Annotated in this window: 50 protein-coding genes; 30 read left to right on the forward strand and 20 right to left on the reverse strand. The window is 64.3% G+C overall.

What is annotated here, in order from left to right:
- Window positions 1–7: 7 nt before the first annotated feature.
- On the reverse strand, window positions 8–601 hold the full coding sequence (locus ACQ4OD_RS18260) for a nitroreductase family protein (protein WP_111531788.1): 594 nt from the start codon (window positions 599–601) through the stop codon (window positions 8–10).
- A 145-nt stretch (window positions 602–746) separates the two neighbouring features.
- Between ACQ4OD_RS18260 and ACQ4OD_RS18265 the strand changes: the two genes are divergently transcribed.
- A complete protein-coding gene (locus ACQ4OD_RS18265; RefSeq protein WP_110697939.1) occupies window positions 747–1196 on the forward strand; it encodes a YcgN family cysteine cluster protein in 450 nt (149 codons plus the stop codon).
- A gap of 26 nt (window positions 1197–1222) precedes the next feature.
- Window positions 1223–2431 carry a hypothetical protein gene (locus tag ACQ4OD_RS18270; RefSeq protein ID WP_430944712.1) on the forward strand — a complete coding sequence of 403 codons (1209 nt, stop codon included), beginning with the start codon at window positions 1223–1225 and terminating at the stop codon, window positions 2429–2431.
- A gap of 92 nt (window positions 2432–2523) precedes the next feature.
- Here ACQ4OD_RS18270 and ACQ4OD_RS18275 read toward each other — a convergent pair whose 3' ends face one another.
- The 3 genes from ACQ4OD_RS18275 to ACQ4OD_RS18285 form a co-directional block, all read right to left on the reverse strand.
- Window positions 2524–2841, reverse strand: a complete 318-nt coding sequence (locus tag ACQ4OD_RS18275; protein ID WP_139673021.1) for a YgaP-like transmembrane domain — start codon at window positions 2839–2841, stop codon at window positions 2524–2526.
- Between the two features lie 98 nt (window positions 2842–2939).
- Complete coding sequence (locus ACQ4OD_RS18280) at window positions 2940–3410, reverse strand: RNA methyltransferase (protein ID WP_046856681.1); 471 nt, start codon at window positions 3408–3410, stop codon at window positions 2940–2942.
- Between the two features lie 73 nt (window positions 3411–3483).
- The gene (locus ACQ4OD_RS18285; RefSeq protein ID WP_023632486.1) at window positions 3484–3849 is read right to left on the reverse strand and encodes a YajD family HNH nuclease; all 366 of its coding nucleotides are present in this window, start codon (window positions 3847–3849) and stop codon (window positions 3484–3486) included.
- 132 nt (window positions 3850–3981) lie between these two features.
- Here ACQ4OD_RS18285 and ACQ4OD_RS18290 point away from each other — a divergent pair, with 132 nt between their 5' ends.
- A complete protein-coding gene (locus ACQ4OD_RS18290; protein ID WP_139673018.1) occupies window positions 3982–4257 on the forward strand; it encodes a hypothetical protein in 276 nt (91 codons plus the stop codon).
- Here the strand turns inward: ACQ4OD_RS18290 and ACQ4OD_RS18295 are convergent.
- Together ACQ4OD_RS18295 and ACQ4OD_RS18300 are read right to left on the reverse strand one after the other, a co-directional pair.
- Window positions 4254–4727, reverse strand: a complete 474-nt coding sequence (locus tag ACQ4OD_RS18295) for a cyclic nucleotide-binding domain-containing protein (RefSeq protein ID WP_102681723.1) — start codon at window positions 4725–4727, stop codon at window positions 4254–4256. The genes ACQ4OD_RS18290 and ACQ4OD_RS18295 overlap by 4 nt on opposite strands.
- A gap of 85 nt (window positions 4728–4812) precedes the next feature.
- Window positions 4813–6855: a S9 family peptidase gene (locus ACQ4OD_RS18300; protein ID WP_430944713.1), complete on the reverse strand. Its 2043-nt coding sequence runs from the start codon at window positions 6853–6855 to the stop codon at window positions 4813–4815.
- 185 nt (window positions 6856–7040) lie between these two features.
- Between ACQ4OD_RS18300 and ACQ4OD_RS18305 the strand changes: the two genes are divergently transcribed.
- From ACQ4OD_RS18305 to ACQ4OD_RS18315, 3 genes are read left to right on the forward strand one after another with little or no spacing between them, the layout of a single operon-like run.
- Window positions 7041–7550 carry a hypothetical protein gene (locus tag ACQ4OD_RS18305; RefSeq protein ID WP_038705608.1) on the forward strand — a complete coding sequence of 170 codons (510 nt, stop codon included), beginning with the start codon at window positions 7041–7043 and terminating at the stop codon, window positions 7548–7550.
- Between the two features lie 16 nt (window positions 7551–7566).
- The gene (locus tag ACQ4OD_RS18310) at window positions 7567–8340 is read left to right on the forward strand and encodes a class II glutamine amidotransferase (RefSeq protein ID WP_198755420.1); all 774 of its coding nucleotides are present in this window, start codon (window positions 7567–7569) and stop codon (window positions 8338–8340) included.
- Window positions 8341–8349: 9 nt separating this feature from the next.
- Window positions 8350–8871 carry a DUF2937 family protein gene (locus ACQ4OD_RS18315; RefSeq protein ID WP_430944714.1) on the forward strand — a complete coding sequence of 174 codons (522 nt, stop codon included), beginning with the start codon at window positions 8350–8352 and terminating at the stop codon, window positions 8869–8871.
- 37 nt (window positions 8872–8908) lie between these two features.
- On the opposite strand, the gene ACQ4OD_RS18320 is transcribed toward ACQ4OD_RS18315, so the two are convergent.
- Window positions 8909–9820, reverse strand: coding sequence for a LysR family transcriptional regulator (locus tag ACQ4OD_RS18320; RefSeq protein WP_430944715.1), 912 nt, complete (start codon window positions 9818–9820; stop codon window positions 8909–8911).
- A gap of 129 nt (window positions 9821–9949) precedes the next feature.
- Here ACQ4OD_RS18320 and ACQ4OD_RS18325 point away from each other — a divergent pair, with 129 nt between their 5' ends.
- The 5 genes from ACQ4OD_RS18325 to ACQ4OD_RS18345 all read left to right on the forward strand — a co-directional run bounded on the left by ACQ4OD_RS18325 (window position 9950) and on the right by ACQ4OD_RS18345 (window position 14674).
- On the forward strand, window positions 9950–11236 hold the full coding sequence (locus ACQ4OD_RS18325) for an MFS transporter (RefSeq protein ID WP_102684381.1): 1287 nt from the start codon (window positions 9950–9952) through the stop codon (window positions 11234–11236).
- Window positions 11237–11246: 10 nt separating this feature from the next.
- Window positions 11247–12026, forward strand: coding sequence for a 5-oxoprolinase subunit PxpA (locus ACQ4OD_RS18330; RefSeq protein WP_430944716.1), 780 nt, complete (start codon window positions 11247–11249; stop codon window positions 12024–12026).
- On the forward strand, window positions 12023–12718 hold the full coding sequence (gene pxpB, locus ACQ4OD_RS18335; protein ID WP_111531794.1) for a 5-oxoprolinase subunit PxpB: 696 nt from the start codon (window positions 12023–12025) through the stop codon (window positions 12716–12718). Before ACQ4OD_RS18330 ends, pxpB begins: the two co-directional genes overlap by 4 nt.
- Window positions 12715–13653: a biotin-dependent carboxyltransferase family protein gene (locus tag ACQ4OD_RS18340; protein WP_430944717.1), complete on the forward strand. Its 939-nt coding sequence runs from the start codon at window positions 12715–12717 to the stop codon at window positions 13651–13653. Before pxpB ends, ACQ4OD_RS18340 begins: the two co-directional genes overlap by 4 nt.
- A gap of 124 nt (window positions 13654–13777) precedes the next feature.
- Entirely contained in the window at window positions 13778–14674 is an 897-nt protein-coding gene (locus ACQ4OD_RS18345; protein WP_430944718.1) for an RHS repeat-associated core domain-containing protein, read from the forward strand.
- Window positions 14675–14735: 61 nt separating this feature from the next.
- Here ACQ4OD_RS18345 and ACQ4OD_RS18350 read toward each other — a convergent pair whose 3' ends face one another.
- The 3 genes from ACQ4OD_RS18350 to ACQ4OD_RS18360 form a co-directional block, all read right to left on the reverse strand.
- Window positions 14736–15914 (reverse strand): vWA domain-containing protein, encoded by a 1179-nt coding sequence (locus ACQ4OD_RS18350; protein ID WP_430944719.1) that lies wholly within the window; start codon window positions 15912–15914, stop codon window positions 14736–14738.
- A 13-nt stretch (window positions 15915–15927) separates the two neighbouring features.
- Window positions 15928–16773, reverse strand: coding sequence for an AAA family ATPase (locus ACQ4OD_RS18355; RefSeq protein WP_023629931.1), 846 nt, complete (start codon window positions 16771–16773; stop codon window positions 15928–15930).
- A 191-nt stretch (window positions 16774–16964) separates the two neighbouring features.
- On the reverse strand, window positions 16965–18038 hold the full coding sequence (locus ACQ4OD_RS18360) for a DUF748 domain-containing protein (protein ID WP_430944720.1): 1074 nt from the start codon (window positions 18036–18038) through the stop codon (window positions 16965–16967).
- 134 nt (window positions 18039–18172) lie between these two features.
- Between ACQ4OD_RS18360 and cysK the strand changes: the two genes are divergently transcribed.
- From cysK to ACQ4OD_RS18375, 3 genes are all read left to right on the forward strand, one after another.
- Window positions 18173–19147 carry a cysteine synthase A gene (cysK, locus tag ACQ4OD_RS18365; protein ID WP_102684388.1) on the forward strand — a complete coding sequence of 325 codons (975 nt, stop codon included), beginning with the start codon at window positions 18173–18175 and terminating at the stop codon, window positions 19145–19147.
- 156 nt (window positions 19148–19303) lie between these two features.
- Complete coding sequence (locus ACQ4OD_RS18370; RefSeq protein WP_430944721.1) at window positions 19304–20239, forward strand: aspartyl/asparaginyl beta-hydroxylase domain-containing protein; 936 nt, start codon at window positions 19304–19306, stop codon at window positions 20237–20239.
- Window positions 20240–20621: 382 nt separating this feature from the next.
- On the forward strand, window positions 20622–21503 hold the full coding sequence (locus ACQ4OD_RS18375; RefSeq protein ID WP_198755427.1) for a DMT family transporter: 882 nt from the start codon (window positions 20622–20624) through the stop codon (window positions 21501–21503).
- 40 nt (window positions 21504–21543) lie between these two features.
- Here the strand turns inward: ACQ4OD_RS18375 and ACQ4OD_RS18380 are convergent, their stop codons facing one another.
- Window positions 21544–22419, reverse strand: a complete 876-nt coding sequence (locus tag ACQ4OD_RS18380) for a DMT family transporter (RefSeq protein WP_102684390.1) — start codon at window positions 22417–22419, stop codon at window positions 21544–21546.
- A gap of 178 nt (window positions 22420–22597) precedes the next feature.
- Between ACQ4OD_RS18380 and aceK the strand changes: the two genes are divergently transcribed.
- Entirely contained in the window at window positions 22598–24313 is a 1716-nt protein-coding gene (gene aceK, locus ACQ4OD_RS18385; protein ID WP_139672991.1) for a bifunctional isocitrate dehydrogenase kinase/phosphatase, read from the forward strand.
- Between the two features lie 11 nt (window positions 24314–24324).
- Here the strand turns inward: aceK and ACQ4OD_RS18390 are convergent, their stop codons facing one another.
- Complete coding sequence (locus tag ACQ4OD_RS18390) at window positions 24325–25185, reverse strand: DUF6279 family lipoprotein (RefSeq protein WP_430944722.1); 861 nt, start codon at window positions 25183–25185, stop codon at window positions 24325–24327.
- Window positions 25186–25314: 129 nt separating this feature from the next.
- On the opposite strand from ACQ4OD_RS18390, the gene ACQ4OD_RS18395 reads away from it, so the two are divergent.
- Complete coding sequence (locus tag ACQ4OD_RS18395; RefSeq protein WP_430944723.1) at window positions 25315–26151, forward strand: CvfB family protein; 837 nt, start codon at window positions 25315–25317, stop codon at window positions 26149–26151.
- On the opposite strand, the gene ACQ4OD_RS18400 is transcribed toward ACQ4OD_RS18395, so the two are convergent.
- Window positions 26152–26532 (reverse strand): hypothetical protein, encoded by a 381-nt coding sequence (locus tag ACQ4OD_RS18400; RefSeq protein WP_102684394.1) that lies wholly within the window; start codon window positions 26530–26532, stop codon window positions 26152–26154.
- 230 nt (window positions 26533–26762) lie between these two features.
- On the opposite strand from ACQ4OD_RS18400, the gene ACQ4OD_RS18405 reads away from it, so the two are divergent.
- From ACQ4OD_RS18405 to def, 3 genes are all read left to right on the forward strand, one after another.
- Complete coding sequence (locus tag ACQ4OD_RS18405) at window positions 26763–26942, forward strand: CsbD family protein (protein WP_023629533.1); 180 nt, start codon at window positions 26763–26765, stop codon at window positions 26940–26942.
- 166 nt (window positions 26943–27108) lie between these two features.
- On the forward strand, window positions 27109–28065 hold the full coding sequence (locus tag ACQ4OD_RS18410; protein WP_102684395.1) for a YihY/virulence factor BrkB family protein: 957 nt from the start codon (window positions 27109–27111) through the stop codon (window positions 28063–28065).
- Window positions 28065–28601: a peptide deformylase gene (def, locus tag ACQ4OD_RS18415; RefSeq protein ID WP_198755429.1), complete on the forward strand. Its 537-nt coding sequence runs from the start codon at window positions 28065–28067 to the stop codon at window positions 28599–28601. Before ACQ4OD_RS18410 ends, def begins: the two co-directional genes overlap by 1 nt.
- On the opposite strand, the gene ACQ4OD_RS18420 is transcribed toward def, so the two are convergent.
- Window positions 28556–29005 (reverse strand): GNAT family N-acetyltransferase, encoded by a 450-nt coding sequence (locus tag ACQ4OD_RS18420; protein ID WP_232968149.1) that lies wholly within the window; start codon window positions 29003–29005, stop codon window positions 28556–28558. The two genes, def and ACQ4OD_RS18420, sit on opposite strands and share 46 nt — an antisense overlap.
- A 263-nt stretch (window positions 29006–29268) precedes the next feature.
- On the opposite strand from ACQ4OD_RS18420, the gene ACQ4OD_RS18425 reads away from it, so the two are divergent.
- On the forward strand, window positions 29269–29526 hold the full coding sequence (locus tag ACQ4OD_RS18425) for a DUF2790 domain-containing protein (protein ID WP_023629531.1): 258 nt from the start codon (window positions 29269–29271) through the stop codon (window positions 29524–29526).
- Between the two features lie 47 nt (window positions 29527–29573).
- Here the strand turns inward: ACQ4OD_RS18425 and ACQ4OD_RS18430 are convergent, their stop codons facing one another.
- The gene (locus ACQ4OD_RS18430) at window positions 29574–30941 is read right to left on the reverse strand and encodes a PLP-dependent aminotransferase family protein (RefSeq protein WP_430944724.1); all 1368 of its coding nucleotides are present in this window, start codon (window positions 30939–30941) and stop codon (window positions 29574–29576) included.
- Between the two features lie 76 nt (window positions 30942–31017).
- On the opposite strand from ACQ4OD_RS18430, the gene ACQ4OD_RS18435 reads away from it, so the two are divergent.
- The 5 genes from ACQ4OD_RS18435 to ACQ4OD_RS18455 all read left to right on the forward strand — a co-directional run bounded on the left by ACQ4OD_RS18435 (window position 31018) and on the right by ACQ4OD_RS18455 (window position 34957).
- A complete protein-coding gene (locus ACQ4OD_RS18435; RefSeq protein WP_430944725.1) occupies window positions 31018–31986 on the forward strand; it encodes a threonine dehydratase in 969 nt (322 codons plus the stop codon).
- Window positions 31987–32078: 92 nt separating this feature from the next.
- Window positions 32079–32720 carry a LysE family translocator gene (locus ACQ4OD_RS18440; RefSeq protein ID WP_102684399.1) on the forward strand — a complete coding sequence of 214 codons (642 nt, stop codon included), beginning with the start codon at window positions 32079–32081 and terminating at the stop codon, window positions 32718–32720.
- Window positions 32721–32855: 135 nt separating this feature from the next.
- The gene (locus tag ACQ4OD_RS18445) at window positions 32856–33281 is read left to right on the forward strand and encodes a YybH family protein (protein ID WP_023631071.1); all 426 of its coding nucleotides are present in this window, start codon (window positions 32856–32858) and stop codon (window positions 33279–33281) included.
- Window positions 33282–33327: 46 nt separating this feature from the next.
- Entirely contained in the window at window positions 33328–33672 is a 345-nt protein-coding gene (locus ACQ4OD_RS18450; protein ID WP_023631072.1) for a YciI family protein, read from the forward strand.
- Window positions 33673–33718: 46 nt separating this feature from the next.
- Window positions 33719–34957 (forward strand): RNA polymerase sigma factor, encoded by a 1239-nt coding sequence (locus ACQ4OD_RS18455; RefSeq protein WP_110697977.1) that lies wholly within the window; start codon window positions 33719–33721, stop codon window positions 34955–34957.
- Window positions 34958–34995: 38 nt separating this feature from the next.
- On the opposite strand, the gene ACQ4OD_RS18460 is transcribed toward ACQ4OD_RS18455, so the two are convergent.
- Window positions 34996–35466, reverse strand: a complete 471-nt coding sequence (locus ACQ4OD_RS18460; protein ID WP_023631542.1) for a MaoC family dehydratase — start codon at window positions 35464–35466, stop codon at window positions 34996–34998.
- 34 nt (window positions 35467–35500) lie between these two features.
- Window positions 35501–36445 (reverse strand): alpha/beta hydrolase, encoded by a 945-nt coding sequence (locus tag ACQ4OD_RS18465; protein WP_139672970.1) that lies wholly within the window; start codon window positions 36443–36445, stop codon window positions 35501–35503.
- Window positions 36446–36646: 201 nt separating this feature from the next.
- Here ACQ4OD_RS18465 and fadD2 point away from each other — a divergent pair, with 201 nt between their 5' ends.
- Window positions 36647–38335, forward strand: a complete 1689-nt coding sequence (gene fadD2, locus ACQ4OD_RS18470) for a long-chain-fatty-acid--CoA ligase FadD2 (RefSeq protein ID WP_102684402.1) — start codon at window positions 36647–36649, stop codon at window positions 38333–38335.
- 342 nt (window positions 38336–38677) lie between these two features.
- Complete coding sequence (gene fadD1 / locus ACQ4OD_RS18475; protein ID WP_102684403.1) at window positions 38678–40375, forward strand: long-chain-fatty-acid--CoA ligase FadD1; 1698 nt, start codon at window positions 38678–38680, stop codon at window positions 40373–40375.
- A gap of 69 nt (window positions 40376–40444) precedes the next feature.
- On the opposite strand, the gene ACQ4OD_RS18480 is transcribed toward fadD1, so the two are convergent.
- Window positions 40445–41752: an NAD(P)/FAD-dependent oxidoreductase gene (locus ACQ4OD_RS18480; RefSeq protein ID WP_430944726.1), complete on the reverse strand. Its 1308-nt coding sequence runs from the start codon at window positions 41750–41752 to the stop codon at window positions 40445–40447.
- A gap of 26 nt (window positions 41753–41778) precedes the next feature.
- On the reverse strand, window positions 41779–43143 hold the full coding sequence (locus tag ACQ4OD_RS18485; protein WP_430944727.1) for a glutamine synthetase family protein: 1365 nt from the start codon (window positions 43141–43143) through the stop codon (window positions 41779–41781).
- Between the two features lie 464 nt (window positions 43144–43607).
- Between ACQ4OD_RS18485 and hrpA the strand changes: the two genes are divergently transcribed.
- Complete coding sequence (gene hrpA / locus ACQ4OD_RS18490) at window positions 43608–47513, forward strand: ATP-dependent RNA helicase HrpA (protein WP_430944728.1); 3906 nt, start codon at window positions 43608–43610, stop codon at window positions 47511–47513.
- Between the two features lie 217 nt (window positions 47514–47730).
- Window positions 47731–48852, forward strand: a complete 1122-nt coding sequence (locus ACQ4OD_RS18495; RefSeq protein WP_102684409.1) for a beta-ketoacyl-ACP synthase III — start codon at window positions 47731–47733, stop codon at window positions 48850–48852.
- Between the two features lie 182 nt (window positions 48853–49034).
- Here ACQ4OD_RS18495 and ACQ4OD_RS18500 read toward each other — a convergent pair whose 3' ends face one another.
- A complete protein-coding gene (locus ACQ4OD_RS18500; RefSeq protein WP_198755436.1) occupies window positions 49035–50279 on the reverse strand; it encodes a putative porin in 1245 nt (414 codons plus the stop codon).
- Window positions 50280–50518: 239 nt separating this feature from the next.
- On the opposite strand from ACQ4OD_RS18500, the gene ACQ4OD_RS18505 reads away from it, so the two are divergent.
- A complete protein-coding gene (locus ACQ4OD_RS18505) occupies window positions 50519–51646 on the forward strand; it encodes a GNAT family N-acetyltransferase (protein ID WP_430944729.1) in 1128 nt (375 codons plus the stop codon).
- Window positions 51647–51730 lie beyond the last annotated feature (84 nt).

Below are 51730 nucleotides of genomic sequence, written 5' to 3' on the forward strand. Positions count from 1 at the left end.
GGAAGGCTTACAGGCTGAAGTCGCCTTCGGCCGCCAGCTCGCTCAACGGCCGGCGTGGGCTCGGCACTTCACGGGCCTGCAGGCCTTCGGCCAGGGTCGCCTTGTCGCCCAGCTTGCCGATCGCCACCATGGCGTGCAGCGCGTAGCCCTCGGGGATCTTCAGCTCGCGCCGGGCCAGGTCCTGATCGAAGCCGGCCATGCCGTGGGTGTGCCAGCCGCTGATGCTGGCCTGCAACGCCAGATGGCCCCAGGCCGAGCCGGTGTCGAAGGTGTGCCACAGGGCCGGTTTCTCTTCATCGGAGCCAGGGGCGGCGAAGGTAGTCTTGGAGATGATCAGCACCAGCGCCGAGGCATGCTGCGCCCAGCTGCGGTTGAACTCGTTGAGGATGTCCAGGTAGCGCGACCAGCTCGGCGTGTCGCGACGGGCATAGAGGAAACGCCATGGCTGCGAATTGTAGGCCGACGGCGCCCAGCGCGCGGCTTCCAGGAAGCTCAGCAGGGTTTCCTGACTGATCGGCTCATTGGTGAAGGCGCGGGGCGACCAGCGATTGATGAACTGCTCGTTGATGGCGTAGTCGGCGATACGTGGGGTGGCGCTCATGGCTGCTCCTGCAAGGGCTGGGACAAAGACCGCACGCTACTGCGTCCGGCGAGCACTGACAAGCGGTCTGGCGTTGCCGCCGGACTGCCTCTAGACTGGCGCCGCCGCGCGCCGCGGATTGATGTTGACTGCAGGAACACGTGTGATGATCGCCGATACCGCGCCCTTCTGGCGGCGCAAGACCCTCGACCAGCTCGATGCGCAGGAGTGGGAGTCGCTCTGCGATGGCTGCGGCCTGTGCTGCCTGCAGAAGCTCGAGGACGAAGAGGACAACAGCGTCTACTACACGAGCATCGCCTGCAAGTTGCTCGACCTGCAGACCTGCCAGTGCAGCGACTACCCCAATCGCTTCCGCTACGTGCCCGATTGCATCCAGCTGACTCCGGGCAAGGCCGACCAGTTCAAGTGGCTGCCGCCTACCTGCGGTTATCGCCTGGTCAGCGAAGGCCAGGACTTGCCGTCGTGGCACCACCTGGTCTGCGGTGATCGCGGGCAAGTGCATGAGCAACGCATTTCCCGGTCTGGGCGGATGCTCAGCGAGAACGATGTGGATGAAGACGACTGGGAAGACCACCTGATTTTTCGCGCGGGTTGAGCCGCGCGGCTACAAGGAGTTTCGTTATGCGTCGCCCGCTGTTGATGGCGCTTGGCCTGCTGCTCAGCACTCAGGCGCTGGCCAGGAAAGTCGATCTGGATTATCAGGTCCGCCTGTTGCCGCAGAGCGGCCAGGCCGAGGTGCGCCTGACCCTTGCGGACGGCAGCGTGGTGCGCAGCCTGGACTTCGACCTGGGCAAGGCTGGTGTCTACAGCGACTTCCTCGCTGATGGCCAGTGGCAGTTGCAGAACGGGCGCGGTGTCTGGCACCCGGCGTCAGGCAAGACCAGCCTCAGTTACCGCGTGCTGCTCGACCAGCAACCGAAGGGGGGTGTGCATGAAACCCGCATGACCGCGCACTGGGCGCTGTTCCGTGGCGATCAGCTGGTGCCGCCGGCGCGCCTCGACCAGCAGGACGGCACCGAGCTGGTGTCGCGTCTGACCTTCGACCTGCCGGCCGGCTGGAAGAGTGTCGAGACCGCCTGGCCGCGCATCGGTCGGCAGAAATTCCGAATCGATGACGTGTCGCGCCTGTTCGACCGCCCCACCGGTTGGGTGCTCGCCGGCAGCCTGGGCAGCCGCCGTGCGCGCCTTGGCGACACCGAAGTGACCGTCGCCGCGCCGCAAGGGCAGGGCATGCGCCGCATGGACACCTTGACCCTGTTGACCTTCGTCTGGCCGCAGTTGCAGGCGGTGTTTCCACGCAACCCGCCCAAGTTGCTGCTGGTCGGTGCCCGCGACGAGATGTGGCGTGGCGTGCTGCCAGCCAACAATTCCTTGTACTTGCACAGTGGCCGGCCGCTGATCAGCGAGAACGGCAACAGCCCGCTGTTGCGCGAACTGGTGCAATTGTTCGCCCAGATCAATGACCGCGATGACAGCGACTGGCTCGGCGAGAGCCTGGCTGACCACTACGCCAGCGAGCTGCTGCGGCGTGCTGGCGGCATGAGCGACGACCGTTACGAGGCGTTGCAGGCGCGCTTGCACAAGCTTGGCGACAAAGTGAATCACCTCAAGGGTGCCCAGGCCAGCCCGGCCCAGGTGGCCCGTGGCGTGTTGCTGTTGCAGGCGCTGGACCGCGAGATTCGCCTGCACAACCACGACAAGCGTTCGCTGGACGATGTCGCCCGGGCGCTGATGCGCCTGTCGAGCGTCAGCACCGAAGAGTTCGTGCAGATCAGCGAGAACGTCCTGGGGCGGCAGTCCGAAGTATTGCAAAGCAAGGTACTGCGCTAGGCGCAGGATTTGTCGCGGGCAAGCCCGTTGCCACGACCCCGGACATCATTTTGAACGCCGGCTCGTGGGAGCGGGCTTGCCCCGCGATGCTTTCAACCGCCGGTCACCGTCGCGGTGCGGGTTGCCGCCTCGGCGCTGGCCTTCAGCGCCTTGAGCTCGGCAGCCCCTCGTTCTATATCGCGATGCAGGCGCAGGTACTCGGCGCGATGCCGCAGCCACCACGCCTTGGTCGAACAATGGCCGCTCACGCCACGTGCCAGCGCCAGGCCGCCGACAGCAACCTGCAACATCCCCAGCAGGCCACCGTGGCGCAGCCCCTTGCTGATCATCAACGCGCCCCCAGCCAGGGAGCTGGCGCGCTCCAGGCCATGGACGTTGTGTTCGTGGTGGGGCGAATGGAAATCGAGCATCGGGCAGTCTCCTCTGGTCGTTGATAACCAGCAGACTCCATGTGCAATGGCTGCGTTCAGTGAAATTACCCAGGCGTTTGCTACAAATCCGGATCGACTTATTTGAACTTGGGCCCCGACCGCGTATTCAACCCCTTGGCCATGCGGTCATACAGCACCACATTCACCGTCGCCGCCAGGTTCATGCAGCCCTGGGTCGGAATGTAGATGGTCTCTTCGCACCAACCGCGCACGTCTTCGCTCAGCGAGCCATCCTCTGGTCCGAAGATGTAGATCGCCCGGTCCGGGTGGGTGTATTCGGGCAGGGGACGCGCACCGTCCACCAGTTCCACCGCCACCGGCGTACAGCCCAGGGGGATGATGCGCTGCAGGTCGTCGATGCCGATCAGCGGGATGTCGTAGTGCACGCGCTTGGTATCGGTGACGAAATCCCGGGCGCGCTCATAGCGCTTGCCGGTGTAGAACACCGAATTGACCCCATAGCAGCCGGCCGCGCGCATGACCGAACCGACGTTTTCGGCGGATTTGGGGTTGAACAGGCCGATGCAGCTGTACCGTTTGTTCGCCACGTGTCGGGGCCCTTCGCAAAAAAAAGAACGCGATTATACGGGCTCGCCGACACGGCGGGGCGGGAATCGACGGTCAGTCCTTCTTCATCAGCGCTGCCAGGCCGGCAAACGGGTTGTGGGTGGCCACGGCGACTTTCGGCGTGCTCAGCGAACCTTCGCTGAAGTACTGTTGATCGGTGTAGCGGGCGTGCTCGTTGTCGTGGCAGTACAGGCACAGCAGCTCCCAGTTGGAGCCGTCCTGGGGGTTGTTGTCGTGGTTATGGTCGCGGTGATGCACGGTCAGTTCCGACAGGCGTTTGCCGGAGAACTCGCGGGTGCAGCGACCACAGACGTGGGGGTACATCTTCAGGGCCTTGTCGCGATAGCCCATTTCCTTGTCGCGCTTGGCGTCGGCGAGGATACGGTCGAGGCGGGCGGTGGCGTCGGAGGTGGAACTCATGGTGTTACCTTTCTTCTAATCAGGGCAATGACGGTTATGTTCTTGAGTCTAGCGCGCCAGTCGGGCGGGCGGACAGGCAAAAATGCGCCGTTGGGCATAGCCTGTAGGAAGGTTTCTGACAGGAGGCTGCAGATGTTGCATGCGATCCTCGCTGCATTGTTGCTTGGCGCAGTGCCGTTGGCCGACGCTGCAGGTCAGCAGCGGCCGCTCACGACCGCCCCGGGGGCACCGGGGACGCCGACGCCGACACCCTACCCGCAGATCACCCCGAGCACGCCGCCCAAGGCCGGCGCCAACCGGCCCGGCGCGCCGCTGCTGCCGCCCATGCCGGTGCCGGGGCCGCCGAAGGACCAACCGTTGCCGGGGTTGAACCAGGATCCGCCAAAACCGCCGCCCAAGCGCGATTAGACCTGCTGTGCCAGGCGCTGGCCATCCTGCATCCGCAAGCGCCGTGAAAGCGCCACGGCCAGGGCGCGAATGATCCGGGCGGCAATGCGCGGCGCGTCGGCGAGCATCTTCTCCAGCGAGTCCTTGCCCAGGGTCAGCAACTGGCAGTCGCTGGCGGCCACGCAGGTGGCCGAGCGGCGCTCGCCGTCGAGCACGGCCATCTCGCCGAAGGCTCGGCCCTTGCGCAGGGTAGCGATTTCCACCTCGGCCCCGTTGCCGTCGGTCTTGCGCACCGAGACCACGCCACGGTGGAGGATACACATGAAGGTACCGGCGTCGCCTTCGCTGAACAGGGTCTGGCCTTCGCTGACGGCGGTGAGGCTGAAATAGCCGGCGGCGGTGACGAAATCGCTGGGTTGCAGGGTGTCGAACAGGCCGCAGTCCATGAGCATGTCGCGGATTTCGGCGTTCAGGTGCTGGGTGTCGGGCATGTGTTGTTCTTCTTCGAATGTCTGGAAAGCGCCGCGGTCGCACAATCAGTGGCCGTGGCGCTTGTGAGACAACGAAAATCGCGTTTTACGCCACGCCCAGCTCATTGAAGACGAACGCATACTCCAATGCCACGTCGCGCAGCCCCTGGTAGCGGCCGCTCATGCCGCCGTGGCCGGCGCCCATCTCGGTCTTGAGCAGCAGCAGGTTGGCGTCGGTCTTGCGCGTGCGCAGGCGCGCCACCCACTTGGCCGCCTCCCAGTACTGCACACGGCTGTCGTTGTAGCCGGCGATCACCAGCATGGCCGGGTACGCCTGGGCCTTGACGTTCTCGTACGGCGCGTAGGCCTTGATCCGCGCATATACCTCCGGCTCCTCGGGGTTGCCCCATTCGTCGTACTCGGTAACGGTCAGCGGCAGCTCGGGGTCGAGCATGGTGTTGAGCACATCGACGAACGGCACTTCGGCGATGGCGCAGCGGAACAGTTCGGGGCGCAGGTTGAGCACTGCGCCCATGAGCAGGCCGCCGGCACTGCCGCCACTGATGGCCAGGCATTCACGGCGGGTCACGCCTTCAGCGATCAGGTGTTCGGCGCAGGCGATGAAATCGTCGAAGCTGTTGTGCTTGTGTTCCTGCTTGCCGGCCCGGTACCAGGCTTCACCCAGCTCGCCGCCACCGCGCACATGGGCGATGGCGAAGGCCACGCCACGCTCCAGCAGGCTCAGGCGGGCATGGGAGAACCACGGATCGAGGCTCTCGCCGTAGGCACCATAGCCGTAAAGATAGAGGGGCACTGTCTTGCCTTCGTCGGCGCGGCGACGCACCAGGCTGATCGGTACCTGCGTGCCATCCTTGGCTACCGCCCACAGGCGCTGGCTGACGTAGTCGTCGGCGTCGAACGCGCCGAGCACCGGGGTCTGCTTGAGCACCTGCTGGATGCCTGTGGCCAGCTCCAGCTGACGCACCTGGGCCGGGCGGTTGAGGGCTTCGTAGCGCAGGCGGATGCGCGAGCTGGCGAATTCCAGGCTGTCCTGCACGTAGAGGCTGTAGGCGGCATCCGGCAGTTCGACGCGGTAGGCCGGCAGGCCTTGCGGGCGCACTTCGATGATCGGCAGGCCGCCTTCGCGCAGGCTCAGGGACAGCGCCGAGGCATTGAGGCTGACGCCTTCGAGCATGATGTCGTCGCGGTGTGGCACCAGCACCTGCCATTGCGCACGGGCCGGCACGCTGTCTGCCGGCGCATGGAACAGGGCGAAGTTGATACCGTCCTGGTTGCTGCGGATGAACCAGCGCCATTGACCGTCGAGCTGGCCATGGTCGGGGAAGTATTCATGGCCTTCGACCCGTGGCGCCAGGCAGGTGAAGTCGGCATGCGGCGTGGCCGCATCGAGCACCCAGGCTTCGCTGGTGGTCTTGCTGTTGAGCAGCAGCACCAGTTGGCGTTCGGAGCTGGCGCGGTAGCAGTGCAGGAAGAAACGTCCGTCGGGCTCTTCGAATACGGTGGTGGCCGCGGCCTCGCCCAGGGTGTGGCGACGCAGGCGCCAGGGGCGGTGGGTGTCGTCCAGCTCGGCGAAGAACAGCGTCTGGCTGTCGTTGGCCCAGGTCATGCTGCCGTCGCAGTCGTCGAAGGGCAGGGCGCTCAGCGCGCCGCTGGCCAGGTCCTTGACGTACAGGGTGTAGACCTCGTCGCCGCTGGTATCCAGGCTGTAGGCCAGCAGCCGGTGGTCGGGGCTGATGCTGAAGGCGCCGAGGGAGAGGAAACCGCCGTTCGCCAGCGCATTGGGGTCGAGCAGCAGTTCCTCGCGGCTTTCATCCACCGTATTGCTGTCGTCAGCCGGGCGCGGGCAGCGGTAGTGGCGCGGGTACTCGTCGCCGGCAGTGGTGCGGGTGTAGTAGAGGTACGGGCCCCAGGGCGAGGGCAGCGACAGGTCGGTCTCGAGGATGCGGCTCTTGATCTCTTCGAACAGTTGCTCGCGCAGCGGCGTCTGGCCGGCCAGGCAGGCTTCCTGGTAGGCGTTTTCCTCGGCCAGGTAGGCCAGCACCTCGGGCGTGTCGCGGTCCTGCAGCCAGGCGTAGGGGTCGTTGCCGTCGGCTTGACGGGCGATAGGGGCGGGAAGGGTCAGGGGCATGGGTGATCTCATCGATTGTGGACCCCATCGCGGGGCAAGCCCGCTCCCACGCCTGATCGAGGTCTGGACGTGGGAGCGGGCTTGCCCCGCGAAGGGCCGCTGCAGGTCCCTTACGGTGCGGGGGCAGCCTGCGCCGGTAAAAGTGTTTATCATAGGCGTCTCTTTGCCTGGCTTGCACCAACACCATGACCGAACACGACTATACGCTGGCCTGGGGCCTGTACGCCGTTGCCGCCCTGGGCTGCCTGCTGGTGGGTTTCAAGCTGACCGGCTGGATGTGGCGCTGGCTGCGCGAGCCGCTGCGGGTGATCATCGCCGTGCTGCTGTTCGCCCCGACCATCGTCGACCCGGTCAAGGAAAGCTTCGCCCCGGCCATTGCCATCACCGCGCTGGACCTCGCCTTCAAGGTCGGCAACAACGCCTGGCGCGCAGCCTCCGACCTGGCCATGTACGGGATGATCGCCTTTGCCCTGTACTTTGTCTTCGTGCTGATCCGCTGGCCGCTGGAAAAGCGTGCCCGCGAACGCCGCGCCCAGCGTGAGGCCGCCGCCCAGCGCCAGGCCAAGGAAGAGGAAGAGGTCGTGGCTGACGCTTCCCTGGCCGCCAATCGTCACGACCGCTACCGCGACGATCCGCCACCGGCCCCCGTGCGCCGCTCCGGCCCCGGGCAGGGCCGCGTCGAACCCCGTCTGTAAGCCAGGAGCCGCGAACATGTGCGAACTGCTGGGCATGAGCGCCAATGTCCCCACCGATATCGTCTTCAGCTTCACCGGCCTGATGCAGCGCGGCGGGCGCACCGGCCCGCACCGCGATGGCTGGGGCATCGGTTTCTACGAGGGGCGCGGCCTGCGCCTGTTCCAGGACCCGGCGGCGAGCAGCGAGTCCGAGGTGGCCAACCTGGTGCAGCGCTACCCGATCAAGAGCGAAGTGGTCATCGGCCATATCCGCCAGGCCAATGTCGGCAAGGTCTGCCTGTCCAACACCCACCCGTTCGTGCGCGAGCTGTGGGGCCGCAACTGGTGCTTCGCGCACAACGGCCAGCTGGGTGACTTCGCCGGCCAGCGCACGTTCTACCGACCGATCGGCGATACCGACAGCGAGGCCGCCTTCTGCGACCTGCTCAATCGTATCCGCGAGGCCTTCCCCGAACCGGTGGAAGCCGAGCAGTTGCTGCCGGTGCTGGTCGAAGCCTGCGCCGAGTACCGCGGCAAGGGCGTGTTCAACTGCCTGCTCAGCGACGGTGACTGGCTGTTCTGCTTCTGCTCGACCAAACTGGTGCACATCACCCGCCGCGCACCGTTCGGCGCGGCGCGGCTGAAGGATGTCGACCTGATCGTCGACTTCCACACGCAAACCACCCCCAACGACGTGGTCACGGTGATCGCCACCGAGGCCTTGACCGAGAACGAGACCTGGAACCGCTACGAGCCGGGTCAATGGGGGCTGTGGCGCCACGGCGAGTGCGCCGCCCACGGCCAGAGCTAAGGACGCTCCATGTTCAGAAGTTACCTGCGTTTGCTGTTGTTCACCTTCGGCCTGCTGGCCGGTCTCCAGGTGCCCGGGCTGGTCAAGGACTACAGCCAGCGTGTCGAGGCGCACCTGCTCGAATCGCGCCAGGCCCTGGACGGCTTCCGCCAGACCGCGCAGCGCTTCTTCAACGGCGACCTGCAGGCGCTGGTGCGGCATTACCGCGGCAGCGACGATCCGGTGTTCAACAGCGATGCCAACAGCATCGAAAGCCTGCTGATCCGCAGCCAGGCGCTGGAGCATGAATGGCAGGCCCTGCAGGGCTCGTGGGTGAGCCGCACCTGGCATGTGCTGGTGCAGCCGGAGCCGACATTGCGCGAGGAGACGCTCAAGGGCTACAGCTACCAGATCCTGCTGGTGCCCGAGGCGATCGGTTGGGGGATCGGCAGCGGGTTCGTGCTGGCGTTCGTGGTCGAGAGCCTGTTGCTGGTGATTGGCTGGGTGATCCTCGGTGGGCGGCGCAAAGTGGTGAAGGAAAGCTGGCGGTGATGCTGTTGCTGCCCTGATCGTCGGCAAAGGCGACCGTTCAGACCAGCACGATCCGTTGCCCGCCCACATCCCGCGCATAGCGCTCCAGCACTTGCCGGCACACATCGACGATCTCGCCCACCAACGCCACGCCGGTCTGCCAGGCTACCACCAGCTCCAGGCTCGGCGGTGGCTGCAAGCCGTCCAGCAACACCAGCTCGCCCCGGCTCAGTTCGCCATCGACCAGTGCCGGTGGCAGCGCGCCGATGCCGAAACCGTCGCGCAGCAGGCGGGTGATCGCCGCCACCGAGTTCACGCAGTTCAGGCGTGGCGCCTCGGCCCCGGCTGACTGCAACAGGCTGAGCACTTCCTGGTGCGGTCGTGAATTTTTCGAGAAGGTGACGATGCGTTCGCGGGCCAGCTCCGCCAGCGAGGCGTAGGTGCGGTGGTGCGGGGAGCCTGCGGCGACGATCCAGCCCATCGGGTAGCGCGCCAGGTCCTGGCTGCGGATCGACTGCTCGCGCAGCAGGTCGGTCTGCAGGATCACGTCGAGAAAGCCTTTTTGCAGCTGTTCGCGCAGGTTCAGCGCGGTATCGGCCACCAGCTCGATCTCCACCTGCGGGTAGCGCTCGCCCAGCTCTGCCACCAGCGCGCTCATCCAGGTATGGATGACGGTGTCCATGACCCCCAGGTGAATGCGCCCGGTCTTGGCGCGGTCGCTGTCCAGCGACTGCTTCATGGCCTTGGCGGTGTCGAGCATGCGTTCGGCATATTCCAGCACCTTGGCGCCCTCGGGGGTCAGGCTGACCCCGCGCGAATCGCGCAGCAGCAGTTTCACGCCCAGGTCGGCCTCCAGCGCGGCGATGCGGCTGGACACCGAGGCCTGGGTGGTGAACAGCTTCTCGGCGGTGAGGCGGAAGCTCTTGAGCCGGGCGACCCAGACGAAGGTTTCGAGGAAACGAAGGTTCATGATCAGTTTTTCTTGTTCCAGACCGGCGGATTTTCTCGTTGGACGTGCCGGGCGCGGCCTCTGAACATGGTGTCCAGGCCGCGACGCCCGACGTCGCCCATAGAACAATACCAACAAGCCGAGGCAACCATGAACCCGACCGGCGTGCAGCAGCAGGCCCCCGCCCGAACCTCGAGCGGCCCTTTCGCCTGGTACCGCGACATCGACTCCCAGCAACGACGCACCTTCTGGAGCTGCAAGATCGGCTACGGCCTGGACGGCATGGACACCCAGATGCTGAGCTTCGTCATCCCCACGCTGATCATGCTGTGGGGCATCAGCACCGCCGAAGCCGGATTGATCCATACCAGCACACTGATCGCTTCGGCCTTGGGCGGCTGGATTGCCGGCATCCTCTCCGACCGTATCGGCCGGGTACGCACTCTGCAGTTGACGGTGCTGTGGTTTGCTTTTTTCACCTTCCTCTGTGGCTTCGCGCAAAGCTATGAGCAGCTGCTGATCGCCCGCACGCTGATGGGCTTCGGTTTCGGCGGGGAATGGACCGCCGGCGCGGTGCTGATCGGCGAGGTGATCCGCGCCCAGGATCGCGGCAAGGCGGTAGGCATGGTGCAGTCGGGCTGGGCCATCGGCTGGGGCCTGACCGCCATCCTCTACGCGCTGCTGTTCTCCTGGCTGCCGGCCGAGCAGGCCTGGCGCGCGCTGTTCCTGCTCGGGCTGCTGCCAGCGATCTTCGTGATCTTCGTGCGGCGCCTGGTCAAGGATCCGGAGGTCTACCGCGAGGCCAAGGCCGCCGAGACGGTCGCGGCGCCCTCACACTTCTACGAGATCTTCGCACCCGGCATGCTGTGGACCACGATTCGCGCTTCGCTGCTGACTACTGGTGCCCTGGGCGGCTACTACGCCATCACCTCGTGGCTGCCGACCTTCCTCAAGAACGAGCGCGGCCTGAGCGTGCTGGGTACCGGCGGCTACCTGGCGATGGTCATCGTCGGCTCCTACATCGGCTATGTGGTCAGCGCCTACCTCTGCGACCTGCTGGGGCGCCGGAAGAACTTCATCCTGTTCGCCGTGGGCTCGTTCGTCATCGTCCTGCTCTACACGCAGCTACCGGTCAGCGACAACGTGATGCTGTGGCTGGGCTTCCCGCTGGGCTTTTTCGCCTCGGGCATCTTCAGCGGCATGGGTTCGTTCCTCACCGAGTTGTTCCCCACCCGTATCCGTGGATCGGGACAAGGCTTCTGCTACAACATCGGCAAGGTCATCGCGGCCATGTTCCCTTTGCTGATCGGCCTGCTCGGTGAGAAAGTGCCGTTGGGCCTGGGGATTGGCGCCTTCGCCGCGGTGTCCTACGGTGTGGTGATCGTGGCCGCGCTGAGCCTGCCGGAAACCCGCGGCAAAGCGCTCCAGGCGCGCTAAGGTAGGCACCATGAACATTGATACGGAGGTCCGCCAGGTGAAACGCCTGCTACTCAATTGCGACATGGGCGAGAGCTTCGGCAACTGGCGCATGGGCCAGGATGCCAAGGTCATGCCGTTCATCGACTGCGCCAATATCGCCTGCGGCTATCACGCCGGCGACCCCGGCACCATGCGCCGCACCGTGGCCCTGGCCCTGGAGCACCGGGTGGCCATCGGCGCGCACCCGGCCTACCCGGACCTGGCAGGCTTCGGCCGCCGCTCCATGGCCTGCAGCAGCGACGAGATCCGCGACCTGCTGCACTACCAGATCGGTGCCCTGGACGGCATCTGCAAGGTACTCGGCGCGCGGGTGGCCTACGTCAAGCCCCATGGCGCGCTGTACAACGACATGATGGCCAACCCGGCCATCCTGCGTACAGTGCTCGAGGCCGTGGCGGCGTTCGACAGCGGCCTGCCGCTGATGCTCATGGCCACCGCCGACGACAGTGCCGCCCAGGCCCTGGGCGACGAGATCGGCGTGCCATTGTGGTTCGAAGCCTTTGCCGACCGTGGCTACACCGCCAGCGGGCACCTGATGTCGCGACGCCTGCCGGACGCGGTGCACCATGACCCGGCGCTGGTGGTCGAGCAGGCGCTGCGCCTCGCCAAAGGCGAGGCCCTGGTGGCCGACGACGGCAGCGAAGTGCGGTTGAACGCCCGCACCCTTTGCGTGCATGGCGACAACGATGGCTCCGTGGCCGCGGTACGCCAGATCCGCCAGGCTCTCGACGCGCTGGAGCAGGCATGACCCCACGAATCGAAGTGGTGGCCGTCGACAGCCTGATGGTGCGGCTGTTCGATGCCATCGATGAAGGCAACATGCCGTGGATCCTTGCCGCCAGCCAGCGCTTGCGGGACGCTTTCGGCCAACAGTTGATCGATCTGGTACCGTCCTACACCACGCTGATGGTGCAGTTCGACCTGGCGCCGGGCGAAGGGCGCCAGCGCATCCTGCACGCACTGGAGGGCCTGCGGCCCGATGCCGGCAATAGCGGGCGGCGGCATGAGATCCCGGTGTGGTACCACGCCAGCGTCGGTCCCGAGTTGCCGGTGCTGGCTGCGCGCAGTGGACTGAGCGAAGCCGAAGTGATCGAGGTGCACTGTGGCCGTGATTACCCGGTGTTCGCGCTGGGGTTCGCTCCGGGTTTCGGCTTCATGGGGCTGGTCGACGAGCGCCTGGCCACACCGCGCCTGAGCACCCCGCGCAAGCGTGTGGCAGCGGGCAGTGTCGGCATCGCCGAACGCCAGACCGCCGCGTATCCGGCGGTGTCGCCGGGCGGCTGGAACCTGATCGGCCGCACGCCGGTGCGCCTGTTCGATCGTGAAAGGGATGGCTACAGCCTGCTGCAACCGGGCGACCGGGTGCGTTTCGTGGCGGTCGGGCACGCCGAGTTCATCAACCTGGGCGGTGATGACAGCCCGCTGGAGGCCCAGGCATGAGCGAGTTGAGGATCGAGGCCAGCACCGCGCTGTGCCAATTGCAGGACGCCGGGCGGTTCGGCGTGCGTCACCTGGGGGTGACCCAGGGCGGCGCGCTGGACTGGGTGGCGATGCGCTGGGCCAACTGGCTGCTGGGCAATGCCCTGGACAGCGCCGTGGTGGAGATTGCGCTTGGCGGCTTCAGTGTGGTTGCCGAGCAGGACTGCGTGCTGGCGCTGGCCGGGGCCGACCTGGATGCGCAAGTCGACGGGCAGGCCGTGGCGCCCTGGACCAGCTTCAACCTCGGCAAGGGCCAGCAGCTGACGCTGCGTCAGCCTCGCCAAGGGGTACGTGCTTATCTGGCCGCGCCTGGCGGGTTCGTGGGCGAGTCGGTGCTGGGGAGTTGTGCCACGGTGGTTCGGGAAGCGCTGGGCGGGGTTGACGGCCAGGGCCGGGCGTTGGTGAAAGGGGAGGTACTGCATGCTGCCGGAGCCATCGCGGGGCCAGTCGGGGCGCCGAACCGCCGCTCCTACGTTCCCGAAACGTTGCGGCCGGTATATGCGGACAAGCCTGTGCTGGATCTGGTGATGGGGGCGCAGATAGGCGATTTCAGCGGCACCAGCCTGTTCGAGGTGTTCAACCGTGACTGGACGCTGGACAGCCGTGCCGACCGCATGGGCATTCGCCTGCTCGGGCCGCAACTGGTCTACCAGGGCGCGCCGATGATCTCCGAGGGGATCCCCCTCGGCGCCGTGCAGGTGCCGCCGGACGGGCAGCCGATCGTGTTGCTTAATGACCGGCAGACCATCGGTGGATATCCGCGGCTGGGGGCGTTGACGCCGTTGGCGCTGGCGCAATTGGCGCAGTGCATGCCGGGGACTGCGGTGCGGTTTCGAGCTGTGGTGCAGGAGCAGGCATGGACCGAGCTGAACGCTTATAGCGAGCGCTGGCGGTAGTTGCTGAGTTGAAAGCGGCAAGGGTTGCTTGCTGGTAACTGGTAGTTTTGTCAGTTGTAGCTTCCCGGGCCTCTTGTCAGTATTTACCAACACCACCCAGGGGTGATCGGAACGGGAGGCGCCGATGGCTGCGCGATGCAAGATTGAGCTGTTAGCTGTCGACAGGTCCCGCTCGATAATGGCTGGTCAGCCGGCAGCTAGGCAGCCTGCATACAGCGCGTACGGCTACTGCGCAAATGTCGGGGAGGCAGCGTTTCTTGCGTTCAATGGCGAGTATTGGGACGCGGATGTCGGGTGCTACCTGCTGGGTAACGGGTACCGTTTGTACAACCCTTCCTTGTTGCGTTTTTTATCTGCGGATGAGATGAGTCCATTCGGCAAGGGGGGGATCAATGCTTATGCCTATTGTGGTGGGGATCCAATAAATAACGTCGACCCCACCGGCCGAGGGAGTTTGCCGGCGACGTGGGCTCATGCAATCAATTCAAAGGCGCAAAGAACCCTTTTCGATGCGGGGGCTTTAACTCCGTTCAGGTATCTGGGTATGGCTGAGGATGTGGATCCCTACAGACTGAAGCGAGACTTCAAGCGAGGTAATGTAGGGGCGGTCGTCGAACAGGTGGGCATTGGCAATTTTGATTCTTTGATCGATGCTTATCCTGATCAGGCGCGAAATGTTCTGATTGCCGTGACGAAAAATGCATTTGATTTGGTGGTGAGTGGCAATGTCGCTGTTGAGTCTGGAGGGAAATTCAGTTTCACGTGGCAAGGACCGCATGGTATTGCAGCTGTGGATGCAAAGGTTTTGAGTTGGCTGGCGACTGGTCAAAAATATGAGTCTGGCCAGGCTCCAAAACTTCCAGAATTGGCAGGAAATGCAGTTAACGCTAAGAACGCTGGTAAAAAAGTCCAGAATATTTTGGCGCGAAGAATGAAGTCCCTTAGGCAGCGTGAAAGTATCGCCGCCGATGACTGGTATGGCAGTAACTTCAACCAGACTTTAAATCCGACAAGCTCTTGAGTTTCAGATGAGTGAGGGGCTGCAGTGCCTTCATCGATAAGCACCGCACCCCTCTTGGCGCTTACTTGGACAGGTAACGCATCCCGTCTTCCAACCCCTGCAGCGTCAGCGGGTACATCTTGTCCTCCATCAGGTCCCGCACCAGGTGGGTCGAGGCGGTGTAGTCCCAGGCCTGCTTGGGATACGGGTTGATCCAGATGATCTTCCTGAACTTCTCCATGAAGCGCTGCATCCACACGTACCCGGCTTCTTCGTTCCAGTGCTCGACGCTGCCGCCGGGCTGGGTGATCTCGTAGGGTGCCATGGCCGCGTCGCCGACGAAGATCACTTTGTAGTCGTCGCCGTACTTGTGCAGCAGGTCGAAGGTGGAAAAGCGCTCCGAGGTGCGGCGCAGGTTGTTCTTCCACACCGACTCGTAGACGAAGTTGTGGAAGTAGTAGTACTCCAAGTGCTTGAACTCGGTCTTGCAGGCCGAGAACAGTTCCTCGCAGACCTTGACGTGGGCGTCCATCGAGCCGCCGATGTCGAACAGCAACAGCAGCTTCACCGTGTTGCGCCGTTCGGGGCGCATCTGGATGTTCAGCAGGCCGGCGTCACGGGCGGTGTGATCGATGGTGCCGTCGATGTCCAGCTCCTCGGCGGCGCCTTCGCGGGCGAACTTGCGCAGCCGGCGCAGGGCCAGCTTGATGTTGCGAGTGCCCAGCTCGACCTGGTCGTCAAGGTTCTTGTACTCGCGCTGGTCCCAGACCTTCACCGCCTTGCCCTGGCGCTTGCCGGCCTCGCCGACGCGGATGCCCTCGGGGTTGAAACCGCCGGAACCGAACGGGCTGGTACCGCCCGTGCCGATCCACTTGTTGCCGCCGGCGTGGCGTTCCTTTTGCTCCTCGAGGCGCTTCTTGAATTCCTCGATCAGCTTGTCCAGCCCGCCCAGGGACTGGATCTGCGCGCGCTCTTCGTCGGTGAGCGAGCGTTCGAATTCCTTGCGCAGCCACTCGTCGGGGATCAACGCCTCGATATGCCGGTCGAGGTTTTCCAGGCCCTTGAAGTAGGCGGCAAAGGCGCGGTCGAACTTGTCGAAGTGCCGCTCGTCCTTCACCAGGATGGCGCGGGCCAGGTAGTAGAAGGCGTCCATGTCGGCGAACACCACGCCCTTCTGCAGGGCATGGTGCAGGTCGAGCAGTTCGCGTACCGATACGGGTACCTTGGCCGCGCGCATTTCATTGAACAGGTTGAGCAACATGGCCCGGCTCCCGTCAGCGGTTGCCGCGCCGGCTCATGAAGGCCAGGCGCTCGAGCAGCGTCACGTCCTGTTCGTTCTTCACCAGGGCACCGGCCAGCGGCGGGATGGCCTTGGTCGGGTCGCGTTCGCGCAGCACCGCCTCGCCGATGTTGTCGGCCATCAGCAGCTTGAGCCAGTCGACCAGCTCGGAGGTGGAAGGCTTTTTCTTCAGGCCCGGCACCTTGCGCACGTCGAAGAACACGTCCAGTGCCTCGCTGACCAGCGACTGGCTGATGTTGGGGTAGTGCACATCGACGATCTGTTGCAGGGTGGCGCGGTCGGGGAAGGCGATGTAATGGAAGAAGCAGCGGCGCAGGAAGGCGTCAGGCAGCTCCTTTTCATTGTTGGAGGTGATGATGATGATCGGGCGCTGCTTGGCCTTGATGGTCTCGTCGATTTCGTAGACGTAGAACTCCATCTTGTCGAGTTCCTGCAACAGGTCGTTGGGGAACTCGATGTCGGCCTTGTCGATTTCGTCGATCAGCAGGATTACCCGCTCGTCGGCCTCGAAGGCCTCCCACAGCTTGCCTTTTTTCAGGTAGTTGCGCACATCGTGGACCTTGTCCACGCCAAGCTGCGAATCGCGCAGGCGGCTGACCGCGTCGTATTCATACAGGCCCTGGTGGGCCTTGGTGGTCGACTTGATGTGCCAGGTGATCAGGCGTGCGCCGAAGGAGGCGGCCAGCTGTTCGGCGAGCATGGTCTTGCCGGTACCCGGCTCGCCCTTGACCAGCAACGGGCGCTCCAGGGTGATGGCCGCGTTGACCGCCAGCTTGAGGTCATCTGTGGCGACGTAGTCGCGGGTGCCTTCGAACTTCATGAACCGATCCTCTGGGGTGGCTGGCTGGCGTCATTGCGGGCAGACCCACTCCCTGTGGGAGCTGGCTTGCCGGCGATAGGGCCGGCCCAGGCAATACATGTTTATTGATGTGTCAGCGACTATAACGCCACGCCCGACGCGTGAAAACGCAGACCGGGTATTCAGTCCCTGAATGGTCCGTCACCCAGGGATCAGTCGGATTTGGGCGCGGGCTGCTCGTAGCGTGCGTTGAACGCCTGGATGAAGCCGTTGCGCAGGATCTGCAGAAATGCCTCGAAGGCGCTGATGTCCTGCTGGTGCACGCTGCCGCTGAGTTCCACGCGAGTGGCGAACTGGTTCTTCGGCTGGTTCTTGAGCACGGTCTCGGTAGCCCCCACCAGTGCCTCCCACACCGAGCGCAGGAAGCCCTTGTCCTTGTCTTCCACGTCCTGCTGCCAATTGAACACATCGACATCGCGCAACAGCGGCTTGATGTAGCCCTTGAGCCGGCCGTTCTCGGCCTCGGCCTCGATCACCACATCGCCATGCCCGGCATTGAAGTCGAACTTGCCGTAGGCACTGGCGAAGTCGTTCAGCCGGCGCAGCTCGATGCCGGTGGCGCGCAGGCGGAGCTGGAAGTCGTCGAAGTCGCTGAAAGGGTCGAAGGTAGCGCGGCTTTCCACCTTGGCATCGCCCAGCAGCAGCGCCGTCCCGTCGAAGCGGGCATCGCGCCGGCCCTTTTCGTCGCGCACGTTGGTCAGGTTGCGGATGCTTGCGTCCAGCCGGGTGGCCTTGAGGTCCACCGGCGGTCTGGAATTGAAGTTGCGGAAGGTGAGGGTGCCTTGTTCGATGCGCACGTCGTTCAGGGTGATCGGCAGCAGCTTTTCCAGTTGCTGGCGCCAGTCGGTGCCTTGGCCGGTCTGAGAGTTCTGTTTGTTGCCGCCGTCGACGAAATTGAGTTCAGGGCGTACGAAGGCCACTTCGGCGACCACGGCACGGTCGTCCCAAAGCGAGTGCCAGCTCACCGACAGGTCGATCAGCGGCGCTTCGAGCAGCGGCACCGGCACCTTGCCGCTGACCTTGACGATCTTCAGGCCGTTGATCTGATAGGCGCCACGCCACCACGCCAGGTCGACGTCGCGGACCTGGCCGCGGTAGTCGCCCATGTCTGCCAGTTTGTCGTTGAGGTAGTCACGCACCAGGAAAGGCAAGGCCAGGTGCAGGGCCACCAGCAGTGCGACCAGGCTGGCGAAGCCGAGCAGTGGCCAGCGGTAGCGCGCTTTCATCGGGTTTCTCCACGGGAGCATGTGCGGTTGACCGCAGGCCGTTTCGTCGAGTTCGAACGGGCTTTACGCTCACCGATTGCAGGCTTACCCTCAGGGTTTTCCCTGCACTTTTTTCCTGTTCAAGGACCGCCGCCATGAGCCGTATCTACGCCGACAACGCCCATTCCATCGGCAACACGCCGCTGGTGCAGATCAACCGCATCGCCCCGCGCGGGGTGACCATCCTGGCCAAGATCGAAGGACGCAACCCGGGCTACTCGGTGAAGTGCCGGATCGGCGCGAGCATGATCTGGGACGCCGAGGACAGCGGCAAGCTCAAGCCAGGCATGACCATCGTCGAACCCACCTCGGGTAACACCGGTATCGGCCTGGCCTTCGTCGCCGCCGCCCGTGGCTACCGCCTGGTGCTGACCATGCCCGACTCGATGAGCCTGGAGCGGCGCAAGGTGTTGAAGGCGCTGGGCGCCGAGCTGGTGCTGACGGACAAGGCCAAGGGCATGAAGGGCGCCATCGAGAAGGCCAACGAAATCGTCGCTTCCGACCCGGCGCAGCACTTCCTGCCGGGCCAGTTCGACAACCCGGCCAACCCGGCCATTCACGAGAAGACCACCGGCCCGGAAATCTGGAACGACACCGATGGCGCGGTCGATGTGCTGGTGGCCGGGGTCGGCACTGGTGGCACCATCACCGGGGTGTCGCGCTACATCAAGCACACCCAGGGCAAGCCGATCCTGTCGGTGGCGGTGGAGCCGGTGAACTCGCCGCTGATCAGCCAGACCCTGGCCGGCGAGGAGCTCAAGCCCACCCCGCACAAGATCCAGGGCATCGGTGCCGGCTTCGTGCCGAAGAACCTCGACCTGTCGATCGTCGACCAGGTCGAGACGGTGACCGAGGACGAGTCCAAGGCCATGGCCATCCGCCTGATGCAGGAGGAGGGCATCCTCTGCGGCATCTCTTGCGGCGCGGCCATGGCGGCGGCGGTGCGCCTGGCCGAGAAGCCGGAGATGCAGGGCAAGACCATCGTGGTGATCCTGCCGGATTCGGGCGAGCGTTACCTGTCGAGCATGCTGTTCAGCGATCTGTTCACCGAGCAGGAAAACCAGCAGTAAGCGACACGCTGCACGCCGCAAGTCGAGGGCATGTCCGTATTGACGCGGATCAGCTTGGGCTTGCCGCGTGCAGCTTCTGGCTTGCAGCTGCTTCTGATGGGTTTATGATGTCCGGCTATCTGGGGATGGCCTGATTTCCCCTCCAAGGAGTGTTGCATGACCTTTTCCTTCGTCGCCAAGGCCGGTGTCCTGCTGGTGTTCTTCGGCAGTGTGCTGTTCGTGCACCTGCGCGGCAAGGCACGCCTGCCGGTGCTGCGCCAGTTCGTCAACCATTCGGCGCTGTTTGCCCCTTACAACAGCCTGATGTACCTGTTTTCCGGCGTACCCTCCAAGCCGTACCTGGACCGCCAGCGCTTCCCCGAGCTGGATGTGCTCAAGGACAACTGGGAGGTGATCCGCGAAGAGGCCATGCGCCTGTTCGACGAGGGTTACATCCGCGCGGCGGAAAAAGACAACGACGCCGGCTTCGGTTCGTTCTTCAAGAAGGGCTGGAAGCGCTTCTACCTGAAGTGGTACGACAAACCGCTGCCTTCGGCCGAAGCGCTGTGCCCGAAGACCGTAGAGCTGGTCAGCAGCATCCCCAACGTCAAGGGCGCGATGTTCGCCCTGTTGCCCGGCGGCAGCCACCTGAACCCGCACCGCGACCCGTTTGCCGGCTCCCTGCGCTATCACCTCGGGCTGTCCACGCCGAACTCCGACAACTGCCGCATCTACGTTGATGGCCAGCCCTACGCCTGGCGCGACGGCGAGGACGTGATGTTCGACGAGACCTTCGTGCACTGGGTCAAGAACGAGACCGAGGTCACCCGCGTGATCCTGTTCTGCGACGTCGAGCGCCCGCTCAACAGCCCGCTGATGACCCGCATCAACCGCAAGGTCAGTGCCTTCCTCGGCCGCGCCACCGCGCCGCAGAACACCGATGACGAGCGTGTCGGCGGGATCAACCAGGCCTATGCCTGGAGCAAGCGCTTCAGCAATGTCATCAGCACCCGGGTCAAGCAGTTCAAGCGTGCCAACCCCAAGGCCTACCGCGTGCTGCGTCCGTTACTGGCGGTTGTCGTCGCCTACGCCCTGTACCACTGGTTGTTCTGATCCGGTTGAGCAGGCCTGCTTTCGCACCTTGTGCAAGCAGGCTTGCCCCGCGATGATTCCCCCGCTATATTCCGAAACACTCTCTTCCCCGAAGACCTGTTCATGCCAGCCATCCCTTCCACCACCGCTTACGTTCTCGCGCCTGTCGCGGGCGTGGTCGTGCGTGGCAGCCAGCAGCCGGCCATGATCAGTCACTATCCACCACCTGTCAGTGGCGTGGTAGGCGGCGTAGCTCCGCCTCCTTGCGCAGTCGTGGTGCTGGGCTGACCGGCCGCTGGCCGCTCCCCACCGCACTCGCAACCTACTGAACACGGTCGGCTATCCCCGCAAGTCGCGATAGGCCCTCCGTACGGCTCATTTGCCCGTATACAGGTGGCAATACATGTCTGTCCTCAACAAAGCATCCGTGGCCTCGGCGGCCACGACCAGCCTGTTCGTCCTGCTGTGGAGCAGCGGGGCGATCGTCTCCAAGCTTGGCCTGGCCCAGGCCAGCCCCTTCGCCTTCCTGCTGCTGCGTTCGGCCCTGGCGCTGTTCGGTCTGCTGTTGATCGGTCCGTTGCTCGGATTACGTTGGCCACGTACCCGGGCCGGCATTGTTCGCGCCCTGGGGACCGGCTGCGTATTGCTCGGTGCCTACCAGATCTTCTACCTGCTGGCGCTGAACACCCACGTTACTCCCGGCGTCATGGCCACGGTCATGGGCGTGCAACCGATCCTGACCGTGGTGCTGATGGAGCGTCAGCGGTCCTGGAGCCGATTGTTCGGCCTGGGGCTTGGCCTGGGCGGCCTGGTGATGGTGGTCTACCAGGGTATCAACCTGGGTGGGGTATCTCTCGCCGGGATGCTGTTCGCCCTGCTGGCGCTGGCCAGCATGACCTTGGGCTCGATCCTGCAGAAACGCATTACCGACAACCCCATGGGCACCTTGCCCTTGCAATACATGGCGGGCTTTGCAATGTGCGCGGTGTTCGCGCCGTTGCAGCCGCTGCACGTCCAGTGGAACGCCAGTTTCCTCGCGGCGCTGCTGTGGATGGGGCTGGTGGTTTCGCTGCTGGCCACGCTGCTGCTGTACCGGCTGATCGCAAGGGGCAACCTGGTCAATGTCACCAGCCTGTTCTACCTGGTGCCGGCGGTCACGGCGGTGATGGATTTCATCATCTTCGGCAACCGCCTGGCGCCCCTCAGTCTGCTGGGGATGGGACTGATCGTGATCGGCTTGCTGTTCGTGTTCCGTAAACCTGCCTTGCGCACGGCCGAGGCCTGAGTCAACTAGCGTTGGGAGCGGGGCAAGCCCGCTCCTTTTTTCAGCGCCGTGCCGGGCGCAGCACCAACCATAGCGCCGCACCAATCAGCAGACCGCCATACAGGTGCGCCATCGACAGCGGCTCATCCAGCAGCCACGCCCCCCACAGCACGCCGAACACCGGGATCAGGAAGGTCACGGTACTGGCCTTGACCGGCCCGATTTCGTTCAGCAGGCGGAAGTACAGGATGTAGGCGAACGCCGTGCACAGCAGCCCCAGGCCCAGGAGCGACAGCCATACCTGCCAGCCGCCCCAGCTGGCCGGCGGCTGGGTCAGCGCGCTCCAGGCGAACAGCGGGCTGAGCAGCAAGGTGGCGCCGAGCATGCTGCCCAGCGCCGACAGACGGCTGTCCAGCGTGCCGACCCAGCGCCTTGCCAGGAAGCCCGCGAAGCCGTAGCAGGTGGTGGCGGCCAGGCAGGCCAGTGCGCCTTGCACCAGAGCCATGTCCAGCGCCACCGGGCCGGCACCGCTGAGGATACCGACACCGAACAGCCCGAGGAAGATCCCGCAGAGCTTGGGCAGGGTCATGGCTTCGCGGAAGAACAAGGCGCCGATCAGCACGCCCATCAGCGGCGTGGTGGCGTTGAAGATCGCCGAATAGCCGGCCGGCAGCACCTGCGCCGCCACGGAATAGAACGTGGCCGGAATGCCGGAGTTGATCATGCCCAGCACCAGGCAGGCGCCCAGCTTGCCCTCGAAGTCCCAGCGCACGCGGGCGGCGGCGAGGATGGCGATCAGTCCCAGGCAGGCGATCGACACGCGGAAGAAGGCGGTCGGCACCGTGCCCAGCTCGGGGGCAATGATGCGCATGAACAGGAAGCTGGCGCCCCAGACAGCGGCAAGGGTCAGCAGGCGGGCGAGGGCGATGGGGCTCACGGTGGTCTCCGGCGGTAGGGCAGGGCGCGAGTGTACGTCAGGGCGAGCGAGGGATTCTTGTGCTTTCTTGCTGTGTGAATCCGGGGCCGCCTCACGGGCTTCATCGCCGGCAAGCCGGCTCCCACAGGGCTCGTATCCGACTAAGCTCTCTCGGTGACCATTGCATAGAGGCACGCGCATGACCCCAGCCTGGCCCGCCGTCGACATCGCCCGGATGATCCTCGATGGCTTCGACGACTACCGCGAGCACTTTCGCCGTATCACCCTCGGCGCCCGCGAGCGCTTCGAACAGGCGCGCTGGCAGGATATCCAGCACGCCGCGGCGGCGCGCATCAACCTGTATGAAGAGAAGGTCGCCGAGGTCAACGGTTGGCTGCGCCAGCGCTTCGACACCGCGGTGCTGCTGGACGTCGAGCAGTGGCCGCTGGTCAAGAACGCCTATATCCGTCTGATCGACCCCCGGCTGGACGACGAGCTGTCCGAGACCTGGTACAACTCGTTGTTCTGCAGCCTGTTCAGCCATGACCTGATCAGCGACGGCTGCATGTTCATCCACACCACCCGGCCGTCGATGCGCGGCCATGAGCGGGCGGCGCAGACGCGCACCTATACGCTGCAGGACGGTCTCAAAGGCTTGTTGCGAGCGATCTTTGCCGATTATGCGTTCGACGTGCCGTATGGCGACCGGGAAGGCGACATCGCGCGCCTGGAGGATCAATTGCGCGAATGCCTGCCCGACTGGGTGTGCAAGGATCCGGCCCTGACCGTGGAGCTGTTCACCCCGGTGCTCTACCGCAACAAGGGCGCCTACCTGGTCGGTCGCTTGTACACCCCCGACGAGCAGTGGCCACTGGTGATCCCGCTGCTGCACCGCGAGGGGCATGGCATCGAGGCCGACGCGCTGATTACCGACGAGGCGGAGGTGTCGATCATCTTCTCCTTCACCCGATCGTATTTCATGGTCGATGTGCCGGTGCCGGCGGAGTTCGTCAACTTCCTCAAGCGCATCCTGCCGGGCAAGCACATCGCCGAGCTGTACACCTCGATCGGGTTCTACAAACATGGCAAGTCGGAGTTCTACCGGGCGCTGATCAACCACCTGGCCAACAGCGACGACCGCTTTGTCATGGCTCCGGGCGTGCGCGGCATGGTCATGAGCGTGTTCACCCTGCCGGGCTTCAACACCGTGTTCAAGATCATCAAGGACCGCTTTTCGCCGTCCAAGACTGTCGACCGAGCCACGGTGATCGAGAAATACCGCCTGGTGAAAAGCGTCGACCGCGTCGGGCGCATGGCCGATACCCAGGAGTTCGCCGATTTTCGCTTTCCCCAGGGCAAGTTCGATCCCGACTGCCTGGCGGAACTGCTAGAGGTGGCCCCCTCCACCGTAGCGCTTGAGGGCGACACAGTGCTGATCCGCCATTGCTGGACCGAACGGCGCATGACCCCGCTCAACCTGTACCTCGAGCAGGCCAGCGAAGCCCAGGTGCTGGAGGCGCTGGAAGACTATGGGCTGGCGATCAAGCAATTGGCGGCGGCGAACATCTTCCCCGGCGACATGCTGCTGAAGAACTTCGGCGTCACCCGTCATGGCCGGGTGGTGTTCTACGACTACGACGAGATCAGCTACCTCACCGAGGTCAACTTCCGTCACATCCCGCCGCCGCGCTATCCGGAGGACGAGATGTCCGGCGAGCCGTGGTACTCGATCGGGCCGCACGACGTGTTCCCCGAGGAGTTTCCGCCATTCCTGTTCGCCGACATCGGCCAGCGCCGCTTGTTCAGCCGCTTGCACGGCGAACTGTACGACGCCGATTACTGGAAAGGCCTGCAGGAGGCGATCCGGGCGGGGAAGGTGATCGATGTGTTCCCTTATCGGCGCAAGGGGCGTTAGGCTTTGGTTGTTCAGCCTTTGAGGCACTTGAGCTCGCTGAAGTCCGAACGCACCTTGCTCAGCCGCTGCTGCAGAAATTGCCGCTGGGCCGGGCTGCTCTGTTTCAGCAGATCCACCAGCAGGCTGCGTGCCTGGCGCTCGGTGTTCTGGAATGCCTGGCGGTACTCCGGTGTCCACAGGCTTTCCTTGCGCTGCAGCAACTGCGCCAACCTGGGCTCGAAGCTTGGGCTGGCGCGCTGGTCCATCGCCAGCAGCAGTTGCTGCTGCCAGTGGGCGCGGTTGGCGATCCACTGCCGGTTCTGGTCACCCAGGGCCTGCGACCAGCTCATCACCCGCAGCCGTTGCTCGGCGTCGAGCTCGCCCAACCAGGGCTCGAGGCGCTTGCGCATGCGTGCGGCACGGTTCTCGACCTGTTTGGCCAGTGGCGTGTCGACGTATTCCTTCTGGCGTTTGTCGATGTCCTTGCGAAAAGCCTCGCGCATTTCCGCTACCTGGCTGTCATTCATGCCCTTGAGCAGTTCCGCGGCAGAGGGGGTTATCGCTTCGGTGACCCGGCCAATGGCCTGGCGCGCCTCGACCGTGCGTTGGCGCAGGTTTTCATCGGTGACCGCGTCGTTGGCGACCATCAGTTGCACCCGGTCGAGCCAGTCGAGGTAGCCGGGCAGTTGGGTCTTGCAGTGCCAGGCCAGATGCGTTTTGAGCCGTTCGTCGAGCAACTGCTTCTGCTCGCGGTTCATGTCCAGGTAGTCGCCCAGCGACCACGGCACCAGGCGATCGAGGTTGCGGTAGGCCAGGTCGATGCGGCTGCAGGCCGCCAGTGCCAGGGCGAAGCCGATGAGCAGGAGCAGGGCTTTGGGCAGGCGAAGGGGCATGAGCGAATCCTTGCTGGGCTGGCCAGGCGGTAGACGCACGGTGGGGCCGACGGTTCCGGCGAATGTGCGCTCGGGCGGCCGGGCGGGTCAGGTGTTAGAATAGCCGCCTTGTCTTGAGGATCTTCGGAAATGGCTCTGCTTGGGCGTTACAACAGTTTGCAAATCGTGAAACACGTGGAGTTCGGCCTGTACCTGGACGGCGGCGCCGATGGCGAAATCCTCCTGCCGCGGCGCTACTTCCCCAAGGATGCCGAGCTGGAGCTGGACGATTGGCTCAACGTGTTCATCTACCTGGACAGCGAAGACCAGCTGATCGCCACCACCGAAAAGCCGAAAATGCAGGTGGGCGAATTCGCCAGCCTCAAGGTCAAGGACATCAACGGCGCGGGCATCTTCCTTGACTGGGGCCTGTCCAAGGACCTGTTGATGCCCTACTCGGAAGAGTCGCGGCAACTGAAGATCGGCGATTACTGCGTGGTCCATGCCTACCTGGACAAGCGCACCCGGCGTATTACCGCCACCGCCAAGCTGGACCGTTACCTGGACCGCACTCCGGTGGACTACAGCGTCGGCCAGCCGGTCGAACTGCTGGTGGCCGGCGAGACGCCGATGGGCTTCAAGGCGATCATCAACAACCGCCACTGGGGCCTGATCCACAAGAACGAGGTATTCAAGTTCCTGCGTTCGGGGATGCACGAGAAGGGCTTCATCAAGGAAGTACGGGGTGATGGCAAGATCGCCCTGAGCCTGCAGCCGGTGGGCCAGGCCTTGGCCGACAGTCTGCACGAGCAGATCATGCAGCGCCTTGAGGCCAATGGCGGTGTGCTGCCGGTGTGTGACAAGAGCGACCCGGTGCTGATCAGCCAGATGTTCAACGTGAGCAAGGGCAACTTCAAGAAAGCCATCGGCGCGTTGTTCAAGCAGGGCCGCATCGTCATCCATGACGATCGGATCGAGCGGGCCTGATCAGGCCTGCACGAAGGCGCTGAAGTCCAGCTGCTCGCCACCTGGGCGGGTGTCGCGCAGCAGTGAGTCGCGGTCGGCGCTCAGGGCCAGGCTGATGGTCGAACGGCGCTTGCCGGGGTTGCGTACTTCCATCTGTTCCTGATGAGCCTTGAGGAAGTTGGTGGGCACCTTCAGATGCTGCAGCCCGTCGTTCTCGGGGGTGTGCAGCAGCAGGTTGACCCAGTCGGGCTGGCCCTTGCGCAGCAGTGCGACCGGCACTTCGAACCACCACAGGTTGCGCTTGGTGTCGAGAATGGCGAACAGGGTGTTGGCACTGGTGAGTACCGGCTTGGCCAGCGCCTCGTTACGGCGAGCGATGGCGGTGGGTTTGTCGAGTTTCATGCAGGTTCCTGCGGGTTGACGCGAGTAAGGCCTGACATTGTGGGGTGGGGCTTATCGCGGGGCAAGCCCGCTTCCCCGAAATCACCGAACCTGAACCGTGCAAGCGTATCGAGCCCAGCCAATTGCCGTTTGGCTGACAGGGTGCAAAAGAATTGAAACTCTGGCCAATGGCCTTGGGTCGATCAGGTGTCGACACGATTTCCCGTGTCTTTCCCCCGAGGAGACATCCCATGAGTGGCACCAAGGACAAAGCGAAGGGTCTGGCCAACGAGGCCGTGGGCAATATCAAGCAGGGCGTCGGCAAGGTGACCGACAATGACAAGCTGCGCGCCGAGGGCAAGGCCCAGGAACTGAAAGGCGAGGCGCAACAGGCCGTGGGCAAGGTCAAGGATGCCGTGAAGAAACCTTGATCGCCGCAGCCTGGCCGCGGGGCATGCCCGCTCCCGCAAGATGGGGGCGGGCTTGCCCCGCGCTTGCTTTGGACTGTGCGCAAGGTACAAGCGAACAGCACGCCCGCCGCCTGGTCTATTAGACTTGCAGCATTGCCATTCCGATCAAGCGGCGAAAGGAGACGCTATGATTTTCCCCGACCTGCGCGGCCTGCCCCTGCATCGCGTGTTGGTGCGCACCGTCAAGGAGTTTCTCGATGACGAGATGTCCACCTATGCCTCCGCGCTGGCCTACCAGATGCTGTTCTCGCTGTTCCCCTTCCTGCTGTTCCTGATCGCCCTGATCGGTTTCCTGCATCTGCCGGACTTCTTCTCCTGGCTGCGCCTGCAGTCGGAGCTGGTGCTACCGCCCCAGGCCCTGGAGCAGGTCAACCCGGTGATCGACCAGTTGCAGCAGTCCAAGGGCGGGCTGCTGTCGGTGGGTATCGTGATTGCCTTGTGGACTGCCTCGGCGGGTGTGCGCCTGATGATGAGCGCGATGAACGCGGCCTACGACGTGCCGGAGGGGCGGCCGGTGTGGAAACGCATTCCGCTGTCGGTCATCTATACCGTCGGCATCGCCGGCATGCTCCTGGCAGCGGCGGCGCTGATGGTGCTGGGGCCGCAGGTGATGGAGTGGATCGCTTCACAGGTCGGGCTGGAGGAGGCGGTCGTCATCGTCTGGACCATCCTGCGCTGGCCGGCGATCATCATTCTGATGATGGTGGCGGTGGCGCTGATCTACTACGTGATGCCCGATGTGAAGCAGAAATTCCGTTTCATCACCCCAGGTTCGGTGCTGGCGGTGGTGGTGTGGATCGTCGCCTCGCTGGGCTTTGCCTACTACGTGAAGACCTTTGCCGACTACAACGCCATGTATGGCAGTATCGGGGCGATCATCGTGCTGTTGCTGTACTTCTACATCTCTGCCGCGGTGCTGCTGCTGGGTGCCGAGATGAACGCGGTGATCGAGCACATGTCGGCCGAGGGCAAGAACCCAGGCGAAAAGGAATTCGAGCAGGACAACCCGCAACAGACCATCACCGTGCTCGGCCATGAGCACCCGGTGACACCCGAACCCCAGACCCGCGAGCCGAATACCTGATGATCCGCGACATTCTCAAGATGGGCGATGAACGCCTGCTGCGCATCGCCCCGCCGGTTCCCGAGCACATGATCGGCAGCCCGGAGCTTGCGCAACTGATCGACGACATGTTCGAGACCATGGCTCATGTGGGCGGTGTCGGCCTGGCCGCGCCGCAGATTGGCATCGACCTGCAACTGGTGATCTTCGGCTTCGAGCGCAGCGAGCGTTACCCGGACGCCGAGCCGGTGCCACGCACCATCCTGCTCAACCCGGTGATCACGCCGCTGGCCACGGAGGTCGAGGACGGCTGGGAGGGTTGCCTGTCGGTGCCCGGCCTGCGTGGCGTGGTGCCGCGCTACAAGCACATCAGTTATTCGGGCATCGATCCGCAGGGCAACCCGATCAACCGCTTTGCCGATGGCTTCCACGCCCGGGTGGTGCAGCATGAGTGCGACCACCTGATCGGTCGTTTGTATCCTTCGCGCATCCAGGACTTCAACAAGTTCGGCTATACCGACGTGCTGTTCCCCGGGCTCGACGTGGCTGACGACTGACCCCGCCTCATCGCCAGCAGGGTCTTGCTGCGCTGGTAGCGGGCCAGGCGTGAGGCCAGGGCCTCGGGCAGGGTGGTTGTCGGTGTGAAGGCCAGGCGCTGGTAGAAAGGCGCCAGGTCCGGGTGGCAAAAAAGCCAGGTCGCCGTGTTGCTTTCGGCCAGCGCCGCGTCTATCAGTCGGGATGCGATCTGCTGGCCGCGCCACTGCGGGGCGACGAACAAGCCGGTCAGCCAGTGATCGCCACCGATGGGCGTCAGGTTCATCCCACCGATGATTTCTGCGGCACGCGCCACCCATTGCTCGCCTTCACCGGCAGCGCGCATGCGCGAGCCGTGCTGGCGATAGAAGTGGTCCAGCAGGCGGCGCTGGGTTGGGGGAAGGCGAGTGCAGGTCAGGGGGAGCATGCTTGGTTCACGCGGTGTGGCTATCTCAGGCAGGAATTCATCGGTGCTTTGTCGCAGATTGTTGCAAATGCGGCAAGAGTGAATGTCCGACTCCGGGGTTCAACTATTTCAGGCGCGGAGTAGACTTTCACTCATCCCCCCGGCAGTACGATAAAGCGGGATCGGTACTTCGTGTCATCTTCGCAGTTGATGACAACTTCTCCGGGCCATTGACGGCGTCAGAAGTCACGCGATCAGCTTGATAGCCATCAAGGTCGACACCCATGAAAGCCTTACTGATTCTTGCATTGGTCGGTATGTCCCCGTTCGCCTTCGCGGACCAGGCCAAGACCGCAGACACCCAGCCTGTGGTCGAGCAGTACGATTATTCCACCAACCTCGACATCAAGCGCGTGATCAGCCTGTCGACGATCCCCAACGTCTGCGAAGTGGTGCCCGCCACCATGACCTACGAGGATCATCAAGGGCAGGTCCATACTCTTCAGTACCGTGCATTGGGTGAGGGTTGCCGGCTCAATTGAGCCGCGTGCGAGCGGGCTTGTCCCGCGATTGCGTGCAGCCATGAGTATCAGGTGCAATCGCGGCTCAAGCCCGCTCCCACCAGTTCAAGTCCTTGCTTCAATTGCGCCCGGCTGTGGGCCGCCGACAGGCTGATCCGCACGGCCCTGACGCTGTCGGTGCCCACCGCGAACACGCTGGCCGGCACGATCTCCACCCCGTGTTCCCGACACCGCGCGACCAGCGCCTGGGCGTCTCCAGGCGTGGCCAGCCAGATGTGCGGCGACGGCACGCCCTTGGCTGGCAGCGCCTCGTCCAGCACCGTCCGCGCCAGCCGCCAACGTTCGCCCAGTTCCTCCCGTTGCCAGGCCAGCCGCCGGGTGGCAGTGCCATCCGCGATCCATTGGCAGGCGATGCGCAGGTTCAGCGGTGACACCGACCAGTGGGTGGCCTGGGCATAGGGATCGATCTGTTCCAGCAATGCTGGCCGGGCCACGATCCAGCCCAGGCGCAAGCCGGCGGCCACGGTCTTGGACAAGCTGCTGATCAGCACGCCACGGCCCTCGAGCAAGGGGTAGAGTGGTGGCCGGTCGGTCAAGGCGCCATACACGTCATCCTCGATGACCAGCAGTTCGTGGCGTCTGGCGACTTGTGCCAGCGCCAGGCGCCGGGCCTCGCCCATGCACGCTCCGGTCGGGTTGTGCAGGGTGGGCGTGGTGACCAACACCCGCGCGCCGCTCGCGCGGACCACTCGGTCCAGTTCGTCCGGGAGCAGGCCTTGCTCGTCCAGGGCCACGCCGTGCACAGGCAGGCGCAACTGGCGACAGGCCGCCTTGATGCCTGGGGCGGTCAACGCCTCGACCATCACCGGCTCGCCCGCCTGGCACAACGACTGCAGCACGAGGGTCAGCGCCTGCTGGGCGCCCCCGCAAAGCAGCACGTCTTCCGGCGTGAGGTCCAGGCCGCGGTTGCTCAGCCAACGCGCGCCCTCGATCCGCCCCAGCAGTAACTGCTCGGGCCCCAGGTAATGGTCGAGCAGGGTGGTATCGCCCTGTTCTAGCAATCTGCGCAGGCTGTGCTCAAGGTCGAGATTGCAGGGATCGGCCACCGGCACATTGGTCGACAGGTCGATCACTGAGTGCTGGCGGCTGGGTTGTTTGAGGCGAAACAGCGTCGCTTCCTTGCTGCTGGCCAGCACATAGGTGCCGCGTCCCACCTCCCCGGACACCAGGTGCCGCGCCGCTGCTTCACGGTAGGCCTGCTGCGTGGTGCTCGGGTTCAGGCCCAGGGCCCAGGCGAGGCGGCGTTGCGGGGGCAGGCGTTCACCGACCTTCAGCTCACCCTGTTCGATGGCGTTGGCGATGGCCTCGACCAGTGCCAGGTAGCGCGGCTGGTCGTTGGCCGGGAGGTTCGGAATCCACACGAAATTGCTACCCATGCAATATTTATTTGGACCCATACAATGCCCGGCGCTTAGGATCGGTTCAAGCCCATACCGATGAAGGACGTTTGCCATGTTCGACTTGCCCGCCCTGCGCGAAGCCGCCGCTTTCGTTCACCAGCACGTGCCGCCGACTCCACAGCACGCCTGGCCGCTGCTGGCCGAGCGGCTGGGTTGCCAGCTGTGGGTCAAGCACGAGAACCATGCCCCCACGGGGGCCTTCAAGGTGCGCGGCGGGCTGGTCTATGTCCGCTCGCTGTTGGCCAGTGGTGCAGTCCCCCGTGGCCTGGTTACCGCCACCCGTGGCAATCATGGCCAGAGCATGGCCCTGGCGGCGCGCCAGGCCGGTTTGCCGCTGGTGATCGTGGTGCCGGAAGGCAATTCGCGGGAGAAGAATGCCGCCATGCGCGCCTTGGGTGCGGAGCTGGTGGAGCATGGCGTGGACTTCGACGTGGCCCGGGAAGAGGCGGCGCGCCTGGCCGATGCGCGGGGCTACGCGATGGTCCCGTCGTTCCATCCGGAACTGGTACGCGGTGTGGCCACCTATGCCTTGGAGCTGTTCGAGGCCGTGGCCGACCTGGATTGTGTGTACGTGCCGATCGGCATGGGGTCGGGCATCTGTGGGCTGATCCAGGCGCGCAACCTGCTTGGGTTGTCCACCGAGATCATCGGCGTGGTATCCACTGTGGCAGACGCTTATGCCCAGAGCTTCGAGCAGGGCCGCATCGTCACCACCGCCAGCGCCGATACCTTCGCCGACGGCATGGCCTGCCGCATGCCACATCCCGACGCCTTTGCGATGGTACGCGAGAATGCCGCGCGCATCGTGCGGGTGAGCGACGAGGAGATCGCCGAAGCCATGCGCCTCTACCACGAAACCACCCACAACACCGCCGAAGGTGCCGGCGCTGCTGCCCTGGCTGCACTGATGCAGGAGAGTGGGCGTCAGGCGGGCAAGCGGGTGGCGGTGGTTCTCAGTGGCGCGAACGTGGATCGCGGGCGCTATGCGCAGGTGTTGATGGGGACGAAAGATCCTGTATGAAAGGTTGCGATGGCCTGACCTGCAAATTCCTCCTGTACCGCCAGGGGGCATTCAGGTTCAATCGCTGACTTTCGTCTGCAGTCGAGCCTGCCATGCCCTTTTCAAATGGTTTCCTCCTCAGCCTGTCCCTGTGCCTGGACATCGGCGTGGCCAACATCGCCATGATTACCCTGGCCATGCAGCGGGGGTTTCTTCAGGGCTTCTGGCTTGGGCTGGGGACCTGCGTCGGCGATCTCATCTACGCCATTGCGGCCCTGGCCGGCATGACCGTTTTGCTGCAGTTCGAAAGCGTGCGCTGGACGTTGTGGCTGGGGGGCTCCGCGTTATTGGCGTGGTTCGCGGTGAAGATGCTGCTGGCGGCGTGGCGCGGCGGGCACCTGGAGTCGCGTGGCCAGGTAGTGATCGAATCGGGCTGGCGCGAATTCCTGCGCGGTATCTTCCTGGCCATGTCATCGCCCAGCGCGATTCTCTGGTTCGCCGCAGTCGGCGGCGTACTGATCTCCCGCTCCGGCGCCGGCAGCGCGCTGGATGCGGGCCTGTTCCTCGGTGGCTTCTTTGCCGCAGGGCTACTCTGGTGTGTCTCGTTGTGCGGTATCGCCAGTCATGGCGGGCGGCTGCTTGGTGATCGCCTGCTGACCTGGTCGTACCTGTTGTCGGCGGCGATCTTCTGCTATTTCGCAGGTTACGTGGTGCTCTCCGGTTACCGCGAATTCATCCTGGCAGTACCGGCCTGATCATTCGGGCTGTTCTGTGCCGCTGACTGTTTTTTCTCATCGGATTGTCGATTCTCCATTTTCCCGTTCGACCATGGGTGAAGGCGCCGGAATGCACCGGCGCCAATCATTGTTGAACGCTGGGAGGAAGCACCGATGAACAGCGCAGCCGAGACTGAACTTCGTCAACTGATCGAGCAGTGGATGCAGGCCGTGCGCGAGCGCGACGTGGACCGTATCGTGGCACCCTATGCCGACGACATTCTCGCCTTCGATGCCATCCAGGCCCTGCAGTTCAAGGGCAAGGCCGCCTACCGCGCACACTGGGAAATGTGCATGGGCATGTGCACGGGGCCGATGGTCTTCGAACTGGCGGAGCTGAAGGTATACGCCGACGGCGACCTGGCCCTGGCTCATTGGCTCAATCGCTGTGGCCCGGGCGACGACGAAAGCCAGTGCGGCTTCATGCGCGCCACGGTCGGCTATCGGCGCAGCGGCGGCCAATGGCAAGTGATCCACGAGCATTGGTCGGCGCCGTTCGACATGGAAACGCAAAAAGCCTTGTTCGACCTCAAGCCCTGATACCGCTCATCGCCCACCGCACCGAGCCGACCTGCTGGAGACGATCATGAAATACCTGTGCCTGGTCTATTGTGATGAAGCGCTGTTGCACAGCCTGCCCGACAGCCCCGAAGACGCCGAATGCATGGCCTACGCCGAATCCATCCAGGGCAGCGGGCGCATGCTCGCCGCCGAGGCGCTCAAGCCTGTGCAGACGGCCACCACGGTACGTGTACGCGCCGGGCGGATGAGCCTGACCGATGGCCCGTTCGCCGAAACCAAGGAGCAACTGGCCGGTTTCTACCTGGTCGATGCCCGTGACCTCAACGAGGCGCTGAACATCGCCAAGGGCATCCCGGCAGCCCGGGTGGGCAGCGTCGAGGTTCGGCCGGTGCGTGAACTGCAACCCTGACGCAACGGGAGAAAAGCCGCATGAGTCAGCAGGGAAAGCCCGATTGATGGTGGGGGAAGCGCAAGTCCGCCAGGAGGTGGAGGCTGTCTACCGCCGCGATTCGCGGCGGATCCTGGCGACCCTCATCCGCCTGCTGGGGGACTTCGACCTGGCCGAGGAGGCCATGCACGATGCCTTCTTCATTGCCGTCCAACGCTGGCAGCGTGATGGTATCCCGGACAACCCGCGGGCTTGGCTGGTGTCTGTCGGCCGCTTCAAGGCCATCGATGCCCTGCGCCGGCGTGCCCGCTTCGACCGCTCCCAGGCCGACCTGATCATGTTGCTCGAACGCGAAGCGGACGATCCGGGCGAGCAGACGTTGCTGGCCGATGACCGACTGCGGCTGATCTTCACCTGCTGTCACCCGGCGCTGGCTTCCGACGCCCAGGTGCCGTTGACCCTGCGCGAGGTGTGTGATCTGACCACCGAGCAGATCGCCCGAGCCTTCCTGCAAAGCCCGGCCACCATCGCCCAACGCATCGTGCGTGCCAAGGCCAAGATCCGTGATGCGAAGATTCCCTATCAGGTGCCGGAGCTGAGCGAGCTGCCCGAACGCCTGGAAAGCGTGCTGCGGGTCATCTACCTGGTATTCAACGAAGGCTACTCGGCCTCGGCGGGCGAAGATGTCACTACTCGCGAGCTGACCGATGAGGCGATCCGCCTGGGGCGTCTGGTGGCCCAGTTGCTGCCCGATGCCGAAGTGCATGGGCTCTTGGCGTTGATGCTGCTGCAGGCATCGCGGCAGCGGGCTCGCAGCGATGCCCATGGTGAGCTGGTGCTGCTGGATGAGCAGGATCGCAGCTTGTGGGATCGCGGGCAGATCGACGAGGGCAGCCAACTGGTCCAGCAGGCACTGCGCAGTCGCGACTTCGGGCCGTATACCGTGCAGGCGGCCATAGCCGCGGTGCATGCCGAAGCGCCCAGCGCCGAGGCCACGGATTGGGACGAGATCATCGGCCTGTACGATGTGCTGCAGCGTCACTGGCCATCAGCGGTGGTGGAGCTGAACCGGGCGGCGGCGCTGGCCAGGCGGGACGGCGCCCAGGTGGGGTTGCAGGCGGTGGAGGCAATCCTGCAGCGGGGTGAGCTGGGTGATTATCACCTGGCCCATGCCGCGCGCGCCGAACTGCACCGGCAGCTGGGCAACCTCGATCAGGCCCGGGATGCCTGGCAGCAAGCGCTGAGGCTCACCCGCCAGGGGCCGGAACGGCGGCATATCGAACGGCGGTTACGCGAACTGGGCTGAGCTATCGCCAGCGTGCCCGCGATGGCCGGCGTGGTGAATCAGCTGGCGACAAAGTTCGGCGGGCTGACCAGCTCGACCGTCTGCTGCTTGCGCGGCGCGAGGATCTCGGCCTCGCCACTGACGACCAGCTCATCGTTCTGGTTGTACACATTGGTGGCGATGCGCACCTTGAACTTGGGCAGCTTCTCGAGAATTTCCAGGCGCACGGTCAATTCGTCCCCGATCTTCACCGGCTTCTGGAAGCTCATCTGCTGGCCCAGGTAGATGGTGCCCGGGCCAGGCAAGGTGCAGGCCACCGCGGCGCTGATCAGCGCGCCACTGAACATGCCATGGGCGATGCGCTCGCGGAACATGCTCTTGGCGGCGAACTCGGCGTCCAGGTGCACCGGGTTGTGGTCGCCGGACATGGCGGCGAACAGCTGGATGTCGCGCTCTTCGACAGACTTCTTGTACTCAGCTTTCTGGCCGACTTCGAGGGCTTCGTAAGGGGTGTTGGTGACCTGGGTCATCGAGGCTTCCTTGTAAGGCGCGCGAGGTGGCCGATCATTCACTGCGGGCAGGGCGGCCAAGGGCCAGCGCCTGGTCCAGCCAGCCGATGATCTCGGCGGTGACCTCGTCGCGATGGGTTTCGTTGAGCACTTCGTGGCGTGCGCCGGGGTAGATGCGCAACTGTACATGACGGTTGCCGGTCGCGCGCAGGGCGTCGGCCAGATGGGTGAGACGCTTGCCGGCACTCACCGGATCACATTCGCCGCCGATCACCAAAATAGGCAGGTTTGGGTCGATCTGCCCTAGGTGCCTGGGCTGGCTGATCTGTGCCAACCCCTGCAGCAGGTCGAGCCACAGCTGGTTGCTGCAACGGAAGCCGCACAACGGGTCGGCGATGTACTTGTCCACTTCCCCGGCATCGCGGCTGAGCCAGTCAAATGCCGTGCGGTTGGGTTTGAAGGCCTTGTTGAACGAGCCGAACGACAGCCAGTCGATCAGCGCGCTCTTGCCCAGGGGGCCTTGGCGCCAGGCTTCGAACCGGGCGATCAGGCGCGCGGACCGGTACAGTGCCACCGGCTGGAAGTTCGAACCGCTGAGGATCGCGCCTTGCAGGCTGGCGCTGTGGTGCAGCAGGTAAGCCTGGGCGATGTAGCTGCCCATGCTGTGGCCGAACAGGAACAGCGGGGTGCCCGGGAACTGCTGGCCGACGTGCTGTGCCAACAGGCCCAGGTCGTTGACCACGGCATTCCAGCCATTATGGCGGGCGAACAAGCCCAGGCTGCCCAGTTCGGCGGTACGGCCATGGCCGCGCAGGTCGGGGGCGAGCAGCCCGTAGCCAGCTGCATTGAGGGCATGGCCCAGGCGCTGGTAGCGCCCGGCATGCTCGGCCATGCCGTGGGCCAGCAACACCACGGCCTTGACCGGCGTGGCGGGCAGCCATTGATGAACATAAAGACTGCAGTGCTCGCTGGCGGGGAGCCAGAAGGCGTCATGGGGCATGGCGGGTCCTTGCGCGCGAAGGTTCGCCAACAGTGTATGCGCAAAGCGCTCGATTGCAGGAAGGGTAGAAAAGAGATTCACAATGTTAATGGCGGCACTTGGCGTATTTGCCACCCTCGACAGAGCTGCTAACGTCGGCTGAACACCTTTTTGCCATCAGGCGATCAGGTCAGGGACGTCCCGGTAGAGGAACAACAATAAATGCAAGCCGATTTCTGGAACGACAAGCGCCCGGCGGGCGTGCCTTCCACCATTGACATGAATGCCTATACCTCCGTGGTCGACGTGTTCGAACGCTCCTGCAAGCGCTTCGCCGACCGGCCGGCATACAGCAACCTTGGCGTCACCCTGAGCTACGCGGACCTCGAACGCTACTCGGCGGCTTTCGCCGCCTGGTTGCAGCAGCACACCGACCTGGCGCCGGGCGACCGCATCGCGGTGCAGATGCCCAACGTCCTGCAATACCCGATCGCCGTGTTCGGCGCCTTGCGCGCCGGGCTGGTGGTGGTCAACACCAACCCGTTGTACACCGAGCGCGAGATGCGCCATCAGTTCAAGGACTCCGGCGCCCGCGCGCTGGTGTACCTGAACATGTTCGGCAAGCGCGTGCAGGAGGTGCTGCCCGACACCGGCATCGAGTACCTGATCGAAGCGAAGATGGGCGACTTGCTGCCGGCGGCCAAGGGTTGGCTGATCAACACTGTGGTCGACAAGCTGAAGAAGATGGTCCCCGCCTATCGGCTGCCCCAGGCGGTCTCGTTCAAGCACGTCCTGCGCCAGGGGCAACGGCTCAACCACCAACCAGTGGCGCAGACGCTCGACGATGTCGCGGTGCTGCAGTACACCGGCGGGACCACGGGCCTGGCCAAGGGGGCCATGCTCACCCATGGCAACCTGGTGGCCAACATGCTTCAGGTCCTGGCCTGTTTCGGCCAGCACGGGCCCGATGGCCAGCCGCTGATCAAGCAAGGGCAGGAGGTGATGATCGCGCCGCTGCCGCTGTACCACATCTATGCCTTTACCGCGAACTGCATGTGCATGATGGTAACCGGCAATCACAACGTGCTGATCACCAACCCCCGCGACATTCCGGGGTTCATCAAGGAACTGGGCAAGTGGCGGTTCTCGGCGCTGGTAGGCCTGAATACCCTGTTCGTCGCGCTGATGGACAACCCGGGGTTCAAGTCGCTGGATTTCTCCGCGCTGAAGATCACCAATTCCGGCGGCACCGCGCTGGTCAAGGCCACCGCCGAGCGCTGGGAGGCGCTCACGGGTTGCCGCATCGTCGAAGGCTACGGCCTGACCGAGACCTCGCCAGCGGCCAGCACCAACCCCTATGGCCAGCTGGCGCGCCTGGGAACGGTGGGGATCCCGGTACCTGGCACGGGGTTCAAGGTGATCGACGATGACGGTCACGAACAACCGTTGGGCGAGCGTGGCGAGTTGTGCATCAAGGGGCCGCAGGTGATGAAGGGCTATTGGCAGCAGCCGGAGGCTACCGCCCAGGTGCTGGACAGCGAAGGCTGGCTGAAGACCGGCGACATCGCGATCATCGACCCGGACGGCTACACGCGGATCGTCGACCGCAAGAAAGACATGATCATCGTCTCGGGCTTCAACGTGTATCCCAACGAGATCGAGGACGTGGTGATGGGCCATCCGCAGGTGGCCAGCTGCGCGGTGATCGGCGTGCCGGACGAGCGCACCGGCGAAGCGGTGAAGCTGTTCGTGGTGCCGCGTGCGGGCGGGGTGAGCGTCGATGAGCTCAAGGCGTTCTGCAAGAGCAATTTCACCGGTTACAAGGTGCCCAAGCACATCGTGCTGCGCGATTCGCTGCCGATGACACCGGTGGGCAAGATCCTGCGTCGGGAATTGCGTGATATTGCCTGATAGCAGGAGCGGGTTTGTCCCATGATCGCGTGAGCCTGGGTGAAGGCCATTGCCAGGCAAGACGCCATCAAGGGGCAAGCCAGCGCCTGTAAAACCTGTCTAGATCGAGATTTTCAGGCGCTTTCGCGACATTTTGTATAATTACTCTAAAAATGACCTGTATTGTTCATTGAGTCATTTTTGTGACCTGTCGGCCCATTCCGGCCTCTAGGCGACCCCTTGCAAAGCTGTTACTCTCGGCGCGCTTTCAGAGGATCCGGTTTGCAATGAGCCGTCCTCTCATATCAATAATAAGCGCATCGACGCGTACCGAATTCGCTGTTGCTGAAGGAGCGGGCTTCCATGATCGAACATTTTTGGAAGGATAAGTACCCAGCCGGGGTCACGGCGGACATCAATCCTGACGAATTCCCCAATATCCAGGCGGTACTCAAGCAATCCTGCCAACGCTTTGCCGACAAACCTGCCTTTAGCAACCTGGGCAAGACCATCACCTACGGCGAGCTGTACACGTTGTCCGGTGCCTTCGCCGCCTGGCTGCAGCAGCATACCGACCTGAAGCCGGGTGACCGCATCGCGGTCCAGTTGCCCAATGTCCTGCAGTACCCTGTCGCCGTCTTCGGCGCCATGCGTGCCGGGCTGATCGTGGTCAACACCAACCCGCTGTACACTGCGCGGGAGCTGGAGCACCAGTTCAACGACTCCGGCGCCAAGGCGTTGGTGTGCCTGGCCAACATGGCGCACCTGGCGGAAAAGGTGGTGCCCAAGACCCAGGTCAAGCACGTCATTGTCACCGAAGTGGCCGACCTGTTGCCACCACTCAAGCGCCTGCTGATCAACAGCGTCATCAAGTACGTGAAGAAAATGGTGCCGGCCTACCACCTGCCGGGCGCGGTGCGCTTCAATGACGCGCTGGCGCTGGGCAAGGGCGGCGCGGTCACCGAGGCCAACCCGCAGCCTGGCGACGTCGCCGTGCTGCAGTACACCGGCGGTACCACCGGCGTGGCCAAGGGCGCGATGCTCACCCATCGCAACCTGGTGGCCAACATGCTGCAGTGCCGTGCGCTGATGGGCTCGAACCTGCACGAAGGTTGCGAGATTCTCATCACTCCGCTGCCGCTGTACCACATCTACGCCTTTACCTTCCATTGCATGGCCATGATGCTGATCGGCAACCACAACGTGCTGATCAGCAACCCGCGTGACCTGCCGGCGATGGTCAAGGAACTGGGCAAGTGGAAGTTCAGCGGCTTCATCGGCCTCAACACGCTGTTTGTCGCCCTGTGCAACAACGAGACTTTCCGCAACCTCGATTTCTCGGCGCTGAAGATCACCCTGTCCGGTGGCATGGCGCTGCAGATGAGCGTGGCCGAGCGCTGGAAGGCGGTGACTGGTTGTGCCATCTGCGAAGGTTACGGGATGACCGAGACCAGCCCGGTGGCGGCAGTCAACCCGACCTCGGCCAACCAGGTGGGCACCATCGGTATCCCGGTGCCGTCCACCCTGTGCAAGATCATCGACGACAACGGCCAGGAACTACCCCTGGGCGAGGTGGGCGAGCTGTGTATCAAGGGGCCGCAGGTGATGAAGGGCTACTGGCAGCGGGACGATGCCACCGCCGAGATCATCGACAGCAATGGCTGGTTGAAAACCGGTGACATTGCCTTGATCCAGCCTGATGGCTACATGCGCATCGTCGATCGCAAGAAGGACATGATTCTGGTGTCCGGCTTCAACGTGTACCCCAACGAGCTCGAAGATGTGCTTGCCACGCTGCCAGGTGTGTTGCAGTGCGCGGCCATCGGTGTCCCGGACGAGAAGTCTGGCGAGGTAATCAAGGTGTTCATCGTGGTCAAGCCTGGCATGACACTGACCAAGGAACAGGTCATGGAGCACATGCGTGCCAACGTCACCGGCTACAAGGTGCCCAAGGCCATCGAGTTCCGCGATGCGCTGCCGACTACCAACGTTGGCAAGATCCTGCGCCGCGAGTTGCGTGACGAAGAGCTGAAAAAGCAGGGCCTGAAGAAGATCGCCTGATCCGCAGTCTGCTCTGGGATTGAGGCGTGGGAGCGGGGCAAGCCCGCTCCCACGTTGGCGATATGAAATTCAGCGCAACTTTTCCAGCATCTGGTAGTACCACATCCCCGCCGCCAGCAGCGGATTCCCCAGCAAGTCTCCCATCGGCACCTTGATGTGCTTGCACGCCGCAAAGGTATCGAATTTCCCCAGCGTCCCCGTCAGTGCCTCGGCCATGATCTCGCCCATGATGTGGCTGGTAGCGATGCCGTGCCCGGAGTACCCCTGGCAGTACCAGACGTTGTCCGACAGCTTGCCCAGCTGCGGGATGCGGTTGACCACGATGCCCATCGCGCAGCTCCATTGGAATTCGATCGGCACCCCCTTGAGCGCCGGGAAGGTACGCTCGATGCACGGACGCAGTTCGCCTTCGATATCTCGTGAGTCGCGCCCGGAGTAGTTGGCGCCGCCGCCGAACAGCAGGCGTTTGTCGGCGGTCAGGCGGTAGTAGTCGAGAACGAAGCGGCAGTCGTACACCGCCAGGTCCTGCGGGTTGATCTGGTCGGCCAGGTCGCCCAGTGGCGCGGTGGTGACGATGCCGCCCATGGCCGGGAAGATCTTGCCCTTGAGCTGGCGTTTTTCCAGTTTGTGGTAGACGTCGCCGGCCAGCATTACCTGGCGTGCCTCGATCCGTCCCTGCGCCGTGACCACGGCCGGACGAGGGCCGTGGATGATCTCCAGCACTTCGGAATTCTCGAACACCAGCGCGCCGAGGCCATGGGCGGCGCGGGCCTCGCCCAGGCACAGGTTGAGCGGATGCAGGTGCAGGTTGCGGCGGTTCTTCAACGCGCCGAGGTACAGCGGGCTCTGCAGGTGCTGTTGCATGGCTTCGCTGTCGAGCAACTGCACCAGGTCGCCCATGCCGCGGCGCTGGGCTTCGGCCTCGAAGGCGCGCAGTTCGGTCATGTGCGAAGGTTTCATCGCCGCGTGCAGGTGGCCGTGCTTGAGGTCGCACTGGATGCCGTAGCGTTCGACGCGCTGTTCGATGATCTGGTGGCCGCGCCAGCGCAGGTGCCAGATGAAGTCGTCCACCTCGGCGCCCAGACGGTCGCGCATCTGCGTGCGCATGGCCTCGTCGCCCGACAGGCTGCCGGTGACCTGGCCACCGTTGCGCCCACTGGCGCCCCAGCCGATGCGGTTGGTCTCGACGATGGCTACCTTCAGGCCACGTTCGGCCAGCTCCACCGCAGTGGCCACGCCGGTGAAGCCGCCGCCGATGATCGCCACGTCCACCTGCACCGTGCCCTTGAGTGTGGGGTATTCGGTCGCGTCATTGAGGGTGGCGCTGTAGTAGGACGGCGCGCGCTGGGCCGGCCCGTTGTTCAGTGCTGCGTTCATGGGTGTTCCTTGTTGTAGTTCGTCTGTCAGGCCTGATGCAGGTACCAGCGCCAGTCCTGTTCGCCGACCTCGGCCATGAACTGGCGGTACTCGGCACGCTTGACCTTCAGGTACACGCCGAGGAAGGCCTCGCCCAGCGCCTCCCGTGCCCAGGCCGACTGCTCCAGGGCTTCCAGGGCAGTCAGCCAGTCGGTGGGCAGGTACTCGCTGGCCTGGGCATAGCCGTTGCCTTCGACTGGCGCGCCGGGATCGAGCTGTTCGCGGATGCCCTGGTGTGCGGCAGCAAGTATCGCGGCGGCGGCCAGGTAGGGGTTGGCGTCGGCGCCGCAGATGCGGTGCTCCACATGCCGGCTGTTGGCCGGGCCGCCGGGCACGCGCAGGCTGACGGTGCGGTTGTCCACGCCCCAGGTCGGCGCCAGCGGGGCATAGCTGTTGGCCTGGAAGCGGCGGAACGAGTTGGCGTTGGGGCAGAACAACAGCAGCGACTCACGCAGGTGGCGCAGCATGCCGGCCACCGCCTGGCGCAACAGTGGGGTGCCGGCCTTGTCTTCGCTGGCGAACAGGTTGTTGCCAGCGGCGTCCGCCAGGCTCAGGTGCATGTGCATGCCGGTGCCGGCCAGTTGCGCGAACGGCTTGGCCATGAAGCAGGCCTGCATGCCATGGGCATTGGCAATGCCCTTGACCAGACGCTTGTAGCGCACGGCCTGGTCCATGGCCTGGAGCGCATCGCCGTGCTCCAGGGTAATTTCCACCTGCCCCGGGGCGTACTCTGAGATCGCTGTGCGCACAGGGATGCCTTGGGCCTTGCAGGCAGCATACAGGTCGGCAAGGAACGGTTCGATCTGCTCCAGCTCGCGCAAGCCATAGACCTGGGTACCGCGCGGGCGGCCGCCGTCGCTGTCCAGCGCCGGCTGTGGCCGGCCCTGGCTATCGCGCTGCTGGTCGAGCAGGTAGAACTCCAGCTCGCAGGCCATCACCGGGTGAAGGCCATCGGCCTTGAGGGCGTCGATCACCCGCAGCAGCACATGACGCGGATCCGCCACGCTGGCCGGCAGGCCTTCGCTGGGGTGCATGCTGACCTGCACGGCGGCGGTCGGCACCCGGCGCCAGGGCAGGCGCACCAGGCTGCCATCCAGCGGGTAGGCGCGGCAGTCGATGTCGCCGACGTCCCAGACCAGGCCGGAGTCTTCCACATCATCGCCGTTGAGGGTCAGGCCGAGGATGGTGCTGGGCAGCGGGCGGCCGCTGTCGAACACTGCCAGCAGTTCTTCGCGATGCAGCAGCTTGCCGCGGGGTACGCCGTTGGCGTCGAGGATGAACAGTTCGATCAGGTCGATATCGGGGTTATCGGCCAGGAAACGCCTGGCTTGCTCTGCGGGGGCAAAGTGCATGGTGGATTCGCTCTGGGGCACGCAGGACCGCCGCGCAGGCGAGCGGTCAGGCTGAGTCAATCGGCCAAGGGTGGCCGGGTCGGGTCAGGGGTGCGTAAGCGAAGTGTCCGGTGGGCGCGCGTGGCGGCAGTGCCACAGGGCCCAGAAGGCGAGGATGATGTGCACCAGCGGATTTTCTCCGACACAGGCCCTGGCCTTCGGCAGCGAAGGGTGGGGCAGCGGGCGGGCGATCATCGGGGTGGGAAGCATCTCTCGATACTCACATGGCCGGTAAGGTTGATTAAATCAGTGAATGGCGACGTTCATTCCGGTGGAAGCTAAACATTCGTGCAGGGCCCGTGTCGGGCTTGACCTGCGCCAGAGCCGCAACAGGCAGCATCCCGCGGGCAAATCTGCGACAATCGCGCCTCTTACGCCTGCCGATCATGAAAAAGCAGCACTCGCCTGCATCATTAAAAAGCCCCATGACAGACCACGCCATCGACCAACTGCTGAAGAACCTCGACCACGCCATGATCGCCGACCGCCATCGGTTGCGCCGGCAATTGCACGAGCTGCGCAAGCGCCCCGACGAGGGCAAGCTCGCGCAGTGGGTGGAAAAGGTACAGGCCTCCTGCGCCCAGGTCACCGCGCGCCAGCAGAGCGTGCCGAGCGTTCGCTACGACGACAACCTGCCCATCGCCGCCAAGCGCGACGAGATCAAGAAGGCCCTGGCTGAGCACCAGGTGTTGGTCATCGCCGGCGAGACAGGTTCGGGCAAGACCACCCAGTTGCCGAAGATCTGCCTGGAGTTGGGCCGTGGCAGCCACGGCCTGATCGCCCACACCCAGCCTCGGCGAATCGCCGCGCGCAGCGTCGCGGCGCGGGTCGCGGAGGAGCTGGGCACGCCGTTGGGGGCGCTGGTGGGCTACCAGGTGCGCTTCGAGGACCAGAGCGATTCGAACACCCTGGTCAAGCTGATGACCGACGGTATCCTGCTGGCCGAGACCCAGCACGACCGCTTCCTCGAACGCTATGACACGATCATCGTCGACGAGGCTCACGAGCGCAGCCTGAACATCGATTTCCTGCTCGGCTACCTCAAGACCTTGCTGCACCGCCGCCCTGACCTGAAGCTGATCATCACCTCGGCGACTATCGACCTGGAGCGCTTCTCCAAGCACTTCGACGGCGCGCCGATCATCGAGGTGTCCGGCCGTACCTACCCTGTGGAAACCTGGTACCGCCCGCTGACCAGCGAACAGGATGAGGAGGGCAACCAGGTCGAGGACGACCTTTCCGTTGACCAGGCGATCCTTGCCAGCCTCGACGAGATCGCCCAGTACGAGCGCAGCCAGGGCAAGGGCCCGGGCGATGTACTGGTGTTCCTGCCCGGCGAGCGCGAGATCCGCGACGCCGCCGAGATCCTGCGCAAGGCGCAGTTGCGCCACACCGAGATTTTGCCGCTGTATGCGCGGCTGTCGCCAGCCGAGCAGCAGCGGATCTTCCAGTCCCACAGCGGCCGGCGCGTGGTGCTGGCGACCAACGTCGCCGAAACCTCGCTGACCGTGCCGGGCATCCGCTACGTGATAGACAGCGGCACCGCGCGCATCAGCCGCTACAGCTACCGCGCAAAGGTCCAGCGCCTGCCCATTGAGGCGGTGTCCCAGGCCAGCGCCAACCAGCGTAAAGGCCGTTGCGGCCGGGTCGAGCCGGGCATCTGCATCCGCTTGTACAGCGAGGACGACTTCAACGGCCGGCCGGCGTTCACCGATCCGGAGATCCTGCGCACCAACCTGGCGGCGGTGATCCTGCAGATGCTGCACCTGCGCCTCGGCGCCATCGACGCCTTTCCGTTCATCGAGCCGCCGGATGGCAAGGCCATCAGTGACGGCTTCAACCTGTTGCAGGAGCTGTCGGCGGTCAATCGCGAGAACCAGCTGACGCCGCTGGGCCGCCAGCTGGCGCGTCTGCCGATCGATCCACGGTTGGGCCGCATGCTGCTCGAAGGCGCCCGTCAGGGCAGCCTGCAGGAAGTGCTGATCGTCGCCAGCGCATTGTCGGTGCAGGACCCTCGCGAACGCCCACCGGAGCGTCAGCAGGCCGCCGACCAGGCCCACGCCCAGTGGAAGGATGTCGATTCCGACTTCGCCGCGCTGGTCAACCTGTGGCGCGGCTTCGAGGAGCAGCGCCAGGCGCTGACCGCCAACCCGCTGCGCAACTGGTGCCGCAAGAACTTCCTCAACTACTTGCGCCTGCGCGAGTGGCGCGACGCCCACCGCCAGCTGGCGCTGATCTGTCGCGACCTGCAATTGACGGTGAACAAGGATGCCTGCGACTACCAGCGCATGCACAAGGCGATTCTCAGCGGCCTGCTCAGCCAGATCGGCCAGAAGACCGAGGAGGGCGACTACCAGGGCGCACGCCAGCGGCGGTTCTGGATTCACCCGTCGTCGGGCATTGGCCGCAAGCGGCCGCAGTGGGTGATGGCCGCCGAACTGGTGGAAACCACCAAGCTGTATGCGCGCATGGTGGCCAAGATCGAGCCGGATTGGATCGAGCCGCTGGCCACCCACCTGATCAAGAAGAACCACTTCGAACCGCACTGGGAGAAGAAGCGCGGCCAGGTGGTGGCCTACGAGCAGATCACCTTGTACGGGTTGATCCTGGTCGGACGCCGCCCGGTGCATTTCGGTCCGATCGACCCCGTCACTTCCCGCGAGCTGTTCATCCGCGATGGCCTGGTCGGCGGCGAGATCCAGTCCCGGGCCAAGTGCCTGGCGGCCAACAAGCGCCTGCTGGAGCAGCTCGACGAACTGGAGGCCAAGGCCCGCCGGCGCGACATTCTGGCTGACGAAGAAACCCTGTACGCCTTCTACGAAGCGCGCCTGCCCGCGGAGATCCACCAGACCGCGACCTTCGATGCCTGGTACCGGATGACCAGCCAGAAGGACGCCAACTTGCTGATCATGCGCGAGGAGGACGTACTGGCCCGCGAGGCCAGCGAGGTCACCGCAGCGCAGTACCCCGACCATCTGCAGGTGGGCGAATTGCGCCTGTCGCTGAGCTACCACTTCGAACCGAACCACCCCCGTGACGGCGTCACCGTACGGGTGCCGGCGCCGTTGCTGCCCAACCTGCCGGGCGAACGCCTGGAATGGCTGGTGCCGGGCCTGCTCGAGGCCAAGTGCATCGCCCTGGTGCGCAACCTGCCCAAGGCCCTGCGCAAGAACTTCGTGCCGGTGCCGGACTTCGTCAAGGCGGCACTGTCGCGCATGGTCTTCGGCCAGGGCGCGTTGCCCCAGGCACTGGGCCATGAGCTGCTGCGCATGACCGGGGCGCGGGTGTCCGACGAGGCCTGGGCGGAAGCGACCGGGCTGGTCGAGGGCCATCTGCGCATGAACATCGAAGTGGTCGATGCCCAGGGCAAGTTCCTCGGCGAGGGCCGCGACCTGGCCGAACTGACTGCCCGTTTTGCCGCCGCCAGCCAGGCCGCCCTGGCCTTGCCGCGCAACGACAAGGCCGAGCAGCCGGTGCAGGCCAAGGTATTCGAGCAAGTGGCGCAGACCGCCCAGCAGAAGATTGCCGGGCTGTCGATGACCGTGTACCCGGCACTGGTCGAGGACAACGGCACGGTGCGCGAGGGGCGGTTCTCGACCCAGGCCGAGGCCGAGTTCCAGCACCGACGTGCCCTGCAGCGCCTGCTGCTGCAACAGCTGGCCGAGCCGGCCAAGTTCCTGCGCGGCAAGCTGCCGGGGCTGACCGAATTGGGCTTGTTGTATCGCGAATTGGGCCGGGTCGAGGCACTGGTGGAGGATATCCTGTTGGCCAGTCTCGACAGTTGCGTGCTCGAAGGCGAAGACCCGCTGCCCCGTGATGGCGCGGCCCTGGCCTCGCTGGCCGAACGCAAGCGTGGCAATTGGAGCGAGCATGCCGAGCGCCTGGCGCGCCTGACCTTGGAGGTGCTCAAGCTGTGGCATGGCTTGCAGAGGCGCTTCAAGGGCAAGATCGACCTGAGCCAGGCGGTGGCGCTCAACGATATCAAGCAGCAACTGGCCAACCTGGTGTATCCGGGCTTCGTGCGCGAGACGCCGGGGGCCTGGTTCAAGGAATTGCCGCGGTATCTCAAGGCAGTGGAACTGCGCCTGGAGAAGCTGGGGTCGCAGGTACAGAAGGACCGGGTGTGGAGTGGCGAGCTGGCCAATTGCTGGGCGCAATACCAGGCCCGTGCCGACAAGCATGCCCAGGAAGGCAAGCGCGATGAGCAACTGACCTTGTACCGCTGGCTGCTGGAGGAGTACCGGGTGTCGTTGTTTGCCCAGCAATTGGGTACCAAGGTGCCGGTTTCCGACAAGCGACTGAGCAAGCAGTGGAGTCAGGTGGAAGCCTAACCGTTGCAACTTGTGGCAAACTTGACGGAATTTTGGGTCGTTTTGCGGCCCATCGCTGGCAAGCCAGCTCCCACAGGGGACGTATTGAACTGTGGGAGCTGGCTTGCCAGCGATCGAGGGCGCAGCCCTCGTCCATGAATTGGTACCAAGGTGCCATTATGTTGCCCTTTTCCCGGCCTGCGCCGCATGGCGATGGCCTTTGACCAGAGGAACGACCGTGCACAACGTCGTCATCAGCGGCACCGGCCTGTATACCCCGGCCCAGAGCATTTCCAACGAAGAACTGGTGGAGTCCTTCAACACCTGGGCACAGCGCTTCAACCGTGACAATGCCGCCGCCATCGAGCGTGGCGAAGTCGAGGCGGCGCCGCTGTCCGATGCCGCCTTCATTGAAAAGGCCTCGGGCATCAAGAGCCGCTTCGTCATGGACAAGGCCGGCATCCTCGACCCGCAGCGCATGAAACCGCGCCTGCCGGAGCGTTCCAACGACGAACAGTCGATCCTCTGCGAAATGGGCGTTGCCGCTGCGCGTCAGGCGCTGGAACGTGCCGGGCGCACCGCCGCCGATGTCGACGGGGTGATTGTCGCCTGCTCCAACCTGCAGCGCCCGTACCCGGCCATCGCCATCGAAGTGCAGCAGGCGCTCGGTATCGAGGGCTTCGCCTTCGACATGAACGTGGCCTGTTCGTCGGCCACCTTCGGTATCCAGACGGCAGCCAACAGCGTGCAGTTGGGCCAGGCCCGCGCGGTGCTGGTGGTCAGCCCGGAAATCTGCACCGGCCACTTGAACTTCCGTGACCGCGACAGCCACTTCATTTTCGGTGACGCCGCCACCGCGGTACTGATCGAGCGTGCTGACCTGGCCACCTCCGCGCACCAGTTCGATATTGTCAGCACCAAGCTGTGGACCGCGTTTTCCAACAACATCCGCAACAACTTCGGCTTCCTCAACCGCGCCGCGGAAGAGGGTATCGGCTCGCGGGACAAGCTGTTCGTGCAGGAAGGCCGCAAGGTATTCAAGGAAGTCTGCCCGAAGGTCGCCGAACTGATCGGCCAGCACCTGGATGAAAACGGCCAGCAGCCGAGCGATGTCCAGCGTTTCTGGTTGCACCAGGCCAACCTGAGCATGAACCACCTGATCGTCAAGAAGCTGCTGGGTCGGGAAGTGGACGAGCAAGAGGCACCGGTGATTCTCGACCGTTATGCCAACACCAGCTCGGCAGGGTCGGTGATTGCCTTCCACCTGTACCAGGATGACCTGGCCAAGGGGGCGTTGGGTGTGCTGAGCTCGTTCGGTGCGGGTTATTCGATTGGTAGCGTGATCCTGCGCAAGCGCTGATACCCGTTTCGCCTGCTCCGGCCCTATCGCCGGCAAGCCGGCTCCCACAGTGGTGCATATTTCTCTTGGGAGTCAGTTTGCCGGCGATAGGGCCGGAGCATTTCTGACAGAGCAAAAAAAGCGGGAAATGCTGGATGGGGTCAGCATTTCCCGCTTTAGGGTGGAGCAAAGGAGCCTGGCGCTTAGAACTTCGCTTCCAGGTCCACCTGCAGCGTATCTACGTCAGCATCGCTGTTCGGCAGGTTGGAGAAGTCGGTCTTGGCCATCAGGTAGGCCGCGCCCAGTGAGAAGTTCTTGTCGATCTCGTAGCCGACCTTGAACTTGTGGCCACGCGACCCGGTGAAGCCGTTGCCGAAGTCGGAGTCGGTGAAGGCGCTGACTACCGCGTTACGCTGCACGTCGCGGTAGTTGTAGTCCAGGCTCCAGGCGCCGACCTTGGTTTTCAGGCCGGCCAGCCAGGCCTTGTCCTTGCCGTCGGTACTTTCGGTGTTCTTGACGAACTGGCCATAGGCCGAGAGTGGGATGGCAAAGCCGGTGAAGTCCACCTGGCCGAAGCCTTCCACCAGGTTGAACTCGTTGGTGGTGTTACCCAGGGCACGCAGGACGGTCGACTCCTTGTCGTTGTCGTAGCCGTAGATGCTGCCGCCCACGGTGAACTTGAGGGTGTCGGCCGCGTTGAACTTGGCACCCAGCTGGCCGTGGTACAGTTGTGCGTCGTGCTTGAACTGCACGCCGTCGCCGTCGACGTTGTCCTTGAGGGTGTAGTGGCCGGCACTGCCGAACAGTTCGGTGGCGCCCAGGTTGGTCTTGTAAGTGACCGCCATGCCTTCGGGGTTGATATCGCTGTCCCAGATGATGTCGCCCATGCTCACCCATGGCTGAGCCATCTTGCCGCCGATCAGGTGCAGGTTGGGGATGGCGGTCGGGTGCCAGTCGAGGTAGGCCAGGTCGACCCACAGCGATTTCTTCTCGAAGTAGTTGTCCAGGCTTTGGTTGGTCGAGCGGGCATCGGCGCTGCTGCCGGTGGCCACACGCACGCCGGCGTCCACTTGCGGGTTGATCTCGCTGTAGAAGCCGACACGGGCGCGGACGCGCTCACGGTCCTGGTTGCCACTGCGCGAGATCGGGTTGTCGACGTTGACGTCTTCGTAACGCAGGCGCACATCACCCTTGATCTGGGTCTTGGCGGCCCACGCCACTTTCTGTTCGAACGAGCTCATGCGTTCGGACTGGGCTTTCTGGTCGGCCTTTTCCTTGGTTTCCTTTGCCAGGTCGCCCTGCAGTTCGTTGTACTGCGCCTGGTTGATCGAGCCATTGGCGCGGAGCATTTCGAGCAGCTTGGCGTCGACAGCAGCACTGGCCGGAGTACTCAGAGCCAGCATCATGCCGGTGAGGCTCACTCCGGTAAGTGTAGAAACAAGACGCATAAGGTTCTCCCTGTTGGAAAAAGTGGGGAGGCTCAAGCGCCCGCCCCCAAGTTGGCATGTCTTCGGAAAAGGCCTGACTAGACAGGTTCTGGGGTTCCGGAAAACAGGCGCAAGTATTGCGGGGGCGAATGACAGAATAATGTCCGAATAGTGGCACTGGTGTTAAGTCAGCAAGGGGTCATTTGAGTGTCACGGCTGGTTTGGCAATACTGGCTCCTTGTTCATAGCGAGTTGCATCCGTGATCAGCCTTCATAGCCTTGCCCACCTGCGCGACCTGCCGGCGACCACCTGGGACGCACTGGTGCCCGACGGCCAGCCGTTCCTGCGCCATGCCTTCCTCACGGCCATGGAGGACAGTGGCAGCGTGGTGCCTGACACTGGCTGGGCCGCCGAGCACCTGGTGCTGGAGCGCGACGGTGAGGTCCGGGCGCTGCTGCCGGCGTACCGCAAGTGGCATTCGTTCGGCGAGTACGTGTTCGACCATGGCTGGGCCGATGCCTGCGAGCGCGCAGGTATTGCCTACTACCCCAAGCTGCTGGGTGCCGTGCCGTTCAGTCCGGTAAGCGGCCCACGCCTGTTGGCCGCCGACCCGAGTGATGGCCTGTTGCTGTTGCAGGCCATCCCCGAGTACCTGGGCAAGGGCGGGCTGTCGGGCGCGCATATCAACTTCACCGATACTGCGCTGGATGAGGCGCTCACCGGTCTGCCAGGCTGGATGGAACGCCTGGGTTGCCAGTTCCATTGGCGCAATCGGGGTTATCGCGACTTCCAGGACTTTCTCGACAGCCTCAGCTCACGCAAGCGCAAGCAGATGCGCAAGGAGCGCGAACAGGTGGCGGGGCAGGGGATCGACTTCGCCTGGTACCGGGGCGACGAGCTGAGCGAGGCGCAGTGGGATTTTGTCTACCTGTGTTACGCCAACACCTACGCCGTGCGCCGGCGCGCGCCCTACTTGACCCGTGAATTCTTCAGCCTGATCGCCGAGCGCATGCCCGAGGCCATCCGTGTGGTCATTGCCCGCCAGCAGGGGCGCGAGGTGGCCATGGCGCTCAGCCTGATCGGGGGTGACAGCCTGTATGGACGGTATTGGGGGGGCCTGGATGAATTCGACCGTCTGCATTTCGAGACCTGTTTCTACCAGGGCATGGATTTCGCCATTGGCGAAGGGCTGCAGCGTTTCGATGCCGGGGCCCAGGGTGAACACAAGTTGATTCGCGGCTTCGAGCCGGTGATCACGCGGTCGTGGCATTACCTGCTGCATCCGGGATTGCGCCGGGCGGTGGAGGATTTTCTGCTGCAGGAGCGGGCGGGGGTGAGGGCGTATGCCGAAGAGGCGCGCGGGATGCTGCCGTATCGCCAGGCATGAAGATCAAGGGGCACGTGGGAGCGGGGGGGGGGGGGGGGGGGGGGGGGGGGGAGGGGGGGGGGGGGGGGGGGGGGGGGGGGTGGG

The sequence above is a fragment of the Pseudomonas sp. WC1 genome (assembly GCF_050586565.1).
Taxonomy (GTDB): domain Bacteria; phylum Pseudomonadota; class Gammaproteobacteria; order Pseudomonadales; family Pseudomonadaceae; genus Aquipseudomonas.

Coding starts and splice junctions, on each gene's coding strand:
- ACQ4OD_RS18260 (WP_111531788.1), bottom strand. CDS start 601: ATGAGCGCCACCCCACGTATCGCCGACTACGCCATCAACGAGCAGTTC.
- ACQ4OD_RS18265 (WP_110697939.1), top strand. CDS start 747: ATGATCGCCGATACCGCGCCCTTCTGGCGGCGCAAGACCCTCGACCAG.
- ACQ4OD_RS18270 (WP_430944712.1), top strand. CDS start 1,223: ATGCGTCGCCCGCTGTTGATGGCGCTTGGCCTGCTGCTCAGCACTCAG.
- ACQ4OD_RS18275 (WP_139673021.1), bottom strand. CDS start 2,841: ATGCTCGATTTCCATTCGCCCCACCACGAACACAACGTCCATGGCCTG.
- ACQ4OD_RS18285 (WP_023632486.1), bottom strand. CDS start 3,849: ATGAGTTCCACCTCCGACGCCACCGCCCGCCTCGACCGTATCCTCGCC.
- ACQ4OD_RS18290 (WP_139673018.1), top strand. CDS start 3,982: ATGTTGCATGCGATCCTCGCTGCATTGTTGCTTGGCGCAGTGCCGTTG.
- ACQ4OD_RS18295 (WP_102681723.1), bottom strand. CDS start 4,727: ATGCCCGACACCCAGCACCTGAACGCCGAAATCCGCGACATGCTCATG.
- ACQ4OD_RS18300 (WP_430944713.1), bottom strand. CDS start 6,855: ATGCCCCTGACCCTTCCCGCCCCTATCGCCCGTCAAGCCGACGGCAAC.
- ACQ4OD_RS18305 (WP_038705608.1), top strand. CDS start 7,041: ATGACCGAACACGACTATACGCTGGCCTGGGGCCTGTACGCCGTTGCC.
- ACQ4OD_RS18310 (WP_198755420.1), top strand. CDS start 7,567: ATGTGCGAACTGCTGGGCATGAGCGCCAATGTCCCCACCGATATCGTC.
- ACQ4OD_RS18315 (WP_430944714.1), top strand. CDS start 8,350: ATGTTCAGAAGTTACCTGCGTTTGCTGTTGTTCACCTTCGGCCTGCTG.
- ACQ4OD_RS18320 (WP_430944715.1), bottom strand. CDS start 9,820: ATGAACCTTCGTTTCCTCGAAACCTTCGTCTGGGTCGCCCGGCTCAAG.
- ACQ4OD_RS18325 (WP_102684381.1), top strand. CDS start 9,950: ATGAACCCGACCGGCGTGCAGCAGCAGGCCCCCGCCCGAACCTCGAGC.
- ACQ4OD_RS18330 (WP_430944716.1), top strand. CDS start 11,247: ATGAACATTGATACGGAGGTCCGCCAGGTGAAACGCCTGCTACTCAAT.
- pxpB (WP_111531794.1), top strand. CDS start 12,023: ATGACCCCACGAATCGAAGTGGTGGCCGTCGACAGCCTGATGGTGCGG.
- ACQ4OD_RS18340 (WP_430944717.1), top strand. CDS start 12,715: ATGAGCGAGTTGAGGATCGAGGCCAGCACCGCGCTGTGCCAATTGCAG.
- ACQ4OD_RS18345 (WP_430944718.1), top strand. CDS start 13,778: ATGGCTGCGCGATGCAAGATTGAGCTGTTAGCTGTCGACAGGTCCCGC.
- ACQ4OD_RS18350 (WP_430944719.1), bottom strand. CDS start 15,914: ATGTTGCTCAACCTGTTCAATGAAATGCGCGCGGCCAAGGTACCCGTA.
- ACQ4OD_RS18355 (WP_023629931.1), bottom strand. CDS start 16,773: ATGAAGTTCGAAGGCACCCGCGACTACGTCGCCACAGATGACCTCAAG.
- ACQ4OD_RS18360 (WP_430944720.1), bottom strand. CDS start 18,038: ATGAAAGCGCGCTACCGCTGGCCACTGCTCGGCTTCGCCAGCCTGGTC.
- cysK (WP_102684388.1), top strand. CDS start 18,173: ATGAGCCGTATCTACGCCGACAACGCCCATTCCATCGGCAACACGCCG.
- ACQ4OD_RS18370 (WP_430944721.1), top strand. CDS start 19,304: ATGACCTTTTCCTTCGTCGCCAAGGCCGGTGTCCTGCTGGTGTTCTTC.
- ACQ4OD_RS18375 (WP_198755427.1), top strand. CDS start 20,622: ATGTCTGTCCTCAACAAAGCATCCGTGGCCTCGGCGGCCACGACCAGC.
- aceK (WP_139672991.1), top strand. CDS start 22,598: ATGACCCCAGCCTGGCCCGCCGTCGACATCGCCCGGATGATCCTCGAT.
- ACQ4OD_RS18390 (WP_430944722.1), bottom strand. CDS start 25,185: ATGCCCCTTCGCCTGCCCAAAGCCCTGCTCCTGCTCATCGGCTTCGCC.
- ACQ4OD_RS18395 (WP_430944723.1), top strand. CDS start 25,315: ATGGCTCTGCTTGGGCGTTACAACAGTTTGCAAATCGTGAAACACGTG.
- ACQ4OD_RS18400 (WP_102684394.1), bottom strand. CDS start 26,532: ATGAAACTCGACAAACCCACCGCCATCGCTCGCCGTAACGAGGCGCTG.
- ACQ4OD_RS18405 (WP_023629533.1), top strand. CDS start 26,763: ATGAGTGGCACCAAGGACAAAGCGAAGGGTCTGGCCAACGAGGCCGTG.
- ACQ4OD_RS18410 (WP_102684395.1), top strand. CDS start 27,109: ATGATTTTCCCCGACCTGCGCGGCCTGCCCCTGCATCGCGTGTTGGTG.
- def (WP_198755429.1), top strand. CDS start 28,065: ATGATCCGCGACATTCTCAAGATGGGCGATGAACGCCTGCTGCGCATC.
- ACQ4OD_RS18420 (WP_232968149.1), bottom strand. CDS start 29,005: ATGCTCCCCCTGACCTGCACTCGCCTTCCCCCAACCCAGCGCCGCCTG.
- ACQ4OD_RS18425 (WP_023629531.1), top strand. CDS start 29,269: ATGAAAGCCTTACTGATTCTTGCATTGGTCGGTATGTCCCCGTTCGCC.
- ACQ4OD_RS18430 (WP_430944724.1), bottom strand. CDS start 30,941: ATGGGTAGCAATTTCGTGTGGATTCCGAACCTCCCGGCCAACGACCAG.
- ACQ4OD_RS18435 (WP_430944725.1), top strand. CDS start 31,018: ATGTTCGACTTGCCCGCCCTGCGCGAAGCCGCCGCTTTCGTTCACCAG.
- ACQ4OD_RS18440 (WP_102684399.1), top strand. CDS start 32,079: ATGCCCTTTTCAAATGGTTTCCTCCTCAGCCTGTCCCTGTGCCTGGAC.
- ACQ4OD_RS18445 (WP_023631071.1), top strand. CDS start 32,856: ATGAACAGCGCAGCCGAGACTGAACTTCGTCAACTGATCGAGCAGTGG.
- ACQ4OD_RS18450 (WP_023631072.1), top strand. CDS start 33,328: ATGAAATACCTGTGCCTGGTCTATTGTGATGAAGCGCTGTTGCACAGC.
- ACQ4OD_RS18455 (WP_110697977.1), top strand. CDS start 33,719: ATGGTGGGGGAAGCGCAAGTCCGCCAGGAGGTGGAGGCTGTCTACCGC.
- ACQ4OD_RS18460 (WP_023631542.1), bottom strand. CDS start 35,466: ATGACCCAGGTCACCAACACCCCTTACGAAGCCCTCGAAGTCGGCCAG.
- ACQ4OD_RS18465 (WP_139672970.1), bottom strand. CDS start 36,445: ATGCCCCATGACGCCTTCTGGCTCCCCGCCAGCGAGCACTGCAGTCTT.
- fadD2 (WP_102684402.1), top strand. CDS start 36,647: ATGCAAGCCGATTTCTGGAACGACAAGCGCCCGGCGGGCGTGCCTTCC.
- fadD1 (WP_102684403.1), top strand. CDS start 38,678: ATGATCGAACATTTTTGGAAGGATAAGTACCCAGCCGGGGTCACGGCG.
- ACQ4OD_RS18480 (WP_430944726.1), bottom strand. CDS start 41,752: ATGAACGCAGCACTGAACAACGGGCCGGCCCAGCGCGCGCCGTCCTAC.
- ACQ4OD_RS18485 (WP_430944727.1), bottom strand. CDS start 43,143: ATGCACTTTGCCCCCGCAGAGCAAGCCAGGCGTTTCCTGGCCGATAAC.
- hrpA (WP_430944728.1), top strand. CDS start 43,608: ATGACAGACCACGCCATCGACCAACTGCTGAAGAACCTCGACCACGCC.
- ACQ4OD_RS18500 (WP_198755436.1), bottom strand. CDS start 50,279: ATGCGTCTTGTTTCTACACTTACCGGAGTGAGCCTCACCGGCATGATG.